The sequence below is a fragment of the Chryseobacterium sp. GW821-FHT04C04 genome, from assembly GCF_059420365.1.
On record NZ_JBWKTO010000005.1, the window covers coordinates 278,014 to 335,684 of the forward strand.

At 38.4% G+C, this 57,671-nt stretch carries 54 protein-coding genes (2 of these 54 only partly in view); 33 read left to right on the plus strand and 21 right to left on the minus strand.

Annotated features, from left to right (window positions below):
- From AC07UM_RS18065 to AC07UM_RS18100, 8 genes are all read left to right on the plus strand, one after another.
- A protein-coding gene (locus AC07UM_RS18065) for an SDR family NAD(P)-dependent oxidoreductase (RefSeq protein WP_494681451.1) crosses the window boundary here: on the plus strand, positions 1-3,210 show its end. 3,819 nt of this gene lie to the left of the window's left edge; 3,210 of the gene's 7,029 nt are visible here — the last part of the coding sequence; the start codon falls outside the window, past its left edge; its stop codon occupies positions 3,208-3,210.
- 19 nt (positions 3,211-3,229) lie between these two features.
- Positions 3,230-7,483 (plus strand): beta-ketoacyl synthase N-terminal-like domain-containing protein, encoded by a 4,254-nt coding sequence (locus tag AC07UM_RS18070; RefSeq protein WP_494681452.1) that lies wholly within the window; start codon positions 3,230-3,232, stop codon positions 7,481-7,483.
- The gene (locus AC07UM_RS18075) at positions 7,471-7,770 is read left to right on the plus strand and encodes an acyl carrier protein (RefSeq protein WP_002977699.1); all 300 of its coding nucleotides are present in this window, start codon (positions 7,471-7,473) and stop codon (positions 7,768-7,770) included. The genes AC07UM_RS18070 and AC07UM_RS18075 overlap by 13 nt, the downstream gene beginning before the upstream one ends.
- Entirely contained in the window at positions 7,761-8,543 is a 783-nt protein-coding gene (locus AC07UM_RS18080) for an alpha/beta fold hydrolase (protein ID WP_494681453.1), read from the plus strand. Before AC07UM_RS18075 ends, AC07UM_RS18080 begins: the two co-directional genes overlap by 10 nt.
- The gene (locus AC07UM_RS18085) at positions 8,536-10,938 is read left to right on the plus strand and encodes a glycosyltransferase (RefSeq protein ID WP_494681454.1); all 2,403 of its coding nucleotides are present in this window, start codon (positions 8,536-8,538) and stop codon (positions 10,936-10,938) included. Before AC07UM_RS18080 ends, AC07UM_RS18085 begins: the two co-directional genes overlap by 8 nt.
- 102 nt (positions 10,939-11,040) lie before the next feature.
- Entirely contained in the window at positions 11,041-12,312 is a 1,272-nt protein-coding gene (locus tag AC07UM_RS18090; protein ID WP_494681455.1) for a condensation domain-containing protein, read from the plus strand.
- Positions 12,309-13,562, plus strand: a complete 1,254-nt coding sequence (locus AC07UM_RS18095; protein WP_494681456.1) for a condensation domain-containing protein — start codon at positions 12,309-12,311, stop codon at positions 13,560-13,562. The genes AC07UM_RS18090 and AC07UM_RS18095 overlap by 4 nt, the downstream gene beginning before the upstream one ends.
- The gene (locus AC07UM_RS18100) at positions 13,559-14,110 is read left to right on the plus strand and encodes a hypothetical protein (protein ID WP_494681457.1); all 552 of its coding nucleotides are present in this window, start codon (positions 13,559-13,561) and stop codon (positions 14,108-14,110) included. The genes AC07UM_RS18095 and AC07UM_RS18100 overlap by 4 nt, the downstream gene beginning before the upstream one ends.
- A gap of 883 nt (positions 14,111-14,993) precedes the next feature.
- Here the strand turns inward: AC07UM_RS18100 and AC07UM_RS18105 are convergent.
- Both AC07UM_RS18105 and AC07UM_RS18110 read right to left on the minus strand, forming a co-directional pair.
- On the minus strand, positions 14,994-15,515 hold the full coding sequence (locus tag AC07UM_RS18105; RefSeq protein ID WP_494681458.1) for a hypothetical protein: 522 nt from the start codon (positions 15,513-15,515) through the stop codon (positions 14,994-14,996).
- A gap of 35 nt (positions 15,516-15,550) precedes the next feature.
- A complete protein-coding gene (locus AC07UM_RS18110; RefSeq protein ID WP_494681459.1) occupies positions 15,551-17,611 on the minus strand; it encodes a phage tail-like protein in 2,061 nt (686 codons plus the stop codon).
- Between the two features lie 1,045 nt (positions 17,612-18,656).
- Here AC07UM_RS18110 and AC07UM_RS18115 point away from each other — a divergent pair.
- A complete protein-coding gene (locus tag AC07UM_RS18115; protein ID WP_494681460.1) occupies positions 18,657-18,947 on the plus strand; it encodes a T6SS effector amidase Tae4 family protein in 291 nt (96 codons plus the stop codon).
- A 5-nt stretch (positions 18,948-18,952) separates the two neighbouring features.
- Positions 18,953-19,462 (plus strand): hypothetical protein, encoded by a 510-nt coding sequence (locus AC07UM_RS18120; protein WP_494681461.1) that lies wholly within the window; start codon positions 18,953-18,955, stop codon positions 19,460-19,462.
- A gap of 410 nt (positions 19,463-19,872) precedes the next feature.
- Here AC07UM_RS18120 and AC07UM_RS18125 read toward each other — a convergent pair whose 3' ends face one another.
- A complete protein-coding gene (locus tag AC07UM_RS18125) occupies positions 19,873-20,136 on the minus strand; it encodes an outer membrane beta-barrel protein (RefSeq protein WP_494681462.1) in 264 nt (87 codons plus the stop codon).
- A 303-nt stretch (positions 20,137-20,439) separates the two neighbouring features.
- On the opposite strand from AC07UM_RS18125, the gene AC07UM_RS18130 reads away from it, so the two are divergent.
- Positions 20,440-21,582, plus strand: a complete 1,143-nt coding sequence (locus AC07UM_RS18130; RefSeq protein ID WP_494681463.1) for a 1-acyl-sn-glycerol-3-phosphate acyltransferase — start codon at positions 20,440-20,442, stop codon at positions 21,580-21,582.
- Between the two features lie 56 nt (positions 21,583-21,638).
- On the opposite strand, the gene AC07UM_RS18135 is transcribed toward AC07UM_RS18130, so the two are convergent.
- Positions 21,639-22,688: an alpha/beta fold hydrolase gene (locus AC07UM_RS18135; protein ID WP_494681464.1), complete on the minus strand. Its 1,050-nt coding sequence runs from the start codon at positions 22,686-22,688 to the stop codon at positions 21,639-21,641.
- Positions 22,689-23,018: 330 nt separating this feature from the next.
- Between AC07UM_RS18135 and egtD the strand changes: the two genes are divergently transcribed.
- The 4 genes from egtD to AC07UM_RS18155 all read left to right on the plus strand — a co-directional run bounded on the left by egtD (position 23,019) and on the right by AC07UM_RS18155 (position 27,735).
- A complete protein-coding gene (gene egtD, locus AC07UM_RS18140) occupies positions 23,019-24,002 on the plus strand; it encodes an L-histidine N(alpha)-methyltransferase (RefSeq protein WP_494681465.1) in 984 nt (327 codons plus the stop codon).
- 70 nt (positions 24,003-24,072) lie between these two features.
- On the plus strand, positions 24,073-25,242 hold the full coding sequence (egtB, locus tag AC07UM_RS18145; RefSeq protein ID WP_494681466.1) for an ergothioneine biosynthesis protein EgtB: 1,170 nt from the start codon (positions 24,073-24,075) through the stop codon (positions 25,240-25,242).
- Between the two features lie 10 nt (positions 25,243-25,252).
- Positions 25,253-26,173, plus strand: coding sequence for an ABC transporter ATP-binding protein (locus tag AC07UM_RS18150; RefSeq protein ID WP_494681467.1), 921 nt, complete (start codon positions 25,253-25,255; stop codon positions 26,171-26,173).
- Complete coding sequence (locus AC07UM_RS18155; RefSeq protein ID WP_494681468.1) at positions 26,170-27,735, plus strand: ABC transporter permease/substrate-binding protein; 1,566 nt, start codon at positions 26,170-26,172, stop codon at positions 27,733-27,735. Before AC07UM_RS18150 ends, AC07UM_RS18155 begins: the two co-directional genes overlap by 4 nt.
- Positions 27,736-27,767: 32 nt before the next feature.
- Here the strand turns inward: AC07UM_RS18155 and AC07UM_RS18160 are convergent, their stop codons facing one another.
- A complete protein-coding gene (locus tag AC07UM_RS18160; RefSeq protein ID WP_494681469.1) occupies positions 27,768-28,208 on the minus strand; it encodes a hypothetical protein in 441 nt (146 codons plus the stop codon).
- Between the two features lie 110 nt (positions 28,209-28,318).
- On the opposite strand from AC07UM_RS18160, the gene AC07UM_RS18165 reads away from it, so the two are divergent.
- Complete coding sequence (locus AC07UM_RS18165; protein WP_494681470.1) at positions 28,319-28,864, plus strand: hypothetical protein; 546 nt, start codon at positions 28,319-28,321, stop codon at positions 28,862-28,864.
- A 185-nt stretch (positions 28,865-29,049) separates the two neighbouring features.
- On the opposite strand, the gene AC07UM_RS18170 is transcribed toward AC07UM_RS18165, so the two are convergent.
- A complete protein-coding gene (locus AC07UM_RS18170) occupies positions 29,050-30,537 on the minus strand; it encodes a serine hydrolase domain-containing protein (RefSeq protein WP_494681471.1) in 1,488 nt (495 codons plus the stop codon).
- Positions 30,538-30,624: 87 nt separating this feature from the next.
- Positions 30,625-31,200: a helix-turn-helix domain-containing protein gene (locus tag AC07UM_RS18175; protein WP_494681472.1), complete on the minus strand. Its 576-nt coding sequence runs from the start codon at positions 31,198-31,200 to the stop codon at positions 30,625-30,627.
- A gap of 185 nt (positions 31,201-31,385) precedes the next feature.
- Here AC07UM_RS18175 and AC07UM_RS18180 point away from each other — a divergent pair, with 185 nt between their 5' ends.
- The gene (locus tag AC07UM_RS18180; protein WP_494681473.1) at positions 31,386-32,279 is read left to right on the plus strand and encodes a CPBP family intramembrane glutamic endopeptidase; all 894 of its coding nucleotides are present in this window, start codon (positions 31,386-31,388) and stop codon (positions 32,277-32,279) included.
- Positions 32,280-32,378: 99 nt separating this feature from the next.
- Here the strand turns inward: AC07UM_RS18180 and AC07UM_RS18185 are convergent, their stop codons facing one another.
- Positions 32,379-33,857: a hypothetical protein gene (locus tag AC07UM_RS18185; RefSeq protein ID WP_494681474.1), complete on the minus strand. Its 1,479-nt coding sequence runs from the start codon at positions 33,855-33,857 to the stop codon at positions 32,379-32,381.
- A 424-nt stretch (positions 33,858-34,281) separates the two neighbouring features.
- Between AC07UM_RS18185 and AC07UM_RS18190 the strand changes: the two genes are divergently transcribed.
- The 11 genes from AC07UM_RS18190 (at position 34,282) to AC07UM_RS18240 (ending at position 38,847) form a co-directional block, all read left to right on the plus strand.
- Entirely contained in the window at positions 34,282-34,497 is a 216-nt protein-coding gene (locus tag AC07UM_RS18190; protein WP_034697211.1) for a RebB family R body protein, read from the plus strand.
- A 17-nt stretch (positions 34,498-34,514) separates the two neighbouring features.
- Positions 34,515-35,030, plus strand: coding sequence for a hypothetical protein (locus tag AC07UM_RS18195; RefSeq protein WP_494681475.1), 516 nt, complete (start codon positions 34,515-34,517; stop codon positions 35,028-35,030).
- 38 nt (positions 35,031-35,068) lie between these two features.
- Positions 35,069-35,257, plus strand: coding sequence for a hypothetical protein (locus tag AC07UM_RS18200; RefSeq protein ID WP_494681476.1), 189 nt, complete (start codon positions 35,069-35,071; stop codon positions 35,255-35,257).
- On the plus strand, positions 35,254-36,084 hold the full coding sequence (locus AC07UM_RS18205) for a hypothetical protein (protein WP_494681477.1): 831 nt from the start codon (positions 35,254-35,256) through the stop codon (positions 36,082-36,084). Before AC07UM_RS18200 ends, AC07UM_RS18205 begins: the two co-directional genes overlap by 4 nt.
- A gap of 42 nt (positions 36,085-36,126) precedes the next feature.
- Entirely contained in the window at positions 36,127-36,510 is a 384-nt protein-coding gene (locus AC07UM_RS18210; RefSeq protein WP_494681478.1) for a hypothetical protein, read from the plus strand.
- 18 nt (positions 36,511-36,528) lie between these two features.
- The gene (locus tag AC07UM_RS18215; RefSeq protein WP_124533677.1) at positions 36,529-36,756 is read left to right on the plus strand and encodes a RebB family R body protein; all 228 of its coding nucleotides are present in this window, start codon (positions 36,529-36,531) and stop codon (positions 36,754-36,756) included.
- 465 nt (positions 36,757-37,221) lie between these two features.
- A complete protein-coding gene (locus AC07UM_RS18220; RefSeq protein WP_047378383.1) occupies positions 37,222-37,479 on the plus strand; it encodes a RebB family R body protein in 258 nt (85 codons plus the stop codon).
- A gap of 81 nt (positions 37,480-37,560) precedes the next feature.
- Entirely contained in the window at positions 37,561-37,818 is a 258-nt protein-coding gene (locus tag AC07UM_RS18225) for a RebB family R body protein (protein WP_394337093.1), read from the plus strand.
- Between the two features lie 81 nt (positions 37,819-37,899).
- Entirely contained in the window at positions 37,900-38,157 is a 258-nt protein-coding gene (locus AC07UM_RS18230; protein WP_047378385.1) for a RebB family R body protein, read from the plus strand.
- Between the two features lie 84 nt (positions 38,158-38,241).
- Complete coding sequence (locus AC07UM_RS18235) at positions 38,242-38,499, plus strand: RebB family R body protein (protein ID WP_103232200.1); 258 nt, start codon at positions 38,242-38,244, stop codon at positions 38,497-38,499.
- An 84-nt stretch (positions 38,500-38,583) separates the two neighbouring features.
- Positions 38,584-38,847 carry a RebB family R body protein gene (locus AC07UM_RS18240; protein ID WP_047378387.1) on the plus strand — a complete coding sequence of 88 codons (264 nt, stop codon included), beginning with the start codon at positions 38,584-38,586 and terminating at the stop codon, positions 38,845-38,847.
- 68 nt (positions 38,848-38,915) lie between these two features.
- Here the strand turns inward: AC07UM_RS18240 and AC07UM_RS18245 are convergent, their stop codons facing one another.
- From AC07UM_RS18245 to AC07UM_RS18260, 4 genes are all read right to left on the minus strand, one after another.
- Positions 38,916-39,596, minus strand: a complete 681-nt coding sequence (locus AC07UM_RS18245; RefSeq protein ID WP_494681479.1) for a response regulator transcription factor — start codon at positions 39,594-39,596, stop codon at positions 38,916-38,918.
- A 10-nt stretch (positions 39,597-39,606) separates the two neighbouring features.
- A complete protein-coding gene (locus AC07UM_RS18250; RefSeq protein ID WP_494681480.1) occupies positions 39,607-40,212 on the minus strand; it encodes a sensor histidine kinase in 606 nt (201 codons plus the stop codon).
- 113 nt (positions 40,213-40,325) lie between these two features.
- Positions 40,326-40,970, minus strand: coding sequence for a hypothetical protein (locus tag AC07UM_RS18255; RefSeq protein WP_494681481.1), 645 nt, complete (start codon positions 40,968-40,970; stop codon positions 40,326-40,328).
- A complete protein-coding gene (locus tag AC07UM_RS18260) occupies positions 40,957-41,670 on the minus strand; it encodes a hypothetical protein (RefSeq protein ID WP_494681482.1) in 714 nt (237 codons plus the stop codon). Before AC07UM_RS18260 ends, AC07UM_RS18255 begins: the two co-directional genes overlap by 14 nt.
- Before the next feature lie 205 nt (positions 41,671-41,875).
- Here AC07UM_RS18260 and AC07UM_RS18265 point away from each other — a divergent pair, with 205 nt between their 5' ends.
- The 3 genes from AC07UM_RS18265 (at position 41,876) to AC07UM_RS18275 (ending at position 44,397) form a co-directional block, all read left to right on the plus strand.
- The gene (locus tag AC07UM_RS18265) at positions 41,876-42,511 is read left to right on the plus strand and encodes a LysE family translocator (protein WP_494681483.1); all 636 of its coding nucleotides are present in this window, start codon (positions 41,876-41,878) and stop codon (positions 42,509-42,511) included.
- Between the two features lie 207 nt (positions 42,512-42,718).
- Positions 42,719-43,585, plus strand: coding sequence for a helix-turn-helix domain-containing protein (locus AC07UM_RS18270; protein ID WP_494681484.1), 867 nt, complete (start codon positions 42,719-42,721; stop codon positions 43,583-43,585).
- 89 nt (positions 43,586-43,674) lie between these two features.
- Entirely contained in the window at positions 43,675-44,397 is a 723-nt protein-coding gene (locus AC07UM_RS18275; protein WP_494681485.1) for an FAD-binding oxidoreductase, read from the plus strand.
- 117 nt (positions 44,398-44,514) lie between these two features.
- On the opposite strand, the gene AC07UM_RS18280 is transcribed toward AC07UM_RS18275, so the two are convergent.
- The 5 genes from AC07UM_RS18280 to AC07UM_RS18300 all read right to left on the minus strand — a co-directional run bounded on the left by AC07UM_RS18280 (position 44,515) and on the right by AC07UM_RS18300 (position 50,405).
- Positions 44,515-45,093, minus strand: coding sequence for an NAD(P)H-dependent oxidoreductase (locus tag AC07UM_RS18280; RefSeq protein ID WP_494681486.1), 579 nt, complete (start codon positions 45,091-45,093; stop codon positions 44,515-44,517).
- Positions 45,090-46,112 carry a saccharopine dehydrogenase family protein gene (locus AC07UM_RS18285; RefSeq protein ID WP_494681487.1) on the minus strand — a complete coding sequence of 341 codons (1,023 nt, stop codon included), beginning with the start codon at positions 46,110-46,112 and terminating at the stop codon, positions 45,090-45,092. Before AC07UM_RS18285 ends, AC07UM_RS18280 begins: the two co-directional genes overlap by 4 nt.
- Positions 46,113-46,165: 53 nt before the next feature.
- Positions 46,166-46,732 carry a Crp/Fnr family transcriptional regulator gene (locus AC07UM_RS18290; protein WP_494682284.1) on the minus strand — a complete coding sequence of 189 codons (567 nt, stop codon included), beginning with the start codon at positions 46,730-46,732 and terminating at the stop codon, positions 46,166-46,168.
- A gap of 579 nt (positions 46,733-47,311) precedes the next feature.
- Positions 47,312-49,081: an aminopeptidase P family protein gene (locus AC07UM_RS18295; protein WP_494681488.1), complete on the minus strand. Its 1,770-nt coding sequence runs from the start codon at positions 49,079-49,081 to the stop codon at positions 47,312-47,314.
- Between the two features lie 217 nt (positions 49,082-49,298).
- Entirely contained in the window at positions 49,299-50,405 is a 1,107-nt protein-coding gene (locus tag AC07UM_RS18300) for a serine hydrolase domain-containing protein (protein ID WP_494681489.1), read from the minus strand.
- Positions 50,406-50,580: 175 nt separating this feature from the next.
- On the opposite strand from AC07UM_RS18300, the gene AC07UM_RS18305 reads away from it, so the two are divergent.
- Both AC07UM_RS18305 and AC07UM_RS18310 read left to right on the plus strand, forming a co-directional pair.
- Entirely contained in the window at positions 50,581-51,018 is a 438-nt protein-coding gene (locus AC07UM_RS18305) for a DUF6526 family protein (protein WP_494681490.1), read from the plus strand.
- 204 nt (positions 51,019-51,222) lie between these two features.
- The gene (locus AC07UM_RS18310) at positions 51,223-52,329 is read left to right on the plus strand and encodes a DNA topoisomerase IB (protein WP_494681491.1); all 1,107 of its coding nucleotides are present in this window, start codon (positions 51,223-51,225) and stop codon (positions 52,327-52,329) included.
- 127 nt (positions 52,330-52,456) lie between these two features.
- Here AC07UM_RS18310 and AC07UM_RS18315 read toward each other — a convergent pair whose 3' ends face one another.
- The 4 genes from AC07UM_RS18315 to AC07UM_RS18330 all read right to left on the minus strand — a co-directional run.
- Positions 52,457-53,347 carry a helix-turn-helix domain-containing protein gene (locus AC07UM_RS18315; RefSeq protein WP_494681492.1) on the minus strand — a complete coding sequence of 297 codons (891 nt, stop codon included), beginning with the start codon at positions 53,345-53,347 and terminating at the stop codon, positions 52,457-52,459.
- A gap of 155 nt (positions 53,348-53,502) precedes the next feature.
- Complete coding sequence (locus tag AC07UM_RS18320) at positions 53,503-55,749, minus strand: TonB-dependent receptor (RefSeq protein WP_494681493.1); 2,247 nt, start codon at positions 55,747-55,749, stop codon at positions 53,503-53,505.
- Between the two features lie 215 nt (positions 55,750-55,964).
- Entirely contained in the window at positions 55,965-56,852 is an 888-nt protein-coding gene (locus AC07UM_RS18325) for an urea transporter (RefSeq protein ID WP_494681494.1), read from the minus strand.
- Between the two features lie 210 nt (positions 56,853-57,062).
- Positions 57,063-57,671, minus strand: the 3' portion of a protein-coding gene (locus tag AC07UM_RS18330; protein WP_494681495.1) for a hypothetical protein. 93 nt of this gene lie beyond the right edge of the window; only the last 609 of its 702 coding nucleotides appear in the window; its start codon lies off the right edge, out of view — the gene reads right to left on this strand; its stop codon occupies positions 57,063-57,065.

Genomic DNA, 57,671 nt, shown 5'->3' on the forward strand with positions numbered 1-57,671 from the left:
GGTGAACTCCCGGCTTTATGTTTTGCGGGTGTATTTGGAGAAGATAAACTGGTTGATCTAAGTGTTAAGAGAGCTCAATCTATCTTAGATTCAGTGGAAGGCGGTGATCCAGGTTCAATGCTGGCAGCAAGTGCTACCCCGGAACGTTTACAACCGATCATTGCTAAAGTGGAAGGATGCTATCCGGTGAATTTCAATGCTCCTACTCAGTGTGTTATTGCAGGAAGTACAGAAGCAATCAACACATTACTGGAAGTACTGAAACAAGAAGGTATTTCAGCAAAAAAACTGGAAGTAGCCTGTGCATTCCACAGTCCATTACTGGCAAAATCCAAAGGTTTATATGCTGAGGTATTAGAAGATGTTCCTTTTGGAGAAATGCAGATTCCTGTTTATTCAAATACTACAGCAGAAGTATATCCTACGAATCCATCAGAAATAAAAGAAAGACTTACCGATCATTTGGTACAGCCTGTAAAATTCGTAGAAGAACTTCAGGCAATGTACAACGACGGTGCAAGAATATTCATCGAAGTAGGACCAGGAAAAGTGCTTACAGGACTTACCAAATCCTGTTTAGAAAAAGATCAGCTTACCCTATATGTTGAAGACAACAGCCGAAATAAGTTTACCCATCTCCTTTGTATGCTTGCCCAATATTTAGGGACAGGACGCAGTTTCAATATCGATAAACTTTTTGACGGCCGAAGTGTTAAGGTGATTAATCTTAACCAGCCTGAGCTTTATAAGAAAAGCCCTGCCATCTGGCGTGTTAACGGGCAGACTGCCCATCCAACCACTGGTAATCTGCCATCTAATGGTGCATTACCACTCACAAACCCTATTCCCATGAACAATTTTACTCCTCATAACCAGCCCCCTGCAGTGGAAGCGCAATCTACCGCTGAACGTATGCTGCAGGAATATTTAAACAGCATGAAACTAATGATACAGGCACAGCGTGATGTGATGCTTTCCTTTATGGGACAGAATCCTCAGGCATTCCCTGCTCCTGTATATACTTCTCCGGTTGCGGCACCTGCTCATCAGCAAATGTCTGCTATTCCGGTTCAGCCTGTTCATCACGAAAAACCAGCAGCCGTTGCTGCTGTGAAAGAAGCTCCATCAAGAGATATCAAATCCTTATTACTACAGGTAGTAAGCGATAAAACAGGATATCCTCAGGAAATGCTGGGGATGGAAATGGACCTTGAAGCTGACTTAAGTATTGACTCTATTAAAAGAGTGGAGATCATCGGAACACTTCGTAACGAACTCGGAACTTTGGGTAACGGAAATACCAGCGAAGATACCGTTATGGAACAGTTGGCAGGAATCAAAACATTAAGTGGCTTGGTTTCATGGCTTACTGAGTTCTCAGGGGCGGACAAAGCTGTTACTCCTGAAAGTAATGGTTCAGCAACTGAACCTAATACATCAAAACCACAAGCTCAATCTACCTTATCACTTGAAGATCTTCAAAATGCTATTCTGAGTATCGTAAGTGAAAAAACAGGGTATCCGAAAGAAATGTTAGGGCTAGACTTAGATTTGGAAGCAGATCTTAGTATTGATTCTATTAAGCGTATGGAAATCATCGGTGATCTTAAAACCAAAATTGGTTTTGGTCAAAACCTTGAGCAGGCTGATGATGTCATGGAAAAATTAGCGGCTATTAAAACACTTCGTGGTTTGGCAAGCTGGATCAACGAAATGAGCGGTGACACTCCTGAAGTTAAAAATGAAATAAAGGAAACAGCCACTCCTGAAACAACAAATAATGTACTGTCACGTCTTCGTTTCGATATCACTCCAACCGATGCTTCTTTGGTACAAAACACTGAAGTTCTGCAGGGAAAACGTTTCGCTATCACACAAGATGACAGCAAGCAAACCTCAGCGATTAAAAGCGAACTGGAAAAATATGGAGCTATCGTAGAACTGGTAGATACAGAAAAAGATCTTTCAAACGTTGACGGATTAATTATGCTAGACCTATTCTCAGCGACTGACAAACCAAGCATTATCGATCACGTTGACTTGATTAAAAAACTGGATTTTGATAAAGTAAAGTGGGTGTATCTAATCTCAGATATTCCCGCACATCTTCAGGAAATAGCTGATGCACGTGTATTACGCCATCACCAGGGATATCCGGGACTTTTCAAAAGTTTGGCAAGAGAATTTGACAATACTACCTGCAGACTCATCAGCCTGAGCACTCCTCAGGAAGTAGATCAGATTGCTGAGATTACATTAAAGGAAATACTGACTAATGATAAACCTGCTGAGATCATTTATAAAAACGACCAGCGACACAGAGTAGACATCATCCCTTCCCCATTGTCAACAAGTCTGAGTGAAGCTCATATTCAATTAGATCAAAAATCTGTGGTATTGGTATTGGGAGGTGCACAGGGAATCACTGCAGAATTGGCAAAACACATGTCTCAGGCGTATCCTTGTACTTATATTCTGGTAGGAAGATCCGCTGATCCTAGAAATGAAGCATCTATTCTGAAGGAATTTGAAGGGATGAAAACCAAGGAAGAAATCAGAAGTTTCCTTATCAAGTCCGGAAAATTCACTTCTCCTGCAGAAATAGAAAAAGAAACGACAAGAGTTTTCAAAAACAATCAGATCCTACGCACGATCCGTGATATGGAAGAACTTGGAAACACTATTATTTACCAATCATTAGACCTTTGCGATGAAGAAGGTCTAGGCAACCTGATCAGCAGTATTTACGAAAAATATGACCGTCTGGACGGAGTCATCCATGGAGCAGGCCTTTTAGAAGATAAATTATTCAAACAAAAGACAACAAGTTCTTTCGGACGTGTATTTGACACCAAAGTGAAACCACTTCGTGTATTGGCTGAACAGCTTCGCTCAGACTGCCAGTTTGTAGTTCTGTTCTCAAGTATTGCTTCTGTATACGGTAACAAAGGCCAGACAGATTATGCCGCTGCAAACAGTGTACTGGATGATTACGCGAATGCTTTAAACAAAAGATTAAAAGGAAAAGTAATCTCTATCAACTGGGGACCCTGGAAAGGTGCCGGAATGGTTTCTTCCACCCTTGAATCCGAATACGAGCGTAGAGGTATTTCCATGATCCCATTGGATGAAGGGAAAGAAATCTTCCTTAACGAGATTAAATACGGAACTGAAAGCCAGGTGCTGATCATGTCAGGAAATAATTGGTAAAACGCTGTATAAACTCAATATGAAAAAAACAGATGTTGCTGTAATTGGTCTATCCTGTGTCTTTCCCGGGGCACAGGATGCCAACACTTTTTGGCAGAATATTGTCAATAAAGTCGATTCTACCGAGCCGGCTCCGGCTGATCGGATAGATCCGGTTCATTTCAGTGATGCGACAAGTCCCGTTGACCGTTTTTACTGTCAGCGTGGAGGGTTTATCCCTGATTATACATTCGATCCTACAGCATTTGGTATTTTACCATTGGCTGTTCAGGGAACGGAACCTGACCATTTGCTTACCCTTGATCTGGTACAGAAAGCATTGGAAGATGCAGGGGTATTTCAAAAGAATACTTCCCTTGAAAAAACAGGAATCATCATCGGTAAAGGAAACTATACCGGTCCTGGTGCTACCCGTGCTATCGAAATTGTAAGAACCGGAGAACAGATCTCCTCATTATTACAGGAATTGCTCCCTCAGGTTTCTTCTGCAGATATTGAAAAAGTAAAACACGCTTTTCAAGAACGCAAAGGACGTTTCGCAGCAGATACGGCTATGGGATTAATCCCTAATCTTGTGGCCTCATTGGTAGCCAACCGCTTCGACTTAGGAGGCGTTGCTTTTACCGTGGATGCCGCTTGTGCCAGTGCTTTAATCGCCGTAGATCATGCTGTACAGGAACTTCACAGAGGTCGTTCCGATATCATGATCGCAGGTGGCGTACACACAGGACAAAATGCCGCTTTCTGGAGTATTTTTGCCCAGCTGGGAGCCATGTCCCATCAGCAGCAGATCAAACCGTTCAGTATGGATGCTGACGGTCTATTGATCGGTGAAGGCTGTGGTTTCGTCGTGTTAAAACGATTGGAAGACGCCGTTCGTGATCAGGATAAAATCTATGCTGTGATCAAAGGGGTGGGCGTAAGCAGTGATGGTAATGGAACCAGCGTGATGAGCCCCTCCGTGAAAGGTCAATTGAAAGCTTTGGAACAAGCCTGGATCAATGCTGATTTAGATAAAAATAACGTGGGATATCTTGAGGCTCATGGCACAGGAACTCCCCTTGGAGATAAAACAGAACTTCAGACCTTAGCTCAGTTCTTCGGAAAAGAAGAAGCGGCTCCGGCAGCGGGTATCGGATCTGTAAAGTCCAATATCGGACATGCTATGCCAGCTGCAGGAATTGCAGGATTAATTAAAACCTGTTTAGCATTACATCATGATACTTTACCCCCAACCTTATATTGTGAAAATCCAACTGCGGATATGCAGAATACAAGGTTTGAACCGGTACAGGAAGCCAAAAACTGGTCAAAGACAGGACTTCCAAAAGTAGCCGCAGTAAATGCGTTCGGATTTGGAGGAATCAACGCTCATGTTGTTTTGGAAGGCTATGATATGCCGAAAAAAGATCATGTATTGATATTGGCAAGACCTACCCATGAAGACCTGCTTTCAGCATTACAAAATAATGAAACGACCATTGGTGAAGGAGACTTCAGAGTGGCGATCTTCGATCCTACTCCTGCAAGAGTAGAAAAAGCCATTAAAATTGTTTCCAAAAACCTTACCTGGAAAAACAAACAGGATATCTGGTATACCTCTACCCCATTATTAAAAGATGGCGGTAAAGTAGCTTTTGTATTCCCTGGTTTAGATGGTCTTGCAAAAGGTGAAGTAGACAGTGTGAGCCGTTATTTTGGACTCACGGCCCCTATAGAAACAGAAGGTGAAGGTCTTCTAACGGATGCTTTAAACATCTTCAACAACTGCAGTATCCTTGATAATTCACTAAAAAAACTGGGAATTATTCCTGATATGAATGCAGGACACAGTTTGGGAGAATGGCTGGCAGGATATTCATCCGAACTGGCAGAAGCCAATTCTGTAAAAGCTTTAATTGATGTGCTGAATCCTGAAACTTTTGAATTAAAAGATTCCAAATTCATCGCCATAGGAGCCGGAATTGAGGTCATAAAACCTTTTATTGCTGAAATTTCAAACCTTTATGTTTCCAATGACAACTGCCCTAATCAGGTGATTCTTTGCGGAAGCAATGCAGCTTTGGATGAATTAGTACCTCTGTTGAAAGCAAAACAGATTTTCCATCAGGTGCTTCCTTTCCAGTCAGGATTCCACTCTCCTTTTATCGCTGATAAACTGGATGTCATCCTTGCAGGAATGGAAAAAGCACAGTTCCAAAAAACAAAAATACCATTGTGGTCTGCTACCACATTAGAACCCTATCCTGCAGATCAGGCAGCGATCAGAAAACTGAGTGCCGAGCATTTGGTTGAACCTGTCCGTTTCCGTGAACTGACAGATAAACTATACGAAGAAGGCGCAAGAGTTTTCATTCAGGTGGGTACAGGTGGACTGATCGGATTTATTGATGATACTTTAAAAGGAAAAGCCTTCAGTACCATCGCTTCCAGCGTTCCAACCCGTTCTGCATTAGCACAACTACAACGTGTTGTAGCTTCGTTGTTTGTAGAAGGAAAAACGATTGCCCTTGATTTTCTGGAGATTCAAAATCATACGAAAAGAGCATCAGGAAAAGGCATTAAGCTGGAGTTAGGTTCTCCTATTATCCGTAATTTTAAAGAAGTGAAAGCGTTGGCTCAATCATTTGATACGCCAAAACAATATACCGCAACGGCTTCAGCTATTGCTGCAAAAAGCGGTCATCCGCTGGTACAGGCATTCCAGGACAATGTTACCGATATGATCCGTATGCAGGAAGAAGTACTCACTTTATTCCAAAATCGTCCGGAAATTACCATTCAAAGGCCTGCGCCTGTAACCCATGCAGCTCCAAAACCAGTAAGAAGCACAACCTTCTCAAAAGACTTATACGTTACGCTGGAAAGTCATCCATACCTGATTGATCACAGCTTATTGAGACAGCCTAAAGGATGGGCTCATGTAGCCGATATGGAACCGGTCATTCCGATGACCATGATCTTTGAGCAGCTCGCAGAAATTGCAGAAGCGGAAATTCCGGGAACATTGGTTCATAAAATCATGAACGTAAGTGTATTCCAATGGATGAATGTAGCCAAACCTTTCGAAAAAACCGTAAAAGGAGAATGGCGCTCACCGAATCACGCTTATCTGGATATTGAAAACTTCGCGAATGCAGAAGTACTCTTAAAGACCTCTCCTGTTCCAACACCTACTTTCAATCTTTCTATCGGTAATCTTTTACCTATCGAAAGAACCCCTGAAGAAATCTATGACATGCACATGTTCCATGGCGATAAATACCAGGGAATCACTGAAATTTCAGCCGTTGGAGACAAAGGAATCGTAGGAAAAATCAAAGGAAACGGCGGAAAAGGCTCTTTACTGGACAATGCAGGACAGCTATTCGGGCTTTGGCTTCAGCTTACTTTGGTAAAAGACCGTATTGCATTCCCTGTAAAAATCAGAGATATTGAATTCTTTGGAGACATGCATGACCAGGAAGGTATTTTTGAATGTACCTGTATGCTGACCGAGCTTAATGATGAATTTGCCATCGCCGATATCATCCTGAAAAGAGACGGAAAAGTATGGTGCGCGATTACCGGATGGCAAAACAGAAGACTGGAAATTGATGCTCCCTTATGGAATGTTTCCATGTCACCGCTGCACAACCGTCTTTCGGAGGAGATTGCTCCTGAAGTTTTCTTCTTTCACCAGGCGTATACCAGAGTCGCTTCATGGGATTTTATCCTGAAAAGATATTTCAACCAAACGGAAAAACAATATCATCAGCAGCTATTACCCAACAAGAAGAAAAACTGGATGGTAAGCCGTGTAGCGGTGAAAGATGCCGTAAGAAATCTTCTTCGTCAGGAAAAAAATCATGCCTGTTTCCCGATCACTTTTGAAATCCGTTCCGATGAAGTGGGGAAACCTTACCTCATCAGTGATTTTACAGAAGACATCCATATTTCTTTAGCCCACAAAGGAAAAGAAGCCGTGGGGATCGCGAGATATGGGAAATCTGTAGGAATCGACATGGAACTGATAGAGGAACGCAGTTCAGGATTCTACGACATGGTATTTACCGACAAAGAATTAGCCTTATTAAAAGACAGAGATCAGGCAGAATGGACCACCCGCTTCTGGGTAGCAAAAGAAGCTTACGGAAAATTCATGGGAACAGGACTGAAAGGAAATCCTAAAGCCTTCGAAGTCGAACTCATAAAAGATGATCACCTGTGGATCAACAATATTGAAATCAAAACTATTAAACATAAAAATTATATTATCGGATGGACACTGTAAACGCAACATTAAAAATGAACCACGAAGAACTTTTTACTTTATTAAAAGGTTTTATTACTGAAGTGATAGGTGCTGAATTTGTAGAAGAGATGGATATTACTCCTGAAAGTTCATTCACCAAAGATCTTGAAATGGACAGCATCGAGATTGTCTCTTTCTCTGAAAAGATCAAGGCACATTTTGGCGATCAGATCGATTTTACCGGTTGGTTATCTTCTATGGATCTTGACCAGCTGATCAATCTTGACCTTAGTATGATCATCAATTATATCTACGAATGCCAATAATCACTGTCAATAACAGACAAGTTCATATACAGGAACTCAACAAAGGAGCCGAACAAACCGTGGTACTCATCCACGGTATGTTCAGTAACCTGTCCATTTATTATTTTAATATTGCCCCTGTGCTGGCCAGGCATTTCCATGTGGTAATGTACGATCTGAAAAGCCACGGTATGAGTGAACGCTTTTTGGATGGGTACGACCTTGACAATATGTCATCCGATCTGATGGGTTTAATAGATTACCTTCAACTGGAAAAAGTACACCTTGTCGGCTATAGCTTCGGAGGTCTTATTGCGTTAAAAACAGCATTAGAATATCCTGACCGAGTGAATCAGCTCGTGGTGATGGAAGCTCCGGATCCTCAGGACGAAAAAGCCCGTAACATCATTGATGAATACAGCAAAGAATTCCTTGAGCATTATGTAGCCAATTTTACGGATACCACCAAAGTACAGATGGGCAAAAGACAAATGGAAAAGAACCATCGTATGTATGAATTTCTGTTTAATCAGACCAGCATAAAAGCGGATATGATCAAAGAAAAACATTTTCTTGATGAAGCTGATTTCAATGGATTGGCAGCTTCCACGTTATTGCTTTATGGTGCTGATTCCAACTGCAGACCTACCGGTGAGTGGCTTCAGTCTCAAATCAGCCAGTCTGAACTTGAATTAATTCCGGGCGATCACAATATTCCTATCCAGGAACCTCAGCTCATTGCTGAAACGATCTCTCAATTTTTATCTAAAATTTTAACACAAAACCATGGCTAAATTTGCATTTATAGTTCCACCATTGACAGGACATGTCAACCCTACCCTAAGCATCGGTGCTACTCTGCTGGAAAGAGGACATGAAGTAGCCTGGATCAGCCTTGACCCGACTTTAGAGGCTAAACTTCCCGAGGGAGGAAAATTATTACTGATCCAATACGATCAGACCGACGAAGAAAAAAAAGAAAGTGAACAATATCTGGATATTATTTCCAAAAAAGTAGTGTATGGCATAGACAGCGTTAAGTTCCTTTATGAAGAGGTTCTTATCCCGCTGAACAGACATTGCTATAAAGGTGTTGTTTCTTTATTAAAAACATATCAACCTGATTTGATTATCGGAGACCATCAGTTGTTTGCAGCCCCGGTGGCAGCGAAGGCTCTTGGAATTCCTTATGCTACTTCCGTTACTGCTCCGGCTGCCATTAAAATCATGAATGAGCTGCCTAAAGTACACGAGTGGGAAGTGAATCAAATTATAGACTTGCAGAAAGAACTTGGCTTCCAGGAAGAACGCTCTCTGGCGACTTCAGATCTTCTGACTCTTGTTCTGACCTCTAATTATTTCTTTGGGGAAATGGAGGATCTGCCGTCTCAATATCAATTCACAGGTCCGGTTCTTACCGAAAGACGTATCTCATGTGAATTCGACTGGGAAAAATTAAAAAGCAAAAACAATAAAAAGATCCTGGTAAGTATTGGTACGACCTTCGATCACGATCATAAAAAAGCATTTTTCCAAAAGGTAATTGATGCTTTTAAAGATGAAGATTTAACTGTTGTCCTGGTTTCCGATCCACAGCTTTTCGAGCAATGGCCGGATAACTTTATGGTCTATCAGCAGGTTCCACAATTGGACCTGTTACCTCATCTTGACGGTGTGGTGTGCCATGGCGGCCACAATACCGTATCCGAAACACTATCACACGGTATTCCTTTGGTCGTGATCCCGATTGCATATGATCAGTCCCATGTAGCGGGGCGTGTTGTACGTACAGAAGCGGGTGAGCGTCTTAATTTTAACCGATTTAAAGGAAATCACCTGAGAGAAGCTATACAGCAAATTCTGAATAATCCGAGCTACAAAGAAGCTGCTCAGAAAGTGGGACAGTCTTTTGTAGAAGCCGGAGGCTCAGCTACTGCAGCCCATTTATTGGAACAAGCGATATTGAAGGCTTCAAAACCTGAAAAACCCTCTAAATTTTTATTCGTTATCCCTCCATTTTTCGGACATGTAAGCCCTACGTTAAGTGTAGGAGCCAGTCTGATTGCCCGTGGCCACGAAGTAAAATGGTTTGGAATTACGCCTTTAGACAGCAAACATATTCCGGAAGGAGGATCTTATTTCTACCCTGAAGAAGATCTTGTTCCGTATCAGGAGGAGATTGCCCGTATTTTAAAAAGACAGGACGACGGACCCGCGTGTTCCGGTCCTGAAGTGATGAAACTGGCACTGGAAGAAACGTATGTTCCTTTTGCTAAAATGATGATGCCGGGATTAACCAGACTCACAGAAACCTGGATGCCGGATGTGATCGTCAATGACTGTATCACTTTTGGAGGGGCTCTTTTCGCTCATAAAAATAATATTCCATGTGTAACCACTACTCCAGTTCCACCGGATGTGATGGGAGATACAGAAAAAAGTGCTCCTAAAATCTGGGAATGGCAGCAGAACCTGATCAAAGACCTACAAAAAGAAGTAGGGATTCATGAAGAAGGTATTTACATCCATTCTCATAAACTGAATATGGTGTTCACTTCACAGGCTTTTGCAGGTTTTGAAACGGTTCCATCTCATATGAAATTCGTAGGTCCGGTAAAAGGGCGTCCCAACGATGCTCCATTTGACTGGGATAAACTGAATGCTTCTACCACTCCGAAGATATTTGTATCATTGGGAACGCTGTTGGTAGACATCAGAAAGGCATTCTTTGAAAAGATTATCGCAGCATTTAAAGATCAGCCGGTAACCGTGATTGCCGCTACTCCACCAGAAATCTTTGAAGAGTGGCCGGATAACTTTATTGTCAACAGCTTCGTCCCTCAATCTGCAGTGATGCAGCAAATGGATATGGTGATCTGCCATGGTGGTTTCAATACCGTAAACGATACTTTCCGGAACGGGTTGCCGATGTTGATTACGCCTATCGCTTATGATCATTTCCATATTGCAAAACTGATCGAACAGGCAGGCTGCGGAATCAGCATCCGATACAAAAGACTGCGTGTAGAGGCACTTCGTGAAACTGTTTTTGAATTGTTGGAAAATCCTAAATACAGAATTGCAGCCCAGGAGGTTCGAAATACATTCACCCTTGCCGGAGGTAACGATAAAGCGGTAGAACTGTTAGAAAATTTTGTACAGGAACATTCAATATTAGCTTCTGTATAAGCCTTTAGATATCTGCCTATGAAATCGTCATCACACTAAAAAACAAACATTTATAAAGATAACACGATTCCATATGATCTAAAAAAAGATAAAGATCTACATATGAAAAGAAGATTGCTATTTGGTGAACGTATGTTACTGGGGGATGGAACAGAACCCTTTAATGCGGTCATTCCGTTCAGACTGAGAGGTACCTTTGCATTAAAAGATATCCAGCAGGCTCTGGCTCAAATTCAAAAAAAACATCCATGGCTGAGAGCATTGATCAGCCATGATGAAAAAAATATTCCATGGTTCAACGTTCCGGAAAAACCTATTTCTATTCCTGTAAGAATCATCGCCCGACAGGGTGAGGATCAGTGGCAGGAAGAATCCAGAAGAGAATGGAACACGACGTTTAATTATGGAAAACTACCCCTGATCCGGTTTATCTGGATCAAAGGGGAAAACGTTTCTGATATGCTCTTTGCCTTCCACCATTGTCTATGCGATGGTGGTTCTGCTATGACCTTTCTGAATGAATTTCTGAAAGTGCTTGATAATCCGGCTACCGATATTGGGATAGAAAATCCGATACTGGGAATACAGGATGTAGTTCCTACCCATATTCTGAACAGCCGCAGACAGAAATTGAAAGCCAAGTTGATCGGAAGATTGGCCGCTACGGCGATCAAATTGATCCCAGTGGGTAAAAAAGCCGTTGAAAGACAGAATGACTATCTGATCCACTGGAAACTGGATGAAATGGTAAGCAAGCAATTAATAGCTTACTGCAAATCTCAGGAAGTGACCGTGAATACCTTTTTAAGTGCAGCGGTATTACAGGCATTTAAAAAAGTAAGAGCTGAAAAATCCTTCAATAAGGTTTCCTGTCCGGTAGATATCAGACGTTTCGCCAATCAGATCAAAGAAGATCATATTTTCGCTTTCGGGCTGATGATCGTGGTTTCTTCTGATGAAAAACTAAGCTTTACAGATAACCTCCGTGCGATGCAGAAGTCTGTGGAACAAAAGACCTCAAAGCTGAATCCTTACATTACCATGATGGTGATGGAATCCGGGCATGATGCATTGAATAATTTCACCAAGCTTTTAAAGAACGGAAAATCATCCAACGACTGTATGTTTTCCAATCTGGGACGTATTCAGATTCCTCACGAGTATAAGGAATTCTCGGTGGATACCATTTTCAGTCCATCGGTGATAGGTCCTTTGGGGAATACAACAACCATGGTGGCCTCAACGTACCGTGGTAAAATGGATTTTTCATTTATGGGAAGTGAAGGCTATTTACCCTATACAGATGCATTGGCAGTCCGTGATGAGGTCATGCAGACGATTCATTCACAACTAAAACAAACCGCAGTATCATGATCAAAAGACCTTTAATGATGGTGGAAAGGATCATGTATGTAGATCCGGAAACGCCTTTAAACTGTATTTATACCGCAAAAATCAATGGACAGATTTCTGAAGAAACTTTTAAAACAGCCTTAATCAAAATTCAGCAAAAGCATCCTATGCTGAGAGCAACCATTGATCATACAATCGGAAAGTATCCTTTTTTTGTAGGACAGAAGGATATTGAGCCTATTCCGCTCCGTATTGTAGAACGAAAGACAGACGATGACTGGTTCCAAGAGTCCGAAAAAGCATGGTTCCAGCTCTTTGATCACCCCAAAAAGCCTCTGGCAGAAGTAGTATGGGTGAAAGGACAGGACAACTCCGAAATCCTCTGGATCATGCCGCACTGTATTTCAGACGGAACTACCGGAGTGACCTTACTGCGCGAACTTCTGAGTTTGCTGGATAATCCTTATGCTCCATTAATTCCTTATGTGGCTTTTGAATCTGTAGATGATTTTCTGCCTTCGGATTTTAATGCAGGAATTAAAAAATATAAAGCCAGCCTCTATTTGCTGTTCGCAAGGGTATTTTTTTCTATCCAGCGAAAAAGTAAAAAGAGAAATCTCGGGAAAAACTATGCTATTCACTGGAAAATGGCCCCTGAAGACACCAAGCTGATCACTGAAAAATGTAAAGCCAACGGAATCTCCGTCCATGCTTTGCTGTGTTCCTCCGTGATGCAGGCCTTCCGTGATATTCAGGGAGACCGTGCCAAAGGCAAGGTGATCAGCCCTGTAGATGTCCGCCACTTTATTCCGGAAATCAAAGAAGATCATTTATTTGCTTTCGCGCCAACCGTAGAGCTTTCTATCAAAAAAGACAGCAAGGATATTCTGAACAATGCCCGGCAGATCAAAAAAGACCTTACGGAGAAAATCGGTAAGATGGAAGCCCGCGAACTCCTTTGGATGGGCGAACATATGCACCCGATTGTAGACTGCATGATCAATATGCTGAAATCCAGCGAAGGCGGACATGATGTAACCCTATCCAATATGGGAAAGGTGAATATCCCGAATGATTACAGAAATTTCAATCTGGAAACGGTTTTTAGTCCTACCGTGGCTTTCCCATGGCTGAACTCAAATACCTTAGTCGCCAGCACGTACAACCAGCAGATGGACTTCACCTTCATGTCCAATGAAAACTTTCTTCCGAAAGAAGAAGCTCATCTGATAAAAGATAAAGCCATTGAGCTATTGACCACCTCTCTATGAAATTTAAAATAAAGCCTCCAAAGCCAAAACCTATCAAGAAAACCACCCTCAAACGCTTTTTATTAAAGCGGATGATCTATTATGTCCTTCCGAATGTATTTTTTAATTTCATTATCGCCTACGCCAGCTTCAAAGAATTAGGCTACACGCATTTTTTCTCAGGAACCCAAAACCTGGCCCGCCTTACTTTGCCGATGGCTATTTTCCTTCCGGTAGTCCTTACCATTGATATTATCAAGAGAGTAACCGATGCCGCCAGTCAGGAAGCCATAGAGTTTACCGTAGACGAACAGTTGAACATTAAAAAACTGATGACCAAGCTAAGCATCTTACACGGCTTGATTACAGGTTCACTGGTACTCTCCCTACTTTTCATAGGGCAGTACAATTTCTCAAAAGATTATAAGCTGGATGCTACAGCAATGGCTGTGGTAGTGGGTGTGCTGGCTGGGATTTTGTCTGTGATTTTTGTGTATCTGCCGGTGTGGAGATTGAGGAGGTGGATGTGTAGGAGAACGCAAACTGTAGCTGTGGACGTAAACGTATAGTTTATTTTTTAATACATCTCTATATTTTAATATAAATTGATATCTTTGATAGTATCATATGATACTATCAAAGATATGAAACCCTACCTATACTATTACAGACAGAATTTTATTCTTAGTGGCTTCTATTTCTGAAAAAATAGGAGAAATAAACTACCTCGAGGTACTGATTAATCCCATAACTTGAGTTGTTCGCCGTGGATTTTTTTATATTCCATTTCTTTCCCTTGATTTTCAATATATTTTCGAATAACATCTTTATTTCCATATTGACCAACTGTATCAGCTCATATGTTACATGAGGGAGATACTACAGGTTTTACGGTTCTTATAATCAGCCCATCTGTTTTCAACTATTTTAAATGTTGGATTAACATCTCTCCGTCACTGCAGGAATCGCCCTTTTCAGTTCGCTATATCTTTTTCCCTTAACAGAAAGATATTTTCATTTACTTTTTACCATCGTATTCTCCAAAGTTAAATCTGATCGAAATTCTATGATGAAGAATAAAATACCAATGGTTAGATTTTGGTGCCTATGCGTCTTTCGAAAATTTCAAAGAAGAACCAAACCATACCATGAGAAACTTAAGGAGGAAATACGACATGAAATCGTAACCAGTACTTAGCATAAATATTTTAAGAGAGAAAATATCAATAAATACGTTGAAAACCTTACGAATAATTGAAAAGACAAATACAATGATTGCTTCGGGAACCACTATTATATTTTTATATCATCATCAAATTACAATATTCACAAAAATACTGAATCTGGATTCTGCTATAAGTTTAAGAAAAAAATCCCCTAAAGCATAGCACTTTAGAGGATTCATAATTATGAATATTTCTATATATTCACCATTCACAAAAATGAAAAAAATTATTTCCAAAAATTCCAGACTTTTCCATCAAACAACGCAAAAGTCTTACTTTTTACATCGTAGCATATCGTTCCCGGATATGGGCTGGGCATATTCTCAACATTAGCAACGTGGGGAAGGATCAACGCTTTATCTGCCGATTCCAGCACCAAAGCTCCTCCTGCCACAGGAGAGCTTGAAGCCCCTATGATCAAATAGTTGACCCCAATAGGCCTCGGTGTCGAAGTATTGAAAGATACCACTGAAGTGTCTCCCACATCACTAAAATTCAACACTCCTGAATTGGTAATGCCCTGTATCATTTTGTTATACATTCGTATCGTTCCGGGGGAAGGACTTGGATTAACAGACGAATTCAAAATAGGAATAATAATCCCTTTATTTACTCCCACCGGGAAATCTAGAATACCACTGCCTCTTATCGTTTGAGTTTCTACACCTATCTGAGCACTAACTGTTCCTACCACAGCCAAAGCAAGTATGCTTACCGTTTTTCTTATGTTATTTATTTTTTTCATCATTTGCATTTCTATGTTTACATTATTTTTTGATAAGATTAATTATTACAGGACTTCTCTATACATTTCCAAGAACTTCCATTGTAGAGGCTGAAGCAGTTTTTGGAAATATCATAAATCATCATCCCTTCTATCGGTTGAGTAATTTTGTCGGGAGTCGTTCTGGTAATCACCAGCCCTTCTGATGCAGACTCTAATGCTATAAAACCATTAGGGATCTTTGCTGGCCAATCTTTCTGTATTGTACTGTAGTTTGTAGTCCCCATCTTTGTAAAAGCAGTAGGAGTAGCAGTAGATGCGGGTTTGGTACAAGTAGCTACGATAACACATGTTCCCGTAATCGTGAACGTCGCTAGAGGAGAATCGCAGCTATTAACCATATCTCTATAGGCCGCAGTATAGGTTCCTGTCTGGTTTACGTTAGTCGGGTTTGCTACCTCAGCTCCTGTACTGTCTCTCCATACCAATACAAGGTTATATGGATTGGGAGCAAGTGGGACTACAAAGCTGTTCAGATTAACAGCCCCATTTCCGCAAGGAGTGGAAGTTTTGGTAAGAACCGGTGCTGTTTGTGCATTACACTTAAAGATAACCTTGTTTATACTGTTATAAGTACCTGAATTTTTACCGAAGCTCATCGATATTCCCATACCATTATCGGTGCCAGGATCAGGATCAATGGTATTTTTAAAAATTAAGTTACCTGATAAATCAGAATTTAGACTGTTAAAGACTGCCGAATAATACCCGTTCCATGGTGTTCCCGAAACATACTGAAAAGCTTCATAAGATCCAACCTTTTGTACGCCCATCGTATAATAGGGAGCCTTACCGGTAACAAATCCGGGACCTCGATCACCTCCATCAAGAAAGGTATCCCAACCGTGAGCTAGCTTTACCTCTTCGGTATTGCCGACAGGAATTTCTACTTCATAATTTATCGTCATAAATGTTTCAGGTCTTTTATAAGAATAATAGACATTCAGGTAATAGTCGAGTCCGTTTTTAGTAGCCTTTAGCCGTATTTTATTGCGCTCAATCCCATTGGCATCCGGACCCGTATCCCCCTGGCATGTATTAGAAACTACCGTGAGTTTGCCCCCATTAGTAAATCCTGAGGAAGCATCCAAAGTCCCGGTAGTATACTGGGTATTTCCTATTCCCAGAACAAGCCCATGCGTAGTGCCGGGAACCTCATAAACATTAGACGACCCACTATACAACCTACTACCTCTATTATAAATTTGACCGTTCCCATTCCTTACTATTTGTATATTACCGGCACCAGTCATGATAACCTTTAGCCCTCCTGCGTCGTTGTTACCGCCGGTATCATTTAAAGTTGTTCTTCCAATACAAGCACAGCTATTATTATCGGGTGTAAAAGTATACATTTGATTTGTAGCAGGTCTTGTACTGATTAAAGTTTTCGTAGATGAGACCGTGGGGAATGCTGAAGAATTGGCCAGCCACCTTTGCTTGGTACCGGGATTAGCTCCATCAAAAAGACCTATACTCACGTCTTGAGTATTCGTAACAACAGGTATTTCCTGTTTATAGATATACTGTATAATATTAGTTCCTTCATAGAGCTTCACCTGAAAAGATATATTTTTAACAGGAGTGGAATTATATCGTTGCCAGTCTCTCCATTCCATGGTAAAGACCCTGTTTGGTGCCGTGCCGGAAGTAGCATAACTCGCTGTTCCTGAGCCACCCTGCAAGTTACCCCAAAAAGGAGCCAAAAACTTTAGGAAGGAGGGGGGGGTACTACTATTATTACCTCCTGGATTTCCACCAGCAAAGGATAATGTTCCATTAGAACTGGCATATACCTGTGTATAATCCTTACAACCAAATTTAAAGCTAAAACCAATTGACAAAGCTCCACTATATCCATATCCAGAATCAACCTGAATACTGCTTACCGATGTGCCTCCTGTAAGATAAGTGAAACTGTCTGAGGATGCTGAAAAAGCATAAGGTGTATAGTCGACAATCTGTGATTCCTGTGCTTTAAGCGCCGAGGGAAATATCAGAAATAACAAGATTATTGCCATAAGACCATTGACCTTCTTTTGAAGATTTCTTTTTTTCATTTTAATTTATGTTTTATTTTAAGTCACAATTTTTTTTTAAAAATGACAAAAAACTAATATATTAATTAACCCAAGTTCGAGATAAGAAAACAACAACACTACAAATATAATTCACCAATAATCAACACTTCTATCATGTCAAAAAAACGGATAATCAATAAAAATGACGTTGTCTTAATATTATTAGTTTATAATCCATCATCAATATACTTTATGTAATGTATAATTTTATATACTGCTTGTTTTTCAGAAGAAATACATCACCCTGTCTAATCGCATCTCCCTCCTGCCGCATTTAAGGGAGTCTTTCCATCTATGATAAATACCAACTGTCATCTGTTATGTATTCTTCTGCTCGCTCAGTTGCCCTGGCTGTGAGATAAAAAAAGGATAAAGTGCTGTTTCCATATGCTTTGTGTTTTATGGCGCTAATATCTTGGTATTACCGGAATTTTAGATTTTGTATAAAGCTCAAATTAATTTTAGTATTTATTTATAAACACACACAAAATCATAGATCATCCTATAAAATTCAACTATCAGTGAATAATATATTGTTTTTTTCAGATAAGTAAACAAGAGCCTTTGAGAAAAGTTTGCTTTCCTTCCTTCTTAAAACCTTTACTAAAGAATGATTATGGGGATATGTTTTAATTTTCGATACATCAATATAAACTTTACAATTATTTTTTGAATACCTAAATCCAAATAAGGGCTAAATTCTTTTTTACTATATCTTTATCTAACACAATTTTTTTAGGAAATATCATTCATTCCTTTACTTTAGACAAGTTCTATATTTACTAGTACATAAATATTTATTTCAAATTATTTAACATAATAATTTATCTCACATGTTTGATTTATATTTCTATATTTGATAAAATCTAACATGCTTTATTATGGCAAGATTTGACGAATTATGAAAAAATCAACCAGGAAAAGGATCTCATCCCTGTAATATAGCATTATTTACAAACCAGTGTGCAATTAGAATGAGTGAATCTCTTCATAAATCATGTGTTGATTTAGTGTCTTTTAAAGCTTGGAGAAACATGAAGATGGCTTCAAGCATATACTAAGGGCTCAGGAGCTGGCTAGCTGGATTCATGTGCATCCCGAAATATTTGGAAATCGACTAATGCTTGAAAGAAAAAAATATCCAACAATGGACCACAAATCTTTCAAAAATGGGAAAGGGATAATCTTTATTAAAGATGGATGGTCTGAAGGTACAGATCACATAGACATTTGGAATGGAATGTCATTAAAAAGTGGGGATGCTTTCGACTATTTAGGGAGAGGTACAGAAATTTGGTTGTGGGCTTTAATTTAACTATTATGAAAAATATTTGTTTTGTAATAATACTATCATTAATATCTTTTTCCTGTAAAAAAAATCAAGGAAAGGGATACGCCCAATCAGTTACTAAAAAAAGAACAATAATAGTGGCCGATACAACTAATATTGACGGAGTACTATTAGAATTAATAAATGATAATGGAAAAGCTAAATTAAAGATTAATTCCGAAGAATATAATTTATCCGGTAATATAAAAATTAATCCTCCGTGTTATTTTTTAAGATGGGGGAAGAATAAAGTTGAGAATTTCTCTTATCCAGATGTAGGAGTAAAGCATACTTTGGTTATTCTTGGAAACATGGCAACACAAGATGATAGAAAAATATTTGGTGCAGAAAATAGTAATAATATATGTGGAACAGGTATACAGGGTATTTTATTTAAAAAAGACAATATCATTATTACAAATAAGACTTTAACAGACTCATTTGTATTTGCTGATGTTGGTACTGATGAAAAAGATTTTAGTGGATTTGCTCATGATTAAAGATAGCTTCCCAATATTTCATGATTATTATTTATATAGGCTTCAGCTTTTTGTAGTCCTAAACCATAGTTGATATATTCATCTAATTCTTCGACGGCCTTAAAGAAACAGCATTTTGCTGTGATATTATCATTTTTCATCTATTACACAAGCTGGTAGTAACCTTTTCGTTATTTTCCATTCTTTAAATACTTTTATCATTAGATTACTTATTTGCAGATATAATTATATCTAAATTACCCATAAAAAACGACCAAAAATTTTTAGATTTTGAAAATAACCCTGAAACTTTTGATAAATATGGAGAACAGAGGAAGGTGTTCAACTAAAAAATCTAGAAATATAAATCATAAGGTTAATAAAAACCACTTCTCTAACCTATAAAGAAGTGGTTTTTTATTTCTATTCCATTACTTAATCTTATCCCCAGTTCCCGGCCCATTCAAATACTCATTACTCATATCTTTCTCCTTTTTAAAATCCATCTTCCCAAACTTATAGCTGAAGCTGATTTCGAAAGAACGGCAAGGCAGATCTCTTACAGAATAAGATTGATAATCTCCCGTATCTACGGTGGTTACTTGTCGAATATACTTATTAAACGGATTAGTAATGGTAAATCCAATGCTTGCTTTTTTGTTCCAAAAAAGAATACATCGTTTATCATTCCGCAAAAATCTAAATACTTTTATTTAAGTTTGGGCTAAAGCCAAAGGAAAGAATGTTTTCTTATTAAAATGGGCTAAAGCCCATTCCTATTGAAGTCCTACAGCTGACTAAGATAGATAAATGGATTGATGGCAAAGTAAAGGTCTGGATTCCTACGGAATGAAAGGGTGAGCACACATGCAGACTATTTTATTATACAGTAATTTCACCAACTCCTACGCCATTCATAATACTTTAACATCCATTATACCCTATCCCCAGATAAATTTTCGTTCTTTTGCAAAAAGTTTTAATTTTTGAATAATTGCATGTCGAAGTTTGATGAAATCCGGTATTTTTCTGATCAGGAAGTGAATGAAAGATTAGGGAGTATTGCCCATGATCCCATGATGAAAGCATTTATGAATTTTACTTTTCCTGGTGCAGATGAGCAGGTTTGGCTTGAACAGTTTAAGAATGTTCATTCCATAAGTGATTTTCAGCATCAGTTTGTAGCTTATGCCGTTCGTCAGATCCTTGCGAAAAGTTCCGAGGGTTTAACAACTTCTGGCTTCGATAAGCTGGATAAAAACACCTCTTACCTTTTCATCTCGAACCACAGGGATATTGTTCTGGATACTTCACTGCTTAATCTGGTATTGCTGGAAGGTGGCTATATTATGACCGCTTCGGCTATTGGTGATAACCTTGTCCGTAAAAAGTTTTTGAATGTACTGGCTAAGCTGAACCGTAACTTTTTAGTACAAAGAGGATTGTCACTTCGTGAACAGCTTAAAAGTTCACAGACCATGTCTGAGTATATTGATGAGCTGCTGCATCAGGAGAACCGCTCGGTATGGATTGCCCAGCGTGAAGGCCGTACAAAAGATGGTAACGATTCTACCCAGCAGGGCGTTTTGAAAATGCTTGCTATGGCAGCCGGAGACCAGTCGCTGACAGATTATTTTAAAACATTAAAGATTGTTCCGATCTCCATATCTTATGAGTATGACCCTACTGATTCCTTAAAGATGCCTCAACTGCTGGCCCAGCACAGGGATGAGGAATATATCAAAGGTAAAAATGAAGATTTCACCAATATATTGAGTGGAATTCTTGGACAAAAGAAACGCATTCATCTGCATGCCGGTGATGTCATTGATACCGAACTGGATGATATTGCAGCCACCATTGAGAATAAAAACAAACAGCTGCAAGCGATTGCTCAGGTTATTGACCGTTCCATCATCAGTAATTATAAACTTTGGCCAACGAAGTTTATTGCTTATGATCTGCTTCACAACACCAATATCTACACCTCTGAATATACGGAACAGGAAAAACAATTGTTTGTCCGCAGACTTGAAATGCGTATTGATCCTTCCGAACCTGTTTCGAGAGAGTATTTCTTAGCGATGTATGCGAATCCTTTGGTGAATAAGCTGAAATGGGAAGAAGGTTTCCAGAAATAAGTATTACGATATAATATTAATAAAAAACCACTGCTGTTGAGCAGTGGTTTTTTGTATTACTGGTTCTGTGACATAGAATCCACTTCTATGATCGCATCTGCAAATGCTTTTGGAGCCTCCTGTGGTAAGTTGTGTCCAATCCCGCCCGTCAGCGTATGATGTGCATATTTCCCTGTATATTTGGAAGCATAATTTTCCGGAGCAGGAAATGCTGCTCCGTTGGCATCTCCTTCCAGGGTAACTGTTGGAACTGTAATAGCCGGAGATTTTGCCAGTTTGGCTTCAAGCATATCGTATTTTTTTTCTCCTTTAGCCAATCCCAGACGCCAGCGGTAATTGTGGATCACAATATCAACATGATCTGGATTATTAAATGCTCCGGCAGAACGTTCATAGGTCTGGTCATCAAAAGCCCATTTGGGCGAGGCAGTTTTCCATATTAATTTATTAAATGCTTCTGTATTGGTTTTATATCCCTTATACCCTCTTTCAGTTGAAAAGTAATATTGATACCACCATAAAAATTCAGCATTGGGTGACAGAGGTTTTTCATTAGCTTTTGGACTTCCTATTAAATATCCGCTTACCGCTACCAGTCCGGAGCAGCGTTCAGGCCACAGTGCTGCCATGATATCCGCTGTTCTCGCTCCCCAGTCAAAACCGCCAATGATCGCTTTATCAATTTTCAGGGCATCCATAAAAGCAATGATATCCAATGCAACAGCACTCTGCTGACCGTTGCGTTTTGTATCCCGAGATACAAAAGTAGTGGTTCCATAGCCTCTTAAATAAGGAACCAAAACACGGTAACCTTTTTCAGCAAGTATAGCAGAGGATTGTTCAAAACTATGGATATCATAGGGCCATCCATGAAGAAGGATGACAGGTTTCCCATTTTCAGGCCCTATTTCTGCATACCCTACCTCCAACAGTCCGGCTTTGATTTTCTTTGTATTCTGAAAAGCTGATTTTACAACTGTGCTTTCAAGCTCTTCTCCGCCAGTGGAATAAGTCTGCGCTTGTAGAGACAACAATCCTATTCCCATAAAAATAGCGAGGGATAAAATGAATTGTATTTTTTTACTGAAATTCAATGTAGTATTCATAATAGTGATGTTTTGTAATGGTAAAACTATTGCAAAACAGAGATAGAAATAAAGGTAAATACTTTGAACAGGTCATATTGAAGGGGGAATACTGATTTTCTGGCATTAAACCAGACAATAGCTTCCCTACTCTTCTTTTTCAGCTTTTATGATCAACGGATAGGATTTCTGACGCGTAAAAAAAATACCACATCTTGTAAAAACATTTTGAAAATCATTCCATTAAAAGTAAAATTGTTTATATTTAATTAGATAAAAGGCAAAGGAATTGAATGTTATAAAAGGCAGGATAATTGCAGCTCTCTACAAAAACCACACAAAATACGGCTTATGAATTTACAGTTAGATCCACATTCTAAGACTGAAAAAGAGTCTGTTGATCATTTCCGTTTGGACGTTCTGAATGGACTGCAGCATACTCCCAAAAAATTATCTTCAAAATACTTTTACGATAAAATCGGCGATCATCTTTTCCAGAAAATCATGGCTATGCCTGACTATTATCTGACCCGTTGCGAGCTTGATATTTTTAAAAATAAAACGGATGAGCTTACCCATCTCCTCATTCCTGAGACCGAATCTTTTGACCTGATTGAACTGGGAGCGGGAGATGCTATGAAGTCAACTTATTTACTGGAACAGCTGGTCAAAAGTGGAGTTGATTTCACTTATATGCCGATTGATATTTCGGGAAATATCCTTTCGATTCTCCATAAAAAACTAAGCAGTCAGTTTCCGGAAATGAAAATCACCTGTTTGGAAGGCGATTATTTTGAGATGCTTCAAAAAGCGGCCTCATTATCTGACCGAAGAAAAGTCGTTTTGTTTTTAGGAAGCAATATCGGAAATATGACTCCGGAAGAAGCTGAAGATTTCTGTCTGCATCTGAATACCAATCTATCTTCAAAAGACCGCGTGTTGGTAGGGTTTGACCTTAAAAAGAACCCCCACACTATTTTGAGTGCCTATAATGATAAAGAAGGAATCACCGCTTCCTTTAATCTTAATCTTCTGACCCGCATCAACAACGAACTGGGTGGAGATTTTAACCTTGAGCAATTTCAGCATTATCAGACTTATGATCCCATCACGGGAGCCTGCAGAAGTTTTCTGGTAAGCCTTATCAACCAGCAGGTGACCATTGGCAATACCCGGATTTCATTTGAAGAAAATGAACTTATAGATATGGAAATTTCACAGAAATTCTCTGCTGAAAAGATTAAAGAATTGGGCGAAAAATCAGGTTTTACCATCACCGGAGAGATCAAAGATTCTAAAAAATGGTTTGTAGATACGGTCTGGCAGGTAAAATAAATGAACCTTTGCAGCCCATCACATCTGCAAGAGTGAAAAAATGAAAATAAAGCACTAAAAACAAAAAGATATGACACCAGAGATCCCCACAAAAGATATCGTGAAAAAATATGTGGATATCCGCAGACGTTCTGAAGAAATCTGCGCTCCACTGGAAATCGAAGATTACGTAGTACAGCCTATTGTAGATGTAAGCCCTCCGAAATGGCATCTTGGTCATACCACCTGGTTTTTTGAAACTTTTATTTTGATGCCGAATTTTCCCCAATACGAGGTTTTTGATCCTCAATATAATTTTGTTTTTAACAGTTACTATGAGACCATCGGAGCACGGGTGATCCGGACCGACCGCGGAAACCTCAGCCGTCCTTCGGTTTCAGAGGTATATCTATACAGAAAATATGTAGATGAGCAGATGAAGGCTTTTCTTCAAAGTTCCTTTATGAAAGAATCTATAGAACCACTTTTGGAATTAGGACTTAATCATGAACAGCAGCATCAGGAATTATTAATCACTGATATCAAATATATTTTAGGACACAACCCGCTCTTCCCTTCCTATACAAAAGAAAAGCCCCAGCAATATGGTTCCGGAGATCTGCAAATGCTCAGATTTTCGGAAGGAACCTATAAAATTGGTTTTGAAGGAGAAGGATTCTGTTTTGATAATGAATTAGGAAGGCACAAAGTATATCTTATAGACTTTGAAATCGCCAGTCAACTGGTAACCAACGGTGAATATTTAGAATTTATGGAAGCAGGGGGATATTCAGATTTCAAACACTGGCATGCGGAAGGATGGGATTGGGTGAAACAAAATTCTGCAAAATCTCCGCTATACTGGCATTATATGGAAGGGAGATGGATGAATTATACCTTAAACGGATTACAGGAAATAGATCCCAATGCCCCGGTGTGCCATATTAATTTCTACGAAGCATCCGCTTTTGCATCATGGAAAAGAATGCGTCTGCCTACTGAAGCAGAGTGGGAAGCAGCTTCTCATCATTTTGATTGGGGAAGCCGTTGGGAATGGACGAATTCTGCTTATCTGCCCTATCCTCATTTTAAAAAAGAAGCAGGGGCTGTAGGCGAATATAATGGAAAATTTATGGTCAATCAAACAGTGTTGCGGGGTGCTTCAGAAGCCACTCCTCCAGGGCACAGCAGAAATACGTACCGTAATTTTTTTCAAACCCATTTGAAATGGCAGTTCACAGGAATCAGACTTGCTCAGTAATTGTTTACCGATGATCAAAGTAGAATCAATATCTAAGAGTTTTAACGGAAAAAAGGCAGTAGATCATATTTCTTTTCAGGCATTTGATCAGGAGATCCTTGTTCTTTTGGGAACCAGCGGATGTGGGAAAACAACCACCCTTAAGATGATCAACCGCCTTATAGAAGCAGATGCGGGGAATATTTTTATTGATGGTAAAAATATCCGTGATCAGAAAGCCGAGGAACTGCGGATGGGAATTGGCTTTGTCATGCAGCATTCCGGTTTATTTCCTCATTATACCATTCAACAGAATATTGCGGTAGTTCCGGAACTGCTGAAGTGGGACAAAAAGAAAACGGAAACAAGAACTCATGAGCTGTTGGCTAAACTTCATCTTTCTGAAGAAGTCCTTTCCCGATTTCCCCACGAGCTAAGCGGCGGACAGCAGCAACGGGTGGGTATTGCAAGAGCTTTGATTGCAGACAGTCCGGTTTTACTGATGGATGAACCTTTCGGGGCTTTGGATAATATTACCAAGGCTGATATTCATTCAGAATTTAAATCACTGGAGGATCTTAAAAACAAAACGATTGTATTGGTTACGCATGATGTACAGGAAGCATTTGATCTGGGACATCGGATATGCCTCATGGATCAGGGGAAAATTGTACAGACCGGCACTCCCAAAGAAATCCTTTACCATCCTTCCAACCACTTTGTCCGTGATTTCTTTGCTGAAAACCGGCTTTTATTAGAGTATAAAGTAGCCACTTTACAACAGATCAGTCCCTTCCTTAGTCCTGACACATCATATCATGAGCTGGAAAGTATCGATAATATAAGCGTATGGGATGTTTTACAGCAATTAAGCTCCGGTCATCAAAATGCTGAGGTGTATGAAGAGCTGATCAGAGCGTTTAATCATTATAGAAAATCACAGATTGTATGACGCAGCAGAGTCTTTGGGAATTTATTGCCGAACAGCAGGAAAAGCTGATCACCCAGGTTGTTCAACACCTTGGGCTTACTTTTTTGTCTCTGCTTCTGGCTATTATTGTTGGCGTACCTTTAGGAATCCTGATTGCCAGAAAAAAGAAACTTTCCAGTCCGGTACTGGGTATTGCCGGGATTTTACAGACCATTCCGAGCATCGCATTGCTGGGATTTATGATTCCCGTTTTTGGTATCGGTCCCAAACCAGCGATTGCAGCTTTGCTGATCTACGCACTTCTTCCCATCATCCGAAATACCTATACCGGAATTACAGGCGTAGATCCGGCAGTTATTGAGGCAGCCAAAGCAATGGGAATGAACAGAAGCCAGCTCCTTTTCAAGGTAAAACTTCCTTTGGCAATGCCGGTCATCGTTGCCGGAATACGAACCGCAGCAGTTATTAATGTGGGAGTTGCTACCTTGGCTTCTTTTGTTGCAGCAGGCGGTTTGGGAGAGTTTATCTTCGGGGGGATTTCCCTTAACAATACCAATATGATTTTGTCAGGAGCCATTCCGGCGGCATTACTTGCTGTTGTATTGGATCAAACAATTGCCATGATACAAAAATCGGGATATCAATTCTTTCAAAAACTGAGATATATACTTCCCATCCTCTTTATTATTCTGGGAATAGCTTATCTACTGACTTCCGTATCAAACCGCACGATCAAGGCTGGTTTTACCCCAGAGTTTATGGGAAGGCAGGATGGAGACCTAGGACTGCGTTCAGTATATGGACTCAACGTACAGCCGCTTGTGGTAAGTGATGCCATTATGTATAAAGCGGCCTATGAAAAAGAGCTTGATCTGATCAGTGGATATTCTACAGATGGCAGAATCAAAGCTTTTGATCTCTATGTATTGAATGATGATAAGAAGATATTCCCACCCTATTTTGCGGCTCCTATTATTAAGACCAAAACACTGAAAAAATTTCCGGAACTGGAAAAGACCTTAAATCTATTAGCTGGAAAGTTCAATGATTCTATCATGACCGATTTGAATTACCGATCTGATCATCTCAATCAGACCCCGGAAAAGATTGCGAAGGATTTTTTAATCAGAAATAATCTGTATAAAAGTCCACGAAAGGGAAATTCAGGGACGGTTCGGATTGGTTCAAAAATATTTGGGGAACAATATATTCTCGCAGAGATGTATAGAATGCTTATTCAAGGCTATACAGACTATAAAGTAGAAACGAAAACTGGTTTGGGCGGGACCAAAATCTGTTTTGATGCTTTAACAAATGACGCCATTGATTTTTATCCTGAATATACAGGAACCGGGCTGCTTGTCCTTTTAAAACCAACAGAACAGACTATCAAAAGCGTGAGTCAAAGTGCCGATAAAACCTATCAGTATGTAAATTCAGAATTTAGAAAACAATATGGGATTCAATGGCTGCAACCTCTAGGGTTCAATAATGCCTATGCCCTGATGATGCGTAGAAAGCAGGCTGAAGATCTCCATATCAAAAGTATTTCTGATCTCAGGAAATATTTTGACGGAAAGTAAAATAAAGCATTTCCCATTATTCAGGAACTTCTTTAATAATAAAAATGATGGGTGAAAAAATAAATAAAAGAACGATCGGTTTCAACAACAAAGCTGATCTCACTATCATGCCCAGGTTTCTCAGGATCAATCATCATTTCATAAACATATTGAATTTCTCCTTCAATATAGGTTTCTATTGCTAAATTAAGTTTCCAGGAATGCTGAAAATCTGTAATCTGCTGAAGCATCTTTTCCTGATCTGTCATTAGGATTTCTGAATTTTGCATTTCCCATTCATCGGAACCGGAAGCACCCATAGCAGCAATGATAAATGATGTAAAATCCGGGATATCCATTTTCTGTACCTTAATAAGGGTAAAAACAATTTCATCTCTATTAAAAATCACTTCTGTAATTTCATGCTTATAAATAAAAAAATCAGAAGCTCTTTCCTTTAATTTTTCTGTTAATATGGATCGGTCAAAAGGCATTTTTATTCTTTTAGCAAAATTAATTTTATATTTTAAATAGTTCCAATCCGTTTATGGGAGATCCATTATCTGTTTAAAATAAACATTATCTTCGTACAAAATTCAAAAATATGAAAAAAACACTATTCCTGGCTTCGGCTGTTCTTGTTCTCAATTCCTGTGTGGTAAGAACGGCTACAAAAGTGGTATCCGGAGCAGTCAGCTTAAGCTATAAAGCGGTAAAAGGTACTGTAAACGGAATCAGCTGGGCAGTAAGCAAAGCGAAGGGAAAAATTGATGAAGACCGTCTGGATGGCACCTGGAAAGTTGTAGGGGTTTATCGCGGTTCTTTTGAGGATTTTTCAAAGGATCAGAATCCTGATGGCTCATTTACTTCAGAATGTGCAGAAGGTTTTGACCAGATTGTTTTCAAGGCTAAAAAATCTAAATTCAAACCGGTACATTGCAGTACGCAGGATGAGGATTGGGTGAAATATTCTATGGAGTTTGGAAAAAATCCATCAACCAAAGAAAAGGAAAATTATATAGAATACAATTCCAACAACTATATTTCTGTTATTGATGTGAACAATAAAACAATGGTTCTGGAAGGAAACCTGATGCCTAAACTGGCATTTTCCGGGGCTAAACTGTACCTTCTGGAAAAAGTAAGATAAAAATTATAGAAAGCCTGCACTTAAAATACAGGCTTTTTTATTTCTTTTTTTGCTATGAATTCATGAATCCTTTTTTGTTTGTACAATGAATTATAATTATTGTGACGAGCAGATTTGGGCCAAAGACACTAGAAAGGATATAATATGGAAGGATGGGCTAAAACTCATCCCTATTGAATTCTTTATTATTTATTTTCTATTTCAACGATTTTCTTTCCTTCTTCGCCCAGATAATAAAGGACGAGCTTTTCATAGATTTTAGAGCCGTCATCGGTATTGGTAAAGATCACTATTCCTTTTCCTGATTTTGGCAGCACAAGAGTAATACAGCGCGTACCCTGGTCGGCCCCTCCATGGGATAAGACATACTCATCATTTCCCAGATCATACACCTCAAAACCTAATCCAAAATATTTATTATCTCTTATTTTCACCTGCTTTCTGATCATTTCTTTAAATACCTCAGGTTTCAGGCTTCCGCCTTTCATAATGTTGACCATAAAATTTCCTAAATCTTCTATCGTAGTGTGTAAATTATCAGCTGCATTTGCCATTTTGTTTTTTTCTATCGGATAAGGTTTACCTTCTTTATCATATCCGATTGCAAATCTTGATTCATCTGTATTTTGATCCCAGATATAATTGGTATCATTCATTTTGAGAGGTTTAAAAATCAATTCTTGGGCAAGCTGATCCAGCGATTTCCCAAATTTCTTTTCTAAAGCCTTCCTCAGGTATTCAAATCCTTCTCCTGAATATTGGTATTTCGTTCCGGGATCAAACTGAAAATGCAGCTTTTTGTCAGCATTCATCCATCTCCAGTTTGGAAAGCCTGTCTGATGGGTGAGAATCATTCTTGTCGTTAGTTTTTTATGCCTCGGATCATTAGCAAGATCCGGATCTATCCAGTACTGATCAAGAGGTTCATCCAGTTTCCATTTCCCTAAACTTACCAGATGCATTGTAACCATGGTGGTGATAGGTTTAGTAATAGACGCTACATTAAAATAGGTATTATAAGGGGCAGAAACTCCTTCTTTTATGTCCCCGAAAACTTTTACCTGCTTCAGCTCTCTTCCTTCAATAATTCCTAATCCTAATGTTGGAATTTTATTTTCTTTCAGCCAGTTTTCAATTGCCTGGTCATCTTCAAAAACATTGTCATCATCAATAGTCTTTTTCGCCTGATGGTCAAAACTGAATGATCTTTTCAGTTTCCATTCGCCATTCTCCTTAATCCATACATGCGTAAATTTAGCAGAACCTGTTAGTTTCTCTGGCTGATTAGTTTCTTTTTCATAAAACAGATGATTCCCATTTTGGATAACAGCGTATACCTGACCATCTTTGTACATGGGGTAGATCTCCGTACTTTTTTCCACCAAAGCTCTTCTGACTTTATAAGTTTTTGAAGGGCTGCACAAACCGTTTTTGAAGTCAATCATAAATTTCTTCTTATCAGAAAAGCCATCTTTATCGTGATAAAATTCAAGCTGGTCACTGAGTATATTTTCCATTTGTACCGCATTACACGTATTGAAACCTACTGAAAATAGTAGACTGTCTCTGGACATAATTGTTTTGTACAAAGGGTCTGTTTTTTCTATTTGGGCATTAAGGCTGCTGAAGAAAACGATAAAAAAAGTGAGTATAAAATGAGTATACTTTGTCATTGTTAATATTTTTGACAAAGGTTAGATTTTCATCTGCTATTTCTGCAAAAACCAACCCGACAAAAACCCGACAAAGCCCTGACAGGCTTATATCATACTGAAATTCAACCTGAAATACAGTTTTTTATGACGGTCTATTTCTGAGGCATTTCTAAGAATAATGAAGATATTTGAGAGTACAATCAGGATCATAATGATCAAAGTAGACTCTGGTCCCATCTTCAAAAAGATCCACAGCATAAATACAATGGGTGCCATAACCGTCCATACTATCTGTACGGAGATAATTTGTCTCGCCAGGCTATTTCTCTGCTTCATTTTGAACATCAGCAGAAGCGGAACCAGAATATTCAGAGGAGGTAATATCACAAACAGGAGTGATGAAAGATTGATTATTTTAATGAAAGAATAGTTGATGTTTTCTAATGCTTTGTCCTCTTCTTTCGATTCTGTCTTTACCTCACTTATTTCAGAAATTACAACGGTATCCTGTAGTACATTTTCCTGTATTTCCAATGCTTGTGCCAGCGCTCTAAGGGTATATCCTTTAGGGTCTGTCCCGGATTCTATCCGCTGAATGGTTCTTACAGAAATCTTTGATTTTTCTGATAATTCTTCCTGGGTCAGATTCTTTTGTTCTCTTATAGCTTTTAGCTTGGACATAATTTAGGATATTCGAAAAAATTTTGTTTTGCTAATTTACATTTTTCCGCTATTAAAAGCAGAAGATATTTTTCTTTCATCTGCTGATGCTGAAATTATTATTCATATAAAAAATAAGTGTATTTTTATTTAAAAATAACTTTCTATATTTCAAACATTTATAAACTATAACACCAGATCAGTTTATGGAAAACAGGGTATCTAAACCGGAAATCAGGAAAAACATTGCCACTTACCTTGTGCTTACCCTGATTTTCTGCCTGCCGGTATATTATATGTGTATCCATACAGGTAAACTTGGTGGCGGCATTATATCGTATGCCACAATTGTCATGTGGTGTCCCGCTATTGCTGCTCTCCTTACCTGCCGTATCCGGAAAATTCCTATTTCTTCTCTCGGCTGGAAATGGGGACTCACAAAATACCAGATCATGGCGTACTGCATTCCTATTCTTTACAGTTTGGTTCCTTACCTTATCATCTGGATCAGTGGAGCTGGCGGTTTTTATAATCATGAGTTTGTAGCAGAAGCTGGCAAAGGAATGGGGTGGAATCTTTCTGACAACCAAACGATCATTCTGTATGTTATTCTGATGAGCAGCTTTGGCATGGTTCGTTCGGTAGGATCTGCATTGGGCGAAGAAATAGGCTGGCGCGGCCTTCTTACTCCGCAATTGGCCAAAATCAATTCTTACACGGGCACTTCTCTTTGGATGGGTCTCATATGGGCTATCTATCATTATCCTCTTCTGCTTTTTTCCAATTATAATACCGGAGGTCCAAAATGGCTGGCTCTTTTATGTTTTACGGTCATGATATTTGCATCTTGTTTCATCTTCACCTGGTTAAGGTTAAAATCCGGGAGTTTATGGACAGGAGCTATTTTACATGCCAGCCACAACCTTTTTATACAGTCTATTTTCACACCGCTTACTGTGGATACGGGAAATACCAATTATTATATTGATGAGTTTGGGATTGCCCTGCCTATTGCAACCGCTATCGTTGCCTACTTTTTCTGGAGAAAGAGAAAAGAATTACCTGAAAAGGATACTGAAGATTCCCTTCTTTCCGCATAGCATTATTCATCAAAAAACAGCCTTCCGTGCAGAAGGCTGTTTTTTGAAATATCAGTGAAGTCAGTATTTTAATTAATCAGCAGAGTCCGGGCTTACTGTCTAATTGGCAATTTCCAACAGTTTTTTATAATCTTTTCTTTTCTGTGGGATGATGGGGTGGTACATAATTTCTTTGTCAATCCAGCGTTCAGGTTTTAAAAATGAGAGAATAAGCTCCATATCTTTGTCATTAAACCCTTCATAAAATCTGCTTTTTTCTTCTTTTGGTATGGGAGTTAAGGCTTTTTCATCTTTTCTACGCGGAGCGAAATGCGCCCCTGTATAATCTCTTTTTTCGTTTCTGAATTTTGCTTCTATATTAGGTTTAAGCTGCTGCTTCAGTTCTTTTATCTCATTTTCCGTTTTAGGTGTGGTCATTATTATTTTGTTGATCTCTTCACCTAATTCGTACTCAATTCTTTGATTGATGTCTTTTATTTTTTCCTGAAGAAATTTACCTGATCGTGTTGGTGGTTCACTCAGCAACAAACGTTCGTATCCGGTGGCATCTCCTCCTTTTTTAGTCTTACCTTCATTCTCCTTCTTCCAGGCAAGCATTCTGCCTCCGCTCTCACTGCCCTCTTCTTCCATGTACCTTACCGTGTATCCTAACATCGCCATCACTTCAAGGTTACCGCTTCTGAAGCCCAGATGCTTTACATGGGTGAAATTTTTCTCAAAATACTCATACAGCTTAAACTGCCCAAAACGGGTATTACCTCCCCATGCTAATAAAGATGGTGTTTTATCATCCCAAAATTCAGTGATATTGAATACTTTGGAAGGGTGAATATACCTTTTGACATCACTGACAATATCATCAAACTTAGATCCTCTCTCTTTCACATAGCCTTTATCTCCGGTAATAATAATTGCATCATACATCTCTGCTACTCTATAAATAATCTGCCTGATCCCTGTATAGCTGGTATCGTGTTCTATATGGATATCTCCCCCTTTTCCACTGAAACGGGACCATAAAATAAGTAAGTTGTTTCCACTGGTGGGTATTCCTTGTTGTTCCAGCCATTTTTTTATAGCGTCATCTTCATCGGTGTTGATATTGACCTCCCATCTTTCTTTTAGCTTAGCCCGTAAGGCCGGCGAGTATTTTCTGGCAATATAGTCTGTTCCATAATTCACTCCTTTAATATATCCCTTTCGCTGATACTTACGTGCTTCATCTTCTAATTTTTTCTTACCGGCTTTATCTCCCCTTAACTGTTTTACTTCTACAACATGTATTCTGTCCTCACCTATCCCGGAATCTCTATAGAATTTTTTTATAGAATCTGCTTTATCCGTATGGTCTTTGACCGTGCCGTCGCCTTTTGAAATGACAACATGAAGCTCCTCATCATCAATTAAAGCCGCGGCAATTCCAAACATATCACCGGTGGCATATCCGGGCTGGATAAGCACTTTAGGTTTAAATTCAGGTTTGGGGCCACGTTGACGTTCAGGTCTTGGTGCTGGTCTGCGAGCAGCAGCATCTGTATTGGAAACAGCTTCTTTGTCTTTTTTTCTATTTCTTATCATATCGTTTATTATAATACGTTAGGGAACAAATTTCAAGGTAAAGCTCCCGACAAAATAGAGGGGATCTACCCATTTTTAGAAATTCAGGGTTTCCCCTTATGGGCAGACAGTGTATTTGTGTATCATGCATTACTGATGATTAAATACACTTATATGTGCTGCTTTATTTTCCGATTCTATTATTGACTGATACGATGATGATCTAAAAATTTCACTCATAGGAGAATTCCCTTATTTTTTAAAATTCAGTTTTTTCCCTTAATGAAGATTTATTCCGTTTGATGAAATTTGTATCAGACAAAAGAGATCAACAGTCTCACAGTGAAAACCTAACCAGGAAATAATATAAGGTTGAGTTGAAACAAAGACTTTGAAAAAAGATGTTTGAAAATAAAAAATAATAGTAACCCATTAAAACCAGAATATGGCAGAAACAGTAAACACCCAGACTACAGATGCAGTAACGCAGACCAATGTTACCGTACTTGGTGAGTCTCCCGCACAGGCTATGAGTATGCTTTACCAGATGGCCACGCATGCCAGTGGAATTTCCATTCAGAATTCTGTGACAAACCAGCAGAACTTGAACCAGCTCAACCCTGCGATTGTTGCAGATGCCATTAAAATTTTAAAAGGATAATCTAAAACCTTACCATCATGAGTGAAAACAACAGTGAAACCCAACAATCCCAGGCAGCCAATGCTACCACTCCGGCGGAGAAAGCTGTAGTATTTGTGAACAGTGAGGTACTGGCTCCCCCTAAGGGTTCTCCAATGACCGGAGTAACGAAAGTAATGATAGAACAGTCTACAGGAATGATGGTTCAGGATTTACAGTCTTTTCTAAAAGGATTCGAGCAGGTAGGTCTTATCGCATTAAGCAGATTGGCTAATAATTTACTAACCTATGGAACGACTTTCGGGCCGGCTCCTGGAAGTAAAGAAACTTCTGTTCAGATGGCCGAGAATCTTCAGGGTCAGGATGCAGGAAAAGGAAATGAAATGATGAAAGACTTATTCAAAATGGTAAGTGAATATGCTGAAGTAAAGGCTAAAATTTCCAATACTATTTATAATGTCAACGCGCTTCCTGTCTCAGAAGCCCTTCCTTCTCCCCCATCCTATATGGAAGTAATCCCTGAGACTGAAGATCCTGAAAAAAAAAACGAGTAAATCCGGTTCCGGAAGAAGTCTCATCAGAAAAGGAAGGTATGAGAAAAAGCTTTATCACGGCTGATCATGGGGGAAAATTAGTATTAAAGTCAGTAAAATTGACACAGCCACTCGTAAAACCAGAGATTAAGGAAGCAGTAATTCCTTCAGTAGAAACTGAAGTTAACCAAAAGAAAAAAACAATAATAAGTCAACTCCTTGAAAAAATTAAAATAAATAAAAGATGAATTATTCTTCAACAACCAAACCCGCCAAAATTTTAAATCTAGAAAATCTAAATGATTTAAATGAACGACTTTATCTGACCCGAAGCAGTGATATTTCTTATTTTGACACAAAAAGTGCTGATGTCAAAAAGACGGAACATAATGCAGAGCGAGTTGTATTTAATCTTCAGACCTCAAACATTAATATTCAGCCTGCCATAAGACTAGTGAACTGCATCAACAGAGGAAATAAAAGATACAATCATTTCCAGTCTTTTGTAGTGGAACCTATAGATAGATCAACGGGAATTGCCGTCATCATGGTCAAGCTGGATGATCCGAAAGCTTTTTATTGTAATGTTAGAATTTTACCTTTTACAACCTTAAATGAAATTGCAGTTTCAGATCTTGATTCAAAACTTCTTACCATTAATCTTGAAAAGGCAAAATGGATTCTCAAAACAGATATCACGATCACTCCATCTGATACGGGAGAAGCTCAGTATTCTGTACATGATGTGGATGTAGCTGCTATTTCCGAATTGGTAAGCCAGGAAGAAATAATTGAATTAAAAAGAGAGCTGGAATTCCAGGCTTCTAAGCTGATTGCCCATTATTTCCAGGAAATCCTGAGTATTGTAGTGAATGAAAACCCTCCAAACAACGGCAGGCTTCCTGTGATTCCGGATGATTATATCCTTACCCTTCCTCCCAACCAGTTAAAAGAAATGTTGTCAGCCACTGCTATTTCAGCGTGTATTGCTTTGGAGATAACAGGTTATAATGTAGTAAAAGATATCAACCACGACTGGAAGGCTGCAGCTGCATTTATTAATTATCTGCTGTAAAGTAAACGTTTACTTTTTCAAACATTATAAAAAACAGTACTTATGCGCAGAAGAACCCGTAAGAGGGCACCCGCTCACAAACCTCCTGTACCCGTGACGGAACCAGAAATGGTAGAAAAAGAAATCATGCCTTTTGTATTAAGACATGAAGATGAAATTATCAGTTATATCAGAGACAAAGCTGTCAAAGAGACCATGAAGTCGCTGGCTCCTCTCCTGGAAAAGCTGGAAGAAGCCGTAAAACAGCAGGAATCTGCTCAGACTCAGATTGCCGCACAAGCTCCTCCTGAAACCCCTGTGATGAACTATGAAGAACAGCTGAAAAAGCTTCAGGAAGCATCATCAGCAAAAGTAAAAGAGAAGGAACTCAAAATCATGGACCGAATGAATAAACTGAATGCCCGATTTGGCAATATCCGACCTTAAAAACATCAAAATCAATATATGGACGAAATTAATGTAATCATTACAGGAATGTCTACCGCCGTACCTCAGGCTATTTCCACACAGGTAAGTGCTCATTCTACCGGACAGATGCAGATCAATTCTGCATTAAATCAACAACGCAACGCCATGACCGGGATCACCAATTATGTCATGGGCGTAAAAAAGATGAGTCCAAAAAATATAAAGCTCAAGCAGCTCGGGACATTTAAAAAAGAACGTTTTTAATCTAAGTCTCTAACAACTACGGATGCGGTTTATTTCCCTGCAAAGATGAAATCTGGTGCCCTCAATATAATACAATCAGGTCAACATTTATTTTGCACCGTTTTTCAGATGCCGTCAATGTACAAAAGCAATTATTCAGAATCCATATTTAGCCCAAAGGAATCCGACATTGCCGGCATACCTGCAGCAGGAATTTATTTTTAAGACAGATATTAAAATAGAAACCGCATCCTTTTATCCAAAAAAAAATATGCTTTAAACTCGCGCAGATTTTACAGATAGGGTTTCAACCATTGTATTCAGAGCCACCCTTCAAGTCTAATTTATTCATAACCTGTCAATACCAATGCCTTTGAAATGTATTCATCTGGAGGATCTGTGGTGAGTTTAAAAGATAGAACATAAAACTAGTTTACCTCAATAATTATTAACCGAGATCAGATCTCAAAAAAAACAATTACAATTATGCCAGTTAATGAACAAATCACAGACGCAGTAACGCAATCTAACGTGAAAGTAGTAGGAGAATCTCCTGCAATGGCTCTAGCCAACGTGTACCAATCTGCTGCACATTCTACAGGAATCATGTTTGAAAATGCAGTAAACGCACAAAACCAACAGAACATTCTGGGTCAGGCAGCAACTACTCAGGGTATTCTGCAGATCTACAGCCTGGATACGGTAGCAGATGCGGTTTCTATCGCTAAGATTCTTAAGCCGTAGTCTTTACACTTTTTGAGAAAAAAGTAATTCTCTCAGCCGGATAATCCGGTCGTTTTTTAACCCAAATAAACAATAATCATTATGCCAGTTAACGAACAAATCACAGATGCAGTAACACAGTCTAATGTAAAGGTAGTAGCAGAATCTCCTGCAATGGCTATCGCTAACGTGTACCAATCTGCTGCACATTCTACAGGAATCATGTTTGAAAATGCGATGAACAACCAAAATCAACACAACATCGTTACACAAGCAGCCACTACGCAGGGTATTTCTCAAATCTACAGTAAAGATACCATAGCGGATGCCATCTCAATTGCTAAAATTCTTAAACCTTAATCCATTTTGCATACCGCAGAATACAACCTATTTTAAAGCCGGAACACCCGGTTATTTTAACCCAAATAAACAATAATCATTATGCCAGTAAACGAAAAAATCACAGACGCAGTAACACAATCAAACGTAAAAGTAGTAGCAGAATCTCCTGCAATGGCTTTAGCTAACGTGTATCAATCTGCTGCACATTCTACAGGAATCATGTTTGAAAATGCAGTGAATACACAAAACCAACAGAATATTGTCTCTCAGGCAGCTACTACACAGGGTATCACTCAGATCTACAGTCTGGATACCATTGCAGATGCTGTTTCTATGGCTAAAATCCTTAATCCTTAATCCATTTTTGCGAACAGCTGAATTCCATTTTCCGAACAACCGGATTTTCCGGTTGTTTTTTAACCCCAATAAACAATAATCATTATGCCAGTAAACGAACAAATCACAGACGCAGTAACACAGTCGAACGTAAAGGTAGTTGCAGAATCTCCTGCAGTAGCTTTAAGCAACGTATATCAGACAGCAGCCCATTCTACAGGAATCATGTTTGAAAATGCGGTGAGCGCACAAAACCAACAGAATGTTGTCACTCAGGCAGCTACTACACAGGGTATCGCACAGATCTACAGTCTGGATACCATTGCAGATGCTGTTTCTATGGCTAAAATTCTTAATCCGTAATCCACTTTTGCGGACCTCTTTAAAACTATTATTCAAACCACCGGAAAATCCGGTTATTTTTAAACCCAATAAACAATAATCATTATGCCAGTAAACGAACAAATCACAGACGCAGTAACACAGTCGAACGTAAAAGTAGTAGCAGAATCTCCTGCTATGGCTTTAAGTAACGTATATCAATCTGCTGCACATTCTACAGGAATCATGTTTGAAAATGCAGTGAATGCACAAAACCAACAAAACATTCTAGGTCAGGCAGCGACTACTCAGGGTATTCTGCAGATCTATAGCCTGGATACCGTAGCAGATGCAGTTTCTATTGCTAAAGTATTGAATCCTAAATTATAGTGTATTTTTAGATTTCTTGTTATCAGGGAGTACAATCATGTGCTCCCTGATTCTTTTTTGGATAGAAACTATTTATCAAATAATACAATTTCGTTGGGATCTATCACCTTGTTTTGTACAGCGTAAATAACAAGTCCTGCCATATTTTTCACTCCAGTTTTAATCATAAGATTGGTCTTATGCGTTTCTACGGTTTTGGGTGAGATAAAAAGAGAATCTGCAATTTCCTTGGTGCTCAGCTGCTGGCATACCAGTCGTAAAACATCTATTTCTCTTTCGGTGAGCTCATTCCTGGAAAAAGCGTGAAATTCCGGAAGTTTATTGGAAAGCTGGGTTCTCATGACATCAATCTGATCGTTGGAAAAATAATGTCCGGTATGATGAACGGTTTTGATGACCGCCAGGAGTTTCTCCAGTTCAATTTCTTTAGATAAAAAAGCATGGGCTCCCATTTTCAGCATTTGCCCCATAAATGAACGGCGGTAGAAGCTGGAAAGAATAATGATTTTTGTTTCTTTTTCTTTTTTACCAAGTTCGGCCATTACTTCAAGGCCGTCACCATTCGTCATTCTCAGATCCAGGATCAGAATATCTAAAGCCACAGAATCCTGCTCTGTGAGAAACTGATGTCCACCTGTAGAAGTCAGGACAACCTGATAGTCACTGCTATTGTCGATATAATTTTTCAAAAGCTGTACAAACAGCAGATCATCATCTACAATTCCGATTTTAATTTTTGAGTGTTCCATGTTTATTTTTTTATTGTATTGCCATACAGGCAATGAATTTTGTGCCTTTCTCAGGCTGGGTTTTAAGTTTATAAATGGCTTTAATTTTTTGTGCTCTTGACTGAATATTCCTCAGACCAATGCCTCCTGATTGGGTTTCTACGATAAACCCACGGCCGTTATCTTCTATGGTCAGCATTAGATAGTTCAGAGATATTCTTAAGGATACGTCTACTCTGGTTGCTTCAGCATGTTTCAGAATATTGGTGATCAGTTCCTGTACGATTCTGAAAAGATTCAGTTTTACAGGGCTGCTGATGGGTATTTGTATGGTGATATGCCGGAAGATGACTTCTATATTTTTATTAACCTGTTCAAGATAATCTGCAATCAAATCTGCCAACTCAATCTCCTCCAGATCAGGTGGTGTAAGATTATGGGATAGCTCGCGTATCAGCTGCATCGATTTTTTTAAATCACGATTAAGCTCTTCGGGATTTTTATCATTAAGATTCAGACGGATGAGATTCAACTGTGAGATGATATTATCATGAAGTTCTTCTGCCAGACGTTCCCTGTCCTGTTCCTGTAAAAGCAGCATATTCTCCCAATGTTCATTTTTTGTATTTCGGACCATCCGGGAGACTTTCTGTTTGTTTTTCCTGATGTTTTTTAAATAACTAATCACCAATAACGTAATGAATACCGTTGTTAAAGAAAATAGTCCAATACCGATCCATATCCATACAACTATCTGATCCTGATTTTCCCAACGCCACATCCCAGATTAATAAAAGAAATATAAAAAGACAATAGCAGGATGCCTCTGAAAAGCCAGATAGGGGCTACCCAATTCAGGTGGTTGCTGATTAAAAAATTAAAGGTAGTGGATATGAGGCATTCAATAGAAAAAAACAGGAAAACAATGATGTTTACAACAAACATATCTCTATCTGTCCTGCCTTCCCTGATGATTTTCATAAAATAAGAGGCCGCATAGCTACAAATTATAATGCTGGTGATAATATTGGAATAAAAGGTAACCTGCATATCATTTTGCACATACAGCACATTCGTAATCAGGGTTAATATGGCGTAACAATAGATCATCCATCTTACCTCACGGGAAAGCTGGATATAGTAATTGCTATAGATCACCGTAAGAATCATCAAACCAAAAAACTGGCTCAATGTATAGTTGTAGGTATTGAGTGTATTTAATTTCATCAGCCGTCCAGCCAAATCAGACAGCTCCAGCATGAATTCTCCTGAAAGAAGCACAATCACAGGAAGTTTTGATTTTATCCCTTCTTTTACCAATATAATCAGCCCTGTACATAAAACGAGATTAATAATAATCTGTAAATACAGGGATAAACTGTTATACGAAAACACGGGTGCTTTGCTTCAGAAGTTGATAATCATTAAGAGTATCAATAATGGTAAAAGGAGGTCTTGGAGTAGAATAATTTTCTGCGGTCTCACTCATATGATTAATAGCCAGACTTTTCACTGTAATAATTTCGATATGATAGGGGAAATCCGGATCCTTTTTTTCCAGATCATCTGTAAGCCCAAAGAAACTGGTACACGTCTGCGCTCCTGTAATCTCCATATTTTCATAATCTGAAAACGGTATGGAAATCAACTGAAAGATATCTTCTGTCTTCTGAGACTGCAGCCACGAAGTACCAAACATATTCCATCTGAAGTTTCGGTTAATGGCGGATTCTGAAGTAATCGGAGGAACCTCAACCACAATTTCATTGTTGCTTTCTATTTTTGACTCACTAAAATCACGTAAAAAATCTTTGATAAGGATGGTATTGAAGTTGGCATCTTTATCACTTTTAGAATCAATCAGGAAAAATTTCAGCTGGCCATCATGAATGCCTACATAGGCATGAATCATTTTCGGCTCTGCAGTTTCAAGATTTTTTTTCCATTGTTCAATGTCTTCACCTGAAACGCTGAAGTGAGTTCCCTGATTCAAGGAATTCAAAATTTCTGCTCCATTCATATCAATTCCATTTTTGTAAGAATCAATAAGATTTTTCCATTTTCTGATAGCTTCAAAGATGTTTTCAGTAGTCATGATAATATTTATTTGTGAATGATAATTATTTTATGTGTTGAAATTTACAAAAAAAACAGACTGATATTTATTTTTAAATCACATTCAAGTGGAAAATGAATTTTAATTGAATAAAAATGAATTTTTCTTTTGTTTTTCATAAAATTAAATCAGAAACACCCCGTATCTTTGCACCGGAAACCTTCTCATTTAAATCAATACTGTCATGATTCCATTCCACGAGCTTCTATTTTTCATTCTGGCTGCGCTCATTTTAGTGATCAGCCCCGGTCCTAATATGATTTATCTGATTTCAAAATCCATCACACAAGGAAAAAAGTCTGGGTTTATCTCGTTAGCCGGAGTCGTATGCGGATTTTTATTTCATATCATCATGGTTTCTTTTGGTCTGACCGCTGTTTTGCTGGCGGTACCATTGGCTTATACTATTCTTAAAACACTGGGAACTGTCTATCTTTTATACCTTGCTTATCAGGCTATAAACCCCAAGAGCAGGAATATCTTTGATGTTGATAAGAATGTTGCTCACGACAGTCCCAAAAAGCTTTTCACCATTGGTTTTTTAACGAATGTATTAAATCCAAAAGTGGCCGTATTTTATCTGTCCTTCTTTCCTCAGTTCATCAAACCTGAGTATGGGTCTGTATTCACGCAAAGCCTGGAATTGGGAGTCATTCAGGTTTTGATCAGCTTCAGCATCAATTTTATCATTGTATTAACTGCTGCAAAAGTGGCATTATTCTTTTCTAATAATCCGGTCTGGATAAAAATTCAGAAATGGTTTATGGCCAGCGTATTAACTTATTTAGCGATAAAAATGGCATTTTCAAAAGCAAAATAAAATCCGGAACAGGTTTCATGCTGTTCCGAATTCTGAAGTATATTCATATAAAAACGTCATCTAAGGGGACCGTTATGATATGTCCGGCAAATTTGAGATTAATATGTCGAATGTAAAACCGTGAAAATACGTAATTTTGCCATTAAGTATTTCTTCTAATCAGAATATAGATTATATTTTCTGTGCCTTCTTTTATAGTACTTAAAGATGAAACATACAATTCCAACTTATGATTTGAGTGGTATTTCCCACCATAGATTCCATGTCAGAAGAATGGATAAAAATACCCAGGATGCTGAAGACATTCTATTAGACAAAGGAATACACAGAGACAGTCATTACATTTTCACCTGTATGGAAAGCGGACATGTGAAAATGATGGTAGATTTTAAAATCATTGAAAAAAAAGGGTCTACTATTTTCTGTGTATTGCCGGGTCAGGTACATCAGGGCTTATTGATGAAGGAGGTTTGCGGATGGTTCGTAGCCGTTAAAGCAGAACTTGTACCCGATGTGGTACGTTCTTTTTTTCAAGAATCGATGGTTGAAATACAACCTCTCACCATTGACAAAGATATTATCAAAAAACTCAATACAGCAGCCGGTTTACTTCATGACTCTTATACTCATGAAATGCTTTCCTCTAAAGAAGGATTTCTGGTAACTCAATCTTTGCTTAATGCATTTCTGGGAATGTTTGCTCTACTATATTCTCAAAAGAATATTACTCAGGCTTCTAACGAAAGCCGTTCTTTACAGATATCAAGAGCATTTAGGAATTTGGTACGAAAAGAATTCAAAACCTTGAAAAGTCCATCAGACTATGCTGAAATTTTAAATATTACAAGAGGATATCTGACAGAAACTGTCCGCGAAGCAACAGGAAAACCTGCGCAGCACTGGATTCATCAGGAAATTTTAATCGAAGCCAAAAGACTATTGGTTTTTACGGATCTGAGCATAAAAGAAGTTGCCTACGAGCTGGGATATAGTGACCATACTTACTTCAGCCGTTTGTTTTCTAAACTGGAAGATCAATCTCCGTCGGCATTTCGGGATGAAAATAAAAAATAACAACTCAACCACGAATAGTCCAATCAATTCCCCGAAACCGCTATCGGTATTTTCTGATTTTGCAACGTCCTTTGCAATAAAAATAATTTATGCCAAGCCTACCAAAATGGATCAATGACACTGTAGAAAATGTTTGGTCCTCAAAATTTAAAGACTGTACCGTTACCCATATAGAAAAAATCACAAACGATCTTCGCCTGATACGCTTTGAAACAGATCTGCAAGACGTTCCCTATGAGCCTGCTTATGCCATAGGAATAAGAATCAATGACAGGGATTTCCGTAATTATTCTCCTTTCAACTTCAACAGGGAAATGGGGACTTTCGATGTGTTATTTCATCTTCATGATGCCCATGCAGCAGGGAGTCATTTTATAACCAATCTATCTGCCGGAGATTCTATAAAACTTTTAATGCCCAGAGGAAAACAATTCTTTATTCCCAACGCCAAAATTCATTTTTCTGTAGGGGATGAAACTTCATTGGGAAGTTCTCTTTCCATCAAAGAAGCTGTGGAGGAATATGGTTCGTTATTTATATGCCTTCACGAACTGGAAGAAACTTCTGCTTTGGAAAAACTGAATCTCTATGGTTATCATTGTCCTAAAAATAATACGATGAAAATGATAGAAGCTCTCAACGATTTTCTTCGGGAGGAAAAAGAGACCATCTACGATGATGAAGTCATTTTTTACCTTACCGGAAACGGAGAAAGGATGTCTCTGATTAGAAAATTTCTTAAGGCTAAAGGAGTTTCTGCCCGATGCATAAAATCTCAGGCATATTGGATTGAAGGGAAGAAGGGTTTGTAAAAAGTGAAAAACATCAACTTTTCTCTCCAAATAATGAAACGCTGTCCGACAATAAGAAAGAAAATTATTGCCGGATATCGTTTTCATTATATATTTTTGGGAAGAATTTCTTTTGGATTATTTCTGCTTCTTACCTAATGCTTTCACTTTTTTCAGCCAGTGATCACGCTGCTCTTCTTTAGAATTTCTGATGATTCCAATATAAGTTACTTTCACGGGTTTTACCCCACAGTATTCAAGTATCGATTTCTTAAGCTGATTCACACTGGGTCTGCCAAAAAACAAACGATAATACCATCCCGGCTGGTCTAATGTGGTCAGAATATGGGCTGTTTTTCCTTTTAAAAGCTTATCCCACCACACAGAATTCTCCCGGTATTTGTAAGCCATTCCCGGTAAAAAAAGACGGTCTATAAATCCTTTCATTATCGCAGGAAATCCGCCCCACCAGACAGGATGTATCCAAACCAGATGATCTGCCCACTGAATGATTTCCCAGGCTTTTAACAAATCCGGTTCAAGTTCCATTCTTTTCTGGTATCCAAACTGAAGATTAGGATTGAATTTTAAATCCTTTATGACAATTTCTCTTACTTCGGCTCCTGTTTCTATGGCTCCCGCTCTGTACGCTTTTGCCACTCCAAAGTTGAAAGAATCTCTGTTGGGATGCCCGTTGATAATTGCTATTTTCTTCATTGTGTTACATTGATATTAATAGAATCATAAGCATGAAGCTGTGCTAGTAATGATGAGGGCTCATGCAGCTGATGGCTGAAATACACCTTATTTTCATGAGGATTTCTAAAGAGTTCTTCCGCGTGCAGAACCGCAGATAAAGCAGTCAGTTCTGCCTGACCTTTTACACTCTGCAAGCTCAATTTTTTTTGTCCGGACTGATTGTCGATTACAATTTCAAAGACAGCCTGATCCCCGTTTCCACTTGATCCAAAAATCATTTTTCTTTCCTTTAAAGATAAAATATTGTAAATTCTTAAGTATTGAAATGTCCCAAGCAGCCAGGTAATGAATTTTGAATTATAAGTCATTTTCACACTTACATCGGAAATTCGTTCTACCTTATTGAGTATATACAGATCAGGCACGTCAAAATTATAGGCATTTCTCTTTCCTATTCCAAAGGAAAAGTGAAAGTCTTCCGTATCTAAAAAATGTCTGATAGAAATGGGTGTATCATTCTTATAATGTACAAAAGGAACGGCTACATTTTCTGCCATAAAGTGAGCAGAACTCTCTCCTGCCAGATCTTTCACTGAATAATATACAAAGAGCTTCACTTCATTAATATCTCCTGAATCCGAAAGGACATTCACCAATCCCGGAACAATCCCGCCCATCCAGCCGGAGCTGAAGACAATCCTGCTCTCTACCTCTGCTTTTCCGGCAATATGATACGCTTTTACCAAAGCCGGGGTAGGTTTTGTAATATCTAGATAATCTATTTTGTGATCGATAGCGAAACGAAGAATGTGATCTTCTTTATCATTCACAGAAAGAATGATGAGGTTTATTTTTTTATCAGAAATGACTTTAAACGAAGAGGGATCTGTAACATCAATCTTCAGATCTTTATCTGTTTTACCTCCTTTTCTTCCCCCAATAAAAATAGTGACATGAGGGTTTCTTGACTGCAATATTCTTGCAATCGTTTTGCCTACCAATCCGTTTCCTCCAATAATCAGAATATTCTGCTCCATAATTTTTTTTAACAAAAGTAGAGCGCTCCTATTCCAATCAACAGGACAAATGTCTAAAAAGTAATTTTCTTCCGGATCCGGCTCAAATGCCGCTGTGTAATTCCGAGGTAAGAGGATAAATACTGCAGTGGAATTTTCTGGATATAGTCGGGATAGTTTTTAATAAGCGTAGTATATCGTTGTGTGGCTGTGTCTCTTTGCAGCTGGAAAAATCTATTTTCAAGCTCAAGATATTCCTGCTCGGCAATGATTTTCAAAAATTTGGTCCAGTTCAGATTATCCTGAATAAGGGTATCCATCTTTTCTTTTTTCAGAATCATCAGCTCTGCATCATTGATGGCCTGCATATTTTCTTTACTGAGACATCCTGAAATAAATGATGAGTAGGCAGCAATCATGGTATTGGGAAACCTGAAACAATAGGTCATATCTTTCCCATCATCAGAAATATAGAAAGACCTGAAAATTCCGGATTTTATAAATCCCACTTCCCGGCACCGCTCGCCTTCCCGTATGAAATAGTCATTTTTATCTACTTTCCTGATTTCGAAAAGCTGCAATAACTCTTCAATTTCATCTTCTGAAAACAGATTAAAGCTTCGAAAATAATCATGTACCATCATTCTTGACATTAGGGAATTCTAATAAACCACGAAAATAAATAAAAAGAATAGAGACAGCATTCTTTATCAACGTAAAATTTTAATTTTTGTAAGGTTTTTATTTAAAAGAAAGCAAAGGTGGAGGCTGTCTCAAAAGTCAAATAATTTGGCTTTTGTCATTCTGAAAGAAATGAAATGTAGTGAAGAATCTCATACTTCTCGTTATTAATGAGATTCTTCCTTCGTCAGAATGACACTTTTGAGACAACCTCTTTTTAAACGGGAGCATATTGGTAAACTTCAATTAACAACAAAAAAAATCATCTCAGGACGAGATGATCTACCGTTTTGAATTTACTTGAGTTATTTATGAAGATATGAATGATGTTTTGTTGTAACAAAGATAGGTCAGTTCCGGTTTTTATCAATCAGGGTAATCCCTAAACTTTTATCCGTAAAAATACGGTTGTGTAAACAAAAAAGCCCTGCAGGACATACCTTACAGGACTTTAGTTTATCTAACAATATTCTGTTTATTGTTTAAAGTTCAAGATTTAAAGTTATGATTATCATTCACTTTCACCCTGACTTCCTTTACTAAAGAGGGCTTACCAATTGTAAGAACCATTCTTTAACTTCTCCGTCCAGGTAAGGACCTAGTTTTTCCTCACAGGTCTTATGGTAACCATTCAACCATGCAATTTCACTTTCTGAAAGAATTTCTTTCGCCACTGTATCTTTAAAGAACGGGCAGAAGGTAAGCGTTTCAAATTCATAGAATGTTCCGTGAATTGTTTTTTCGGCTTCTTTTACTGCGATCAGGTTCTCATGACGGATTCCATAGTGCCCTTCAAGATAGTACCCTGGTTCATTTGAACAAACCATTCCCGGAAGAAGGTCCTGAGGGTTCAGGTCTTTTCTGATATTCTGCGGTCCTTCGTGTACGTTCATAAAGCTTCCTACCCCATGTCCTGTTCCGTGGTTGAAATCTTTCCCTTCCATCCATAACGGAAGTCTCGCAATGGCGTCAAGGTGTACTCCTTTTGTTCCTTTCGGGAATTTCACCATCGATAAACGGATTAATCCCTGTAATACCAATGTTGAATTTCTTTTAAACTCTTCAGAAGGTGTTCCTAATGCAAAAGTTCTTGTAATATCTGTAGTTCCCTCAAGGTACTGACCTCCTGAATCTACAAGAATAGTAGCCTCATTGGTCACTTCTTTGCTTCCTTCTTTTTTGGCAGAATAGTGCATGATGGCTCCGTTATCTTTATATCCTATGATAGAACCAAAACTTTCTCCTACAAAGTTTTCTCCTTCTGCACGGAAACCTCTCAGTTTCTGCCCGATAGAATATTCATTCATAGTTTCTTTTCCTGCATTGTGTGTTAACCAATAAAGGAATTTCACCATCGCAACCCCGTCTCTTACCATTACGGTTCTGAAACCCTCCAGCTCAGCCTCATTTTTCTGGGCTTTCATCAGGTTACCGGGAACCGGAGCTTTGATAAACTGGTTTTCGGCTTGTAATGTTGCAAAAATCTGTTGGTTGCTGTTTGGAGAAACCAATACTTTTTCATTCTTGAATGTCTTCAGATAATTGTAGAATTCTTCGTAAGGCATCATTTTTACAAAGGAGTCATCCATTTGTTTTCTTGCCCCCACTTCCATTTTTTCTAATCCCGTGAATAGAACTGCATCGTTTTTAGTAATTACGATATATCCTAAAAATACAGGATTGCTTTCTACATCGCTTCCTCTCAGGTTCAATGTCCATGCTACATCATCCAGACTTGAAATAATATGTACGGTAGCCTCCTGATCTTCCATTTTCTGACGAATTGCAGAAAGTTTATCAGATACCGATTTACCGGCTCTTTCTACCGGATGTACAAAGATTGGGTTGGCAGATGGAGTTCCTCTTTCTTTCCAAACTTCGGTTAAAAGCGGAGAATCTACCAGCGTACTATTTTTTGAATTAAATTTTTGAGTAAGCAGTTCCCAGTTGGCATTAGAAGCTGCTAAAGCATTTACCGCCACTTTACCACCGGCAGGGATTTCTGAAATAATCCAGTCGATATAATTAGGAGTACCTTCCATACCGTCCTTGAAAAGATCGATTCCTGAACCATCCAGCTCAATAGCCGCTTGTGTAAAGTATCTTCCGTCTGTCCAAAGTCCAGCTTTGTCTTTGGTAACTACCACAAAACCGGCAGAACCTAAGAAACCTGACAACCAAGCTCTCTCCTGCCATTGTTCAGGAAGATATTCGCTCATATGCGGGTCTGCAGAATATACTATAAATGCATCAACATTATTTTTCTGCATTTCTTCACGAAGCGCAGCAACTTTTTCCTTTGAAGTCATTCTTTTTCTTTTTTAAACACCGAAAGTTACGAAAAATTTGATGTTGGCAGATTAAATATATTCCCTATTTTCCTTAATAATCTGTTCTTTTTTAAAGAAATCCTTTTACAAGGAAAATATAATTTATTTTTTGTTTTTATTTTAAACAACCTCAATTATGCAACTATAAATTTCACCAAAGTTTTTATTGTATTTTCTTATTTTAAAATAGAAAGCTTTAGTTTTTAAAAAATATTTTTGAGATATTATCCGCTATAGTATAGGTTTCAACTCCCGTAAGGTTGGTCAGCAGAATAACTGTTAAATTATCATCCGGATATATATTTACAGAGGCACGCCCCCCTCCAAAAGCTGAAACAGCAAAATGAGTTTCTCTCCGGATAACCGGCCAACCTAATGCATATGCATTTAATAATCCTCCAAAACCGTCATAACTTCCATTATTTAGAGCTACAGGCATCCACATTTTTCTGATATTTTCCTGATCCTGCAAAAATTGACCATCCTGTAATGCAATAATCCATTGAGCAATATCATCAGCGGTCGTAAAAACACCTGCATCAGTTCTGAAACTTGTAGGAAAATCCTCATATAGTTCTTTGAGCTTATTTCCTTTGATATGATTACCTGTTGCTTTATCCAATCTATAAAAACTATAAGTGGGAGCTTTATTTTTCATTACATCATATGAGTTTCCATATTTTGTATTATTCATTTTGGCAATTTTAAATTGACCATTTTCGACCCACTCTTCGAAAGGAAGTTTTCCTATTTTTTCAATAATCTTCTGTAAGACAAGATAATTAGTCGCATTATAGTTGAATTTCTCTCCCGGATCAGACAATAGTGGTAAAGTCTGAACTTTCACCCATGCAGAATCCTGTCCTTTGTCACTAATTAAACCACCTCCATTTTCTGATTCTATATCCGGTAAACCTGAAGTATGGCTTAGTAATTGTCTGATGGTAATTCTCCCCCAGTTTTCCGGTATATGATCCAAATAAACAGAAATGGGTTTTTCAATTTCAAGATCGTTCTTTTCCACCAATTGCATAATGGTAACAGCAGTAAATATTTTAGCAATAGAATTGATAGAAAATTTTGTATTATTCGTAACGGGAACTGAAAATTCAATATTGGCTATCCCCAAAGGTTTCGAAAATAAAATTTTGTTATTTTTAATAATAGCAATCTGCAAACCGGGAATTCCTTCTTTTTTCATTTCTTTTGCAAGATACTCCAGTACCTTTTTTTTATGATTTTGTCCAAAAAAGGAGGTTGTTGTAAGAAATAACACACTTATAATGAATAAGATATTTTTCATTGAAATAGTTTTCCGAAAGTTAAAAACATTTCGGTTTACCAATCAAAAAATACGCATTTTTTAAAACATTAAAATCACAAACATATTTCATAAAACAAACCATTTTACAGTATAAAAAGCTACCACATTATCAAAATAATAAATTTTTGGAAAGATTATTGCTACATTTTATTTCATGAAACAGCAAAACTACAATAACCACAGAAAATTTTATCCGCCACATCATTTTATCTACCTTCCTTTGCTCATCATATTGGAGATGCTAGGAATTTATAAAATCTGGGCTGATCCGGAAAATCAATTGATATGGATCCTGTTTTCTATCGTTATTTTTTTGCTTTTTTATCTGGCATTTATGACACGGCAGCATTATGCTCTGGGGCTCCAAAACCGTATGGTGATCCTGGAGTTTAAACAGCGTTATTTCGAGATTTTCAATAAAAGATCTGATGAGGTTGCTGAAAAACTGAAATTCGATCAGATTGCTGCATTGAGATTTACCTATGATGATGAATTCAAAGAGCTTTTATACAGGGCTCTTCATGAAAACATATCAGGAGACGAAATTAAAAGATCTATTAAAAACTGGAGAGCTGATCGGCTGAGAATTTAACCAACACACTCAAACAAATATATACCTATGAAAAAATTAAGCTTATACAGTATTACGATATTATGCTTGTTGATGTTAACAAGCTGTGAGGCAGTAGAAACAATTTTTAAAGCAGGAATGTGGTGGGGAATCATCCTAGTCTGTGCGATAGTAGTGATTCTTTTACTGATATTTTCGAGGGGTAAAAACTCCTAACCATGCTTTATGGAGAAGAATACAGATCTGGAGATCATTTCTCACCTGAAGCCTTCAAAAATTGTTAAAATCATGAAGGATCCGGAAGCTTCTGCAAAGGCGGTACATCTTGTATATACCACCGATGCGGAAACCACCGGAATTATCCGTAAGAAAACAGGAAAAAAATATTCCTATTATAAAGAAGGAAAAAAAATAAGTAATAAGGAGGAAATTACAAGAATCAATAAGCTGGTGATTCCGCCTGCCTGGGAAAATGTATGGATCTGTGCCTTAGAAAACGGACATCTGCAGGCAACAGGTTTTGATGCCAAGCAAAGGAAGCAATACCGTTACCATCCTCTTTGGAACGCTTTAAGAAATCATACGAAATTTTACAGAATGCTTCAGTTCGGATATGCATTACCAGACATCCGGCTGCAAGTAGAACAGGATCTTGCTGCGCGAAATTTTGAAAAGCGGAAAATTCTGGCTTTAATTGTAAGCCTTATGCAGAGAACCAACATCCGTATCGGCAATGCCATTTATGAAAAACTATATGGTTCTTTTGGCCTGACGACTTTGAAAGGTAAGCATGTGAAGGTGAATGGACAGAAAATCACTTTTTCTTTTAAAGGGAAAAAAGGGATTATGCATCGTATTGATCTTCGGAGTAAAAGATTGTCAAGACTCGTTCAGAAGTGTAAAGATATTCCGGGGAAAGAACTTTTCCAGTATTTTGATGATGAAGGAAATCTACACTCAATAGATTCCGGGATGGTGAATGATTATATTAAAGAGCTTAGTGGTGAAGATTTTACCGCTAAGGATTTCAGAACCTGGTCCGGAACGGTAAGCGCTCTGATTGCTTTTAAAGAAATAGGATATGCAGAAAATGACAGCCAATATAAAAAAAAGGTAAAAGAAGCTCTTGATATTGTTGCTGAACATTTGGGAAACACAACAGCTGTATGCAGAAAATACTACGTTCACCCTTTAGTCATCAATCTTTACGAAAATAATACCATCAAAAAATATCTTGATGAACTGGAAGTCATTGAAAAAAATGACGGGAAAACCGATCTGACCCGAGAGGAAAAACTGGTTCTGAAAATTCTGGAAAACGAGAGAATGTAGGAATCCCAATCAATAGTGAATGGTAAATTAGCTTCGCAGTGAATTTTTTATTCTGTACTTCATCAACCCATTGACTATTTACTGCGCAGCAAAATTGACCATTGACATTTAATTATATTATTTTATATCAAACCGAAATCCTACTGTTGTTCAAAAACTGAACCCTGTATTCCTTCGGGGTAATCCCTGCAATTTTTTTGAAAAGCTGCGTAAAATGGGAGGCCGTATGAAAATTCAGCTCATAGGCTATCTCCGCGATATCTTTACTGGAATGAAGTAATGCCTTGCTGTAATTAATATCAATTTCATTGATCCACTGTTTGGGTGACTTCTGAGTTACGCCTTTTACACATTTATTCAGATAACTTTCTGTCACAGAGAGTTTATCAGCATAAAATGCCACCCGTTTTTCCACCACGTGATACTTAAACAAAAGATCCCGAAACTGAAGAGATAATTCCATAGGACGTGTCGCAGATTTATGATGGGTATCAGAATCTGTACTCAAAATCTTGATTAAAATAAGATGAAGCATAGTCACTACCACATCATTGACATTGAGGTTATTCAACCATAATTCCTGCTCCATAATCGGGAGAAGCTGTGTAATGGTACCATACGTGAGACTGTCGAGATTCAGAAAAGGGGTCATGAAAAAAATACTGCTTTTATGTTTAGGCAGTTCCTGTTCAGAAAGAATATTATTTTCATAGGCAAGGAAGAAACCTTCGATATCGTCGGATAATTCGACTGTTGCTGTAATGGTGCCTTGTTTTATAAAGATAACCCCTCCTTTCTCTGCATGATATTCTTTATTTTCAAGATATTGTCTGATATGACCGTTGGTAACGAAAATAATAAAATTAAACGTTGTACGGTACGGAATCACCGGCATTAGAATCCCTTTAAGATAGTTTTCTATCCGATACAGCTGCAGATCAGCATTGTTGGCTAATATCTTGTCCGTGATATTCGGTAGAAAAAGCTTTTTATATTGAAAATTGGATAGAACTTCCATATCCTTGTTATGATTATTTAAAGTTATACAAAATATTTTTAAGAATCAATACTGAATCGGCTGAGAAGAGCGAAAAAGCAAAATTGCAAAAGAGTACCCCCATCCCGCCCTTACCTCTCAACCCCTCTCATCCTTTTACCCTCTCAATCTCTCACTTAGAATTTATAGTACACTCCTACTCTTACTCCAAAAGGACTTCCCGGTGTGTAGGTAAGGTCTGTGATAGGTTCTGCTTCTCCTTTTAATTGGGTTTCCGTCGCAAATTGGGCTTCATTCCACTGTACATTGAAAAGGTTGTTGACCTGAATATTGGCTCCCCACTTCTGACGGTTGTAAGAAAGCATAAGGTCGTTCACAAAGTAAGCTTTGGTTCTGATACTGTTATCTTCCACTGCTGGTCTTGCACCAAGATACCGGTACTGAAGTCCTAAAGAAAAACCATTCAGGAAATCCCAGTTTACAGATCCTGTACTGGTTACAACAGGCGCCAGCGGAACATAATCCTGACCTTTTTCTTCTTCTATAAATCTGGCATGGGAATAATTGATATCAGCATTCAGATAAAAGTTTTCTAATGGCTGGAAACGAACGCCAAGATCTGCTCCGAAACGTCTCGATTTTCCGGAAGGTTCTACCACAGCATCATCCCCAACGTATACAAACTCCTGTTGAAGATCCATATACCATAAAGCTGGCGTAATGATCAACGATTTGAAAGGGTGCAGCCTTACCCCAAAATCTGCTCCAATGGAATAAGGAAGAGTATTTTCGTTTTTATTAGGAACCACTACTCTCAGGTCATTGGAGTGAAAGCCCATCCCTGTTTTCAGAAACCACATCACGTTATCATTCTGGGCATAAGAGAAATTCAGTTTTGGACTCACTCTTGTAGCTTCTTTGGATTGTCCGGATGGCAATTGCTCCACATCCAAAAGATTATGCATATTAAAGATAAAATGATCTACTCTCAAAGCCGGATTGATGGTCCATTTTCCGGTTTTCCAGATCAAACCTGAATAGGCATGAAGATTGGTTTCCGTTCCTGTCACGTCTGATAACCTGTCAAGCAGCAGATCTCTGTGGTACACATGGTTCAGCTGTAAAGTAGTAATATCATCATTTCTTAATCCTATTCCTGAAGTCCAGTTCAAAGAGCTGTTGGGAAGGGAAAAAGTCTTTGTATATTTTACTTCGGCTCCGTAAATATTTCTTCCGTCGGTCTGCTGAATTTCATCGCCATGATCTTTATCTTTTAAATTAAAGGTAAAATCAGAATACAGATTGAAATTATATTTTGAATAAAAAGCCATAGCATCGATCTGTTCGGATTGAGAAATGATATGTTTAAAATTCATCTGCAGGTTTGTTCTGGATGTTTTTCCACCTTCTGTAGGGTCTATACTTCCCCATCTTCCGATGATTCCTTCATCTACCGCACGTTCCGGAATCTGCCCGGAAGCATTCCACGAAGAATTGAATGTTGAAAACTGGATATTAAAATAGTCTTTATCGGTAAGCCATTGATTGTATTTTCCAAAGATATTGACTCTGTTGAAATTCTGCTTTACATCGAAAGGCCCGTCTGTATAGTTGTATTCTGCTGCTATATAGGCATTTTTTCTCCCGAGATCATCATGCAGAATATTGAACATCCCCAACACTCTTTTTGAATTAAAAGATCCCCCTTCCAGTTTGATCATACTGTTTTTCAAGCCATTGTACGTCTGAAAATCTACATATCCTGCCGTATTAAAATCTCCCCGATCCATATAATAAGCTCCTTTTCCGAAATCAATATTATTAACGGTTTCAGGAATGACAAAGTGTAAGTCTGAGTATCCCTGACCATGGGCATGAGAAACAATATTTACCGGCATTCCGTCTACATTCACACTTACATCGGTACCGTGATCGGCATCAAATCCTCTTAAAAAAAGCTGTTCAGCCTTTCCTCCCCCGGCATGCTGTGCAATAAACAACCCGGGAACTTTTCTCAACAGATCCTGTGCAGAGCTTACCGGAAACTTGTTCAGATCTACTTTGGTAATGGCTGATAAAAAAGAACTGTGATTGATGGCTACTTCAGAAATCTGAAACGGCTTATGCTGTAAAAAAAGAACTTTACTTTTATCTTCATCATTGGCTACCATCCATTTTACCTCATCATATCCCTGACGACTGATCACGAGAGTATCAGGAAGCGATTTTACAGGAATGGCAAATGTGCCGTCAGTTCCTGTGTGGGTATGGCTGTTTCCGTGGTCATATTTTACTAAAACATCCGCGATTGGAAATTTGTCATCGGCATCTTTTATCAGCAGTTGTTTTTCTGCTTCCTGCGCCATCATTTTTCCACTGAATACCATGACTAGAAATGCTGCGGCTATTTTTGTTATTTTCATTTTTTGTTTTGTTAAATTAGAAATTAGAGGAGAGATAATAGATGGAGAGATGAGAAACAGGAGACACCTGATCTTGGATGTGAATGGTCAATTTTGCTTCGCAAGTGAATACAATTATTGTGGAAATTTAAAATTTGAACCTTGAACTTCATACCTTAAACAGTCTTCCACTCTCTCATTCTCAAACCTTCCGATTCTCCAACCTATTAAAAACCTTAGTTTTTTGCTTTAAGAAATACCTTCTGAATTAAAAGAGTAATCCATGTTCCGGCTACGAATGGGAATGTAAATACTCCGCCAACGATATCCAGACAGTGATTGTCTATTAAAAGATCATCAATGGCAATAGTTAAAAGAACAGCAATAAGCACCCATAAGCCATCTGTTTTTTTAACTCCTGAGAATGCGATTGCCGAAAGCACTGCATTAAAACCAAATAACCCCATGTGGATTTCTTTAACAGGTTCTCCATTCAATTGTGATAATCCCGCCCCAAGAATAGAGGCTGCCAATCCGTATAAAGCAGCTATTGGAGAACTGATAAAAACAGCAAGAAAGAAAATCATTCCTGAAAGTATACCACCTTGAAATATGACTTCACCAAAACCATTGGTACAAGAGAGCAAATCGTCATATTGAGTAGGAGTCACTTCACTGCTCAGCATTACAGATGGTGGAATATGAGTAAAATGATGAAGTGTAAATACCAACACCCATGTAATGATGATAAAAGGAAAAGTGAAGACCGGAATTTTCTTTTGAATAAAAAAATGTTGAATAACAGCAGCTAATGCTCCCCCCAGTATAATAAGAACCCAGATCAATAATGTGGTTTCGAATAGAAAAGATAATGCTACTCCTACAAGGGCTGCACTGAAACCATACAACCCGGCATTGATTTCAGATTTATTGTATCTAAGCTTCATCGCAGTGAAGGTTCCGGCTGCCGTTGAAAGCAATACTCCCACCCCACACTGCCAGCTCCCCATAAAGATGCCTATCAGAAACAAAAGCCCTGTCCATCTGTTTTCCTGAAGCATAATCTGCCCGATTCCTTTTAAAATAGTATCTAAAAAAGGGATTTTTTTGAAAAATTCGTTCATAGTTTTTTTAATTGTATTAATGATTGTAGATATTGAGATAAAAGACGTAAAGATGAGAGATAAGAGACATTTTAGGCTTAACTATCAAGATTCAGTTTTGCTTCGCAAAGGAATGGTGAATTATTGATCATCAAGGAAAGATGTAATAACCTTGAGTCTTCAACGCTGTCACTCCCACTCTCAAACCCAAAACTCTCAACCGGCATCACTTTACCATCCAAGAAAGACCATCCCAACTCCGCAAACCGTTACCACCGCTCCGCTTACCACACCCATATATCTTTCCAGTTTTTCAGTATTGAATAAGGTGGAATAACCATAGCGTCCCAGAAGTACCATTCCGAGCATTGTTAAAACTGTTGTTATGGTGAAAGAAGTCACCAGTACTGCAATTTCAGACATTGAATGTTTCACTCCTGAATAGAATAATAAAGGAATCAGAGGTTCACTCGGTCCCATTACGAAAATCATGAAAAGTACAAGCGGAGTCACTTTTATTCTTTTCTGAGGCATTACTACTTCAGTATGATTATGCTCATATACATAAACATCATCACCCATCACATCAAAATGCTTATGAGGTTTGTTCCTGATCGCCTGAATGAGACCATATATCAAATAAATTCCCCCAAAGATCAGCAATGCCCATCCTGAGAAATTCCCTCTGATATCCTGAAACCAGGAGATCTTATTCAGCTGCCATCCAAGGAAAACTCCTATAAAACCTAAGATCAGAGAACTGAAAACATGCCCAAATCCGCAGACCACTGTTAATATGGCTGTTTTCATTCCGCTCCACTTTTTTGATTTTGAGAGTAC

Coding starts and splice junctions, on each gene's coding strand:
- AC07UM_RS18100 (WP_494681457.1), top strand. CDS start 13,559: ATGAAATTTAAAATAAAGCCTCCAAAGCCAAAACCTATCAAGAAAACC.
- AC07UM_RS18325 (WP_494681494.1), bottom strand. CDS start 56,852: ATGAACGAATTTTTCAAAAAAATCCCTTTTTTAGATACTATTTTAAAA.
- AC07UM_RS18265 (WP_494681483.1), top strand. CDS start 41,876: ATGATTCCATTCCACGAGCTTCTATTTTTCATTCTGGCTGCGCTCATT.
- AC07UM_RS18105 (WP_494681458.1), bottom strand. CDS start 15,515: ATGATGAAAAAAATAAATAACATAAGAAAAACGGTAAGCATACTTGCT.
- AC07UM_RS18210 (WP_494681478.1), top strand. CDS start 36,127: ATGCGCAGAAGAACCCGTAAGAGGGCACCCGCTCACAAACCTCCTGTA.
- AC07UM_RS18220 (WP_047378383.1), top strand. CDS start 37,222: ATGCCAGTTAATGAACAAATCACAGACGCAGTAACGCAATCTAACGTG.
- AC07UM_RS18200 (WP_494681476.1), top strand. CDS start 35,069: ATGAGAAAAAGCTTTATCACGGCTGATCATGGGGGAAAATTAGTATTA.
- AC07UM_RS18290 (WP_494682284.1), bottom strand. CDS start 46,732: ATGGTACATGATTATTTTCGAAGCTTTAATCTGTTTTCAGAAGATGAA.
- AC07UM_RS18310 (WP_494681491.1), top strand. CDS start 51,223: ATGGAGAAGAATACAGATCTGGAGATCATTTCTCACCTGAAGCCTTCA.
- AC07UM_RS18130 (WP_494681463.1), top strand. CDS start 20,440: ATGTCGAAGTTTGATGAAATCCGGTATTTTTCTGATCAGGAAGTGAAT.
- AC07UM_RS18165 (WP_494681470.1), top strand. CDS start 28,319: ATGAAAAAAACACTATTCCTGGCTTCGGCTGTTCTTGTTCTCAATTCC.
- AC07UM_RS18120 (WP_494681461.1), top strand. CDS start 18,953: ATGAAAAATATTTGTTTTGTAATAATACTATCATTAATATCTTTTTCC.
- AC07UM_RS18170 (WP_494681471.1), bottom strand. CDS start 30,537: ATGACAAAGTATACTCATTTTATACTCACTTTTTTTATCGTTTTCTTC.
- AC07UM_RS18320 (WP_494681493.1), bottom strand. CDS start 55,749: ATGAAAATAACAAAAATAGCCGCAGCATTTCTAGTCATGGTATTCAGT.
- AC07UM_RS18215 (WP_124533677.1), top strand. CDS start 36,529: ATGGACGAAATTAATGTAATCATTACAGGAATGTCTACCGCCGTACCT.
- AC07UM_RS18305 (WP_494681490.1), top strand. CDS start 50,581: ATGAAACAGCAAAACTACAATAACCACAGAAAATTTTATCCGCCACAT.
- AC07UM_RS18235 (WP_103232200.1), top strand. CDS start 38,242: ATGCCAGTAAACGAACAAATCACAGACGCAGTAACACAGTCGAACGTA.
- AC07UM_RS18260 (WP_494681482.1), bottom strand. CDS start 41,670: ATGACTACTGAAAACATCTTTGAAGCTATCAGAAAATGGAAAAATCTT.
- AC07UM_RS18280 (WP_494681486.1), bottom strand. CDS start 45,093: ATGAAGAAAATAGCAATTATCAACGGGCATCCCAACAGAGATTCTTTC.
- AC07UM_RS18315 (WP_494681492.1), bottom strand. CDS start 53,347: ATGGAAGTTCTATCCAATTTTCAATATAAAAAGCTTTTTCTACCGAAT.
- egtD (WP_494681465.1), top strand. CDS start 23,019: ATGAATTTACAGTTAGATCCACATTCTAAGACTGAAAAAGAGTCTGTT.
- AC07UM_RS18160 (WP_494681469.1), bottom strand. CDS start 28,208: ATGCCTTTTGACCGATCCATATTAACAGAAAAATTAAAGGAAAGAGCT.
- AC07UM_RS18185 (WP_494681474.1), bottom strand. CDS start 33,857: ATGATAAGAAATAGAAAAAAAGACAAAGAAGCTGTTTCCAATACAGAT.
- AC07UM_RS18135 (WP_494681464.1), bottom strand. CDS start 22,688: ATGAATACTACATTGAATTTCAGTAAAAAAATACAATTCATTTTATCC.
- AC07UM_RS18295 (WP_494681488.1), bottom strand. CDS start 49,081: ATGACTTCAAAGGAAAAAGTTGCTGCGCTTCGTGAAGAAATGCAGAAA.
- AC07UM_RS18245 (WP_494681479.1), bottom strand. CDS start 39,596: ATGGAACACTCAAAAATTAAAATCGGAATTGTAGATGATGATCTGCTG.
- AC07UM_RS18180 (WP_494681473.1), top strand. CDS start 31,386: ATGGAAAACAGGGTATCTAAACCGGAAATCAGGAAAAACATTGCCACT.
- AC07UM_RS18300 (WP_494681489.1), bottom strand. CDS start 50,405: ATGAAAAATATCTTATTCATTATAAGTGTGTTATTTCTTACAACAACC.
- AC07UM_RS18250 (WP_494681480.1), bottom strand. CDS start 40,212: ATGGTCCGAAATACAAAAAATGAACATTGGGAGAATATGCTGCTTTTA.
- AC07UM_RS18150 (WP_494681467.1), top strand. CDS start 25,253: ATGATCAAAGTAGAATCAATATCTAAGAGTTTTAACGGAAAAAAGGCA.
- AC07UM_RS18090 (WP_494681455.1), top strand. CDS start 11,041: ATGAAAAGAAGATTGCTATTTGGTGAACGTATGTTACTGGGGGATGGA.
- egtB (WP_494681466.1), top strand. CDS start 24,073: ATGACACCAGAGATCCCCACAAAAGATATCGTGAAAAAATATGTGGAT.
- AC07UM_RS18275 (WP_494681485.1), top strand. CDS start 43,675: ATGCCAAGCCTACCAAAATGGATCAATGACACTGTAGAAAATGTTTGG.
- AC07UM_RS18195 (WP_494681475.1), top strand. CDS start 34,515: ATGAGTGAAAACAACAGTGAAACCCAACAATCCCAGGCAGCCAATGCT.
- AC07UM_RS18270 (WP_494681484.1), top strand. CDS start 42,719: ATGAAACATACAATTCCAACTTATGATTTGAGTGGTATTTCCCACCAT.
- AC07UM_RS18075 (WP_002977699.1), top strand. CDS start 7,471: ATGGACACTGTAAACGCAACATTAAAAATGAACCACGAAGAACTTTTT.
- AC07UM_RS18190 (WP_034697211.1), top strand. CDS start 34,282: ATGGCAGAAACAGTAAACACCCAGACTACAGATGCAGTAACGCAGACC.
- AC07UM_RS18230 (WP_047378385.1), top strand. CDS start 37,900: ATGCCAGTAAACGAAAAAATCACAGACGCAGTAACACAATCAAACGTA.
- AC07UM_RS18155 (WP_494681468.1), top strand. CDS start 26,170: ATGACGCAGCAGAGTCTTTGGGAATTTATTGCCGAACAGCAGGAAAAG.
- AC07UM_RS18070 (WP_494681452.1), top strand. CDS start 3,230: ATGAAAAAAACAGATGTTGCTGTAATTGGTCTATCCTGTGTCTTTCCC.
- AC07UM_RS18085 (WP_494681454.1), top strand. CDS start 8,536: ATGGCTAAATTTGCATTTATAGTTCCACCATTGACAGGACATGTCAAC.
- AC07UM_RS18110 (WP_494681459.1), bottom strand. CDS start 17,611: ATGAAAAAAAGAAATCTTCAAAAGAAGGTCAATGGTCTTATGGCAATA.
- AC07UM_RS18175 (WP_494681472.1), bottom strand. CDS start 31,200: ATGTCCAAGCTAAAAGCTATAAGAGAACAAAAGAATCTGACCCAGGAA.
- AC07UM_RS18285 (WP_494681487.1), bottom strand. CDS start 46,112: ATGGAGCAGAATATTCTGATTATTGGAGGAAACGGATTGGTAGGCAAA.
- AC07UM_RS18095 (WP_494681456.1), top strand. CDS start 12,309: ATGATCAAAAGACCTTTAATGATGGTGGAAAGGATCATGTATGTAGAT.
- AC07UM_RS18080 (WP_494681453.1), top strand. CDS start 7,761: ATGCCAATAATCACTGTCAATAACAGACAAGTTCATATACAGGAACTC.
- AC07UM_RS18240 (WP_047378387.1), top strand. CDS start 38,584: ATGCCAGTAAACGAACAAATCACAGACGCAGTAACACAGTCGAACGTA.
- AC07UM_RS18225 (WP_394337093.1), top strand. CDS start 37,561: ATGCCAGTTAACGAACAAATCACAGATGCAGTAACACAGTCTAATGTA.
- AC07UM_RS18205 (WP_494681477.1), top strand. CDS start 35,254: ATGAATTATTCTTCAACAACCAAACCCGCCAAAATTTTAAATCTAGAA.